Genomic DNA, 55,816 nt, shown 5'->3' with positions numbered 1-55,816 from the left:
CCCACTGCCGGAGGCGCAGCGGGACCGGTTCCTCATGAAGATCGTGGTGGGCTACCCGACCGACGCCGAGGAACGGGAGATCGTCTACCGGATGGGCGTCGCGCCGCCCGAGCCGGCCCGGGTCTTCGACACCCCCGACCTGATCGCGCTCCAGCACAAGGCCGACCAGGTCTTCGTGCACAACGCGCTGGTCGACTACGCGGTCCGGCTGGTCCTCGCCACCCGGGCGCCCGCCGAGCACGGCATGCCCGACGTGGCGCAGCTCATCCAGTACGGCGCGAGCCCGCGCGCCTCGCTCGGCCTGGTCCGGGCCACCCGGGCGCTGGCCCTGCTGCGCGGCCGCGACTACGCCCTGCCGCAGGACGTGCAGGACATCGCCCCGGACATCCTGCGGCACCGGCTCGTGCTCAGCTACGACGCGCTCGCCGACGACGTGCCGGCCGACCACATCGTGCACCGGGTGATGTCCACCATCCCGCTGCCCGCGGTCGCGCCCCGCCAACAGGCCACGCCGCCCCCGCCGGCCGTCCCGCACGGCGGCTGGCCCGGGCAGCGGCCGTGACCCCACCCACCCGGCTGCCGGCCAGCGGCGAGCGCTCCGGCGCCGTCCTCGCCCGGTTGCAGCTCATGGTCACCCGCAAGCTGGACGGGCTGCTCCAGGGCGACTACGCCGGGCTGCTGCCCGGCCCGGGCAGCGAGGCCGGGGAGTCCCGCGAGTACCGCCCCGGCGACGACGTGCGCCGGATGGACTGGCCGGTCACGGCCCGCACCACCATGCCGCACGTCCGGCGTACGGTGGCCGACCGCGAGCTGGAGACCTGGCTGGCGGTCGACCTCTCGGCCAGCCTGGACTTCGGCACCGGGCAGTGGCTCAAGCGGGACGTCGTGGTCGCCGCGGCGGCCGCCCTGGCCCACCTGACCGTCCGGGGCGGCAACCGGATCGGCGCGGTGGTCGGCACGGGCGGGCCGGCGTCGGCGGGGCGGTGGCGGGGCGGCTCCCCGCCGGCCGGGCCGGGGGCACTGCGGCGGCTGCCCGCCCGGGCCGGGCGCAAGGAGGCCCAGGGGCTGCTGCGGGCCATCGCCGACACGGAGATCCGACCCGGCCGCAGTGACCTCGGTGTCCTCGTCGACATGCTCAACCGACCGCCGCGCCGGCGGGGCGTGGCGGTGGTGATCTCCGACTTCCTCGCGCCGCCGCAGCAGTGGGGCCGGCCGATCCGTAAGCTGCGGGTCCGGCACGACGTGCTGGCCGTCGAGGTGGTCGACCCGCGCGAGCTGGAACTGCCCGACGTGGGGGTGCTGCCGGTGGTCGACCCGGAGACGGGTGAGCTGCACGAGGTGCAGACCGCCGACCCGCGCCTGCGCCGCCGGTACGCCGAGTCGGCGGCCGCCCAGCGCGCGGCGATCGCCGCCGAGCTGCGCACCGCCGGCGCGGCCCACCTGCGACTGCGTACCGACCGAGACTGGCTGCTGGACATGGTGCGTTTCGTGGCCGCGCAGCGGCACGCCCGCACCCGAGGGACGACTCGATGATCCGTTTTCTGCAACCGTGGTGGCTGCTGGCGCTGCTGCCGGTGCTCGCCCTCGCCGCCGCGTACGTCTGGCGGCAGCTGCACCGCCGGCAGTACGCCATGCGGTTCACCAACGTGGACCTGCTGCGCACCCTGGCGCCGAAGGGGCTGGGCTGGCGGCGGCACGCGGCGGCCACCGCCTTCCTGCTCTGCCTGCTGGTGCTCGCCACCGGGCTGGCCCGGCCGGCGATCGACACCAAGGAGCCCCTCGAACGGGCGACCGTGATGCTCGCCATCGACGTGTCGCTGTCCATGCAGGCCGACGACGTGGCGCCGAACCGCCTCGAGGCGGCGCAGGAGGCGGCCAAGCAGTTCGTCGGCGAGCTGCCGGAGAGCTACAACCTCGGGCTGGTCTCGTTCGCCAAGTCGGCGAACGTGCTGGTGCCCCCCACGAAGGACCGGGGCGCGGTGACCACCGCCATCGACGGGCTGGTGCTGGCCGAGGCGACCGCCACGGGCGAGGCGGTCTTCACCTGCCTGGAGGCGATCCGCTCGGTGCCGGCGGACGGCGCGGCCGGCATCCCGCCGGCCCGGATCGTGCTGCTCTCCGACGGCTACCGCACCTCGGGTCGCTCGGTGGAGGAGGCGGCCGCGGCGGCGCAGGCGGCCAACGTGCCGGTCTCGACCATCGCGTTCGGCACCGACTCCGGGCAGGTGGACATCGGCGGCCAGCTCCAGCGGGTGCCGGTGGACCGGATGGCGCTGTCGCAGCTCGCGGAGACGACCCAGGGCTACTTCTACGAGGCCGCCTCGGTCAGCGAGCTGAAGCAGGTCTACCAGGACATGGGCAGCTCGATCGGTTTCCGGACCGAGCCGCGGGAGATCACCCAGTGGTACGCGGGTGTCGCGCTGCTCCTCGCGCTCTGCGCGGGAGGGCTGAGCCTGCTCTGGTCGTCCCGCCTGATCTGAGGCGGGACGGCCGGGGCCCGGCCGGTGGTGGTCAGTGACCGCCGCCGGCCAGGACGAAGAGGACGGCCACCCAGACGGCGGCGAGGGTGAAGCCCAGCGGGGCGACGTAACGGCTCATGGGACTGCTCCGTGGCGACGGACGGTCCGGCGGGACGGACCGCGGGGGTGGATCAGGGCGTACGCACACGAAGTCGTGACCGGGGTGCTTCCGCCGGGCCGCGCGGCACGGTCGCCCCGGCGGGCGGCCGGGGGAACGGGGCGGTGCGGTGGGCGGGGGAGCGGGGTCAGCCGCGCCGACTGAGTCGTGGCTCAGCGGGGCTGACGGTCGGCCCGGCCACGACTGGGAGGATCGCTATCTCGCACAGCGATCACCTCCTGCGGTCGGCGGGGCTCGACGATGCGGGCGATCCACTGCCCGCAAACGTCGATCATCGTACACCCGGCGGGCCCGCGGCACGCACTCGGCCGACCGGTCCGGCGGGCCCGTCCGACCGGGTCGCCGGGCAGCCCGCCGACCTGGGACGGGTTAGCGCTTACCTACCGGTAACCCCTAGGCTCGCCACCGACCGAGAGATCAGCTGAGCAGAGGGGGAACCGTGGCCCGTACCGTGCTGGTGACCGGCGGAAACCGGGGGATCGGCCTGGCCATCGCGCAGGCCTTCGCCAAGCAGGGCGACCGGGTGGCGGTGACCTACCGCGGCGGCGAGGCGCCGGCGGGGCTGTTCGGCGTGAAGTGTGACGTGACCGACGCCGAGTCGGTGGACGCCGCGTTCACCGCGATCGAGGCCGAGCTGGGCCCGGTCGAGGTGCTCGTCGCCAACGCCGGCATCACCGACGACACGCTGATCATGCGGATGTCCGAGGAGCAGTTCACCCGGGTGGTCGACACCAACCTGACCGGTGCGTTCCGGGTCGCCAAGCGGGCCTCGACGAAGATGCTCCGCGCGAAGTGGGGCCGGATGGTCTTCATCTCCTCGGTGGTCGGCCTGGCCGGCGGCGCCGGCCAGGTCAACTACGCGGCCAGCAAGGCCGGCCTCGTCGGCGTGGCCCGCTCGATCACCCGGGAGCTGGGCAGCCGCAACATCACCGCCAACGTGGTGGCGCCCGGCTTCATCGACACCGACATGACCGCCGCGCTGTCCGAGGAGCGCCGGGCGGAGATCCGCAAGCAGATCCCGGCGGGCCGGATGGCCAGCCCGGAGGAGGTCGCCGCCGCCGTCACCTGGCTCGCCTCGGACGCGGCCGGCTACATCTCCGGCGCCGTCGTCCCGGTCGACGGCGGCCTGGGCATGGGCCACTGAGAAAAGTACGGAGGAGATTGCACAATGTCCGGACTCCTGGCCGGTAAGCGGCTGCTGGTCACCGGCGTCATCACCGACGCCTCGATCGCCTTCTCGGTGGCGAAGCTCGCCCAGGAGAACGGCGCGCAGGTCGTGCTCACCGGCTACGGCCGGCTCTCCCTGGTGGAGCGGATCGCCAAGCGGCTGCCCGAGCCGGCGCCGGTGATCGAGCTGGACGTCACCAACGCCGAGCACCTGGCCGGCCTGGCCGACAAGGTGCGCGAGCACGTCGACGGCCTCGACGGCGTGGTGCACTCGATCGGCTTCGCCCCGCAGAGCTGCCTCGGCGGCGGCTTCCTCGACGCGCCCTGGGAGGACGTGGCGACCGCGCTCCAGGTCTCCACCTACTCCTACAAGTCCCTGGCCATGGCGGCGCTGCCGCTCATGTCGGCGGGCGGCGCCGTGGTGGGCCTCACCTTCGACGCCACCAAGGCGTGGCCGGTCTACGACTGGATGGGCGTGGCCAAGGCCGGGCTGGAGTCCGCCTCCCGCTACCTGGCCCTGCACCTGGGCAAGCAGGGCATCCGCAGCAACCTGGTCGCCGCCGGGCCGCTGCGCACCATCGCCGCCAAGTCCATCCCCGGCTTCGACCAGTTCGAGGACGCCTGGACCGAGCGCGCCCCGCTGGGCTGGGACCTCACCGACCAGGAGCCGGCCGCCCGCGCCTGCCTGGCGCTGCTGTCCGACTGGTTCCCGGCCACCACCGGCGAGATCGTCCACGTCGACGGCGGCTACCACGCGATCGGCGCCTGAGACCCGGACCGCACGTCCCGGGGTAGCCGCCGGACCGTCCCGGCCGTCGGGGGAGAATGCCACCATGGCGTACGACGCGTTGGTGCTGGTCTCCTTCGGCGGCCCGGAGCGGCCCGAGGACGTGCTGCCCTTCCTGCAGAACGTGACCCGGGGGCGGGGCGTGCCGCCGGAGCGGCTCGCCGAGGTGGCCGAGCACTACCTGCACTTCGGCGGGGTGTCCCCGATCAACCAGCAGTGCCGCGACCTCCTCGCGGCGATCCGCGAGGACTTCGCCGCCAACGGCGTCGACCTGCCGGTCTACTGGGGCAACCGCAACTGGGACCCGATGCTCGCCGACACGGTGGCGCAGATGCGCGACGACGGCGTCCAGCGGGCCCTGGCCTTCGTCACCAGCGCCTACGGCGGCTACTCGTCCTGCCGGCAGTACCAGGAGGACATCGCCACGGCCCGGGCCGCGGTCGGCCCGGACGCCCCACTGATCGAGAAGCTGCGCCAGTTCTGGGACCACCCAGGTTTCGTCGAGCCGCACGCCGACGCCGTCCGGGCCGCGCTCGCGCAGCTCGACCCGGCCCGGCGGGACAGCACCCGGCTCGTGTTCACGGCGCACTCCGTCCCGGTGTCGGCGGCCGCCAGCGCCGGCCCGCACGGCGGCCGGTACACCGCCCAGCTCGCCGAGACCGCCCGGCTGGTGCACGCCGCCGCCGCGCCCGACCTGCCGTACGACCTGGTCTGGCAGAGCCGCTCCGGGCCGCCGCAGGTGCCGTGGCTGGAGCCGGACATCAACGACCACCTGGCCGCGCTCGCCGGCGAGGGCGTGACCGGCGTGGTGGTCAGCCCGATCGGGTTCGTCTCCGACCACCTCGAGGTGGTCTGGGACCTGGACACCGAGGCCCTCGACACGGCCAAACAGCACGGCCTGGACTTCGTCCGCGCGGGCACGCCCGGCACCGACCCGCGGTTCGTGGCGATGGTCCGCGAGCTGGTGCTGGAACGGAACGCCCCGGACGGCGAGCGGTACTTCCGCCGCCTCGGCGAGCTGCCCACCTGGGACACCTGCCCGGCGCTGTGCTGCGTGCCCCCCTCCCGCCGGCCCTGAGCCCGGCCACCTCCGACACCCAGTGGGGACGACACATGCATGACCGCAAGCCGGTGCAGAGCTGGCTCACCGACATGGACGGCGTGCTGGTGCACGAGGGCCAGCCGGTGCCCGGCGCACCCGAGTTCGTCAAGAAGCTGCGCGCCTCCGGCAAGCCCTTCCTGGTGCTCACCAACAACTCGATCTACACGCCACGGGACCTGCGGGCCCGGCTGGCCCGGATGGGGCTGGACGTGCCGGAGGAGGCGATCTGGTCGTCCGCGCTGGCCACCGCCCAGTTCCTGGCCGACCAGCGGCCGGGCGGCACCGCGTACGTGATCGGCGAGGCCGGTCTCACCACGGCGCTGCACGCGGTGGGCTACGTGCTCAGCGACTTCGCCCCCGACTACGTGGTGCTGGGGGAGACCCGCACCTACAGCTTCGAGGCGATCACCAAGGCGATCCGGCTGATCAACGACGGGGCCCGGTTCATCTGCACCAACCCGGACGCGACGGGCCCGTCGGTGGAGGGCGCGTTGCCGGCCGCCGGTTCGGTGGCCGCCATGATCTCCAAGGCGACCGGGGTGGAGCCGTACTTCGTCGGCAAGCCCAACCCGATGATGATGCGCTCGGCGTTGAACACCATCGACGCGCACTCCGAGTCGACCGCGATGATCGGCGACCGGATGGACACCGACATCCTCTGCGGCCTGGAGGCCGGGCTGGAAACGATCCTGGTGCTCACCGGGATCAGCAGCCGGGCCGAGACCGAGCGCTACCCCTACCGGCCGTCCCGGATCGTCAACTCGGTGGCCGACCTGATTGACGAGGTCTGAGCAGGGGCCCAGGACCTCAGGGGCGCAGCGGGGCGTTGCAGGCGGCCACCAGGGCCTGCCGGCAGGCGGTGGTCAACGGCCGCAGCGCCGCGTCCCGCTGCTGCGCCTCGAAGGTGTTCACCGCCCCGCCCGGTGCGCTCTCCCCGGCAAGGGCGAGCACCCGGTCCAGCACGGCCGCGCGGGCGAACAGCCGGCGGGACCGCGGGTCGAAGCCGGGCGGCAGGTCGGTCCCGCCGTCCGGCCGGCGCAGCGCGGCGAGCGCGCCGGCCAGCTCCGGCCGCCACTGGGCCACGTCGAGCCGGGTCAGCGCGGCGGTCGTCTCGGCCAGCGCGGCGGCCAGCTCGGCCTCCGCCTCGGCGGCGCCGGGCGCGATCAGCGACGCCTTCGGCGCGTCGGCCGGCAGCGGGTAGACCCGCCAGAGCACGGTTTCCCAGGTCATTCCCGAGCCCGAGGTGTGCGTGCGCACCTCGGGCACGAACCCGAGCCCGCTGGCCACCACGGCCTCGCCGGCCAGCAGCGCCGCCCCCGCGAAGTCGCCGGGGCCGGGCAGCCCGCGCGGGTCGCCCGGTGCGGGCAGCACCAGCCGGATCTCGTCCGGGGAGAGCTTGGCCAGGCTGGGCAGCGCGTCCCGCAGGGACACGTCGGTCCAGGTGCCGGGGGCGTCGGCGACCAGGTGCTCCTCGTCGCCGGCGATCTCGTCGGCGACCTCGTCGAAGGGCACCAGGCCGGCGCGCCAGGCGCGTACCCAGGCGACGAACCGGCTCGACCGGCGCGGAGCCAGCGTGGCCGCGCCCGTTGCGGGGGAGGACATGCCGAAAGGGTACGTGCTCGCCGCCGTCGCTGTCTCGGCTGCCGCTCCGGCGGCGTGACCTGCCCCCAACTACCCCCTTCGCCCCTTTCTGTGCCGCCGGTGGGGCACCTGGTCGGCGCGTCGCCGGGCGACGCGCCGGGCCGGTGGCTAGCGTGATCCACATGGCGGGGCGATACGACGGCGACGTGCTGGCGGGCGACTGGCGGCGGCGGAAGGCGATCCCGGAGGTCGACGCCGAACCGGACCTGGTGGTCGAGGACGCCGACTCCGGCTTCTGCGGCGCGGTGGTGGGGTTCGAGTCCGGCGCGGTGGTGCTGGAGGACCGGCACGGCAAACGGCGGAACTTCCCGCTGCTGCCCGCCGCGTTCCTGCTCGACGGCCAGCCGGTCACCCTGCGCCGCCCGGCCCGCGCCCCGGTGCCCGCCGCCCGGCGGCGCACCGCCTCCGGCTCGATCGCTGTCGACAACGTCCGGGCGCAGGTTGCCAAGGCCAGCCGGATCTGGGTCGAGGGTGTGCACGACGCGGCGCTGGTCGAGCGGATCTGGGGCGACGACCTGCGGATCGAGGGTGTGGTGGTGGAACCCCTCGACGGCATCGACGAACTCGCCGCCGAGGTGCGCGCCTTCGACCCCGGCCCGGGCCGCCGGCTCGGCGTGCTGGTCGACCACCTGGTGCCCGGCTCGAAGGAGAGCCGGATCGTGGCACGGGTCACCTCCCCGCACGTGCTGGTCACCGGGCACCCGTACGTCGACGTGTGGCAGGCGGTGAAACCCCGGGCGCTGGGCATCCCGGCCTGGCCCGTGGTGCCGCCGGGGCGGCCCTGGAAGGAAGGCGTCTGCGCGGCGCTCGGGGTGGCCGAGCCGGCGGACATGTGGCGGCACATCCTGTCGCGGGTGGACAGTTTCGCCGACGTGGAGACGCCGTTGATCAACGCCATGGAGCGGTTGATCGATTTCGTGACTTCGCCCTGAGTCGTGGTTGCTGTTCAGGCCGGGGGCGACCGTGCCCGGCTCCGGGCGGTCAGGCTTGATCCCTCCGCCGGGCACGGTCGCCCCCGGCCCGTCGTGTGCCGGGTGCGGGGGTCGGTTCCGGCAGCGAGGGTGGGGATGGCCTTGCGGGTGCTACGAACTTGATGACGTGAACGGATCGCGGGGTGAGTTAGCCGTGTCGTCGCGTTTGTAGGCGCGGCAGGGTCAGGGGCGGTCGGGGTGATCCATCTGCGTCATCAAGCTTCTAGCGGCGCGGGTGGTCAGGGGCGGTCGGGGTGAGCCACCTGTGTCATCAAGTTTGTAGCGGCGCGGGTGGTCAGGGTTCCTGGTCGGGGGTTCTTGTGAAGACGAAGGTGGCGATGTCGAGGGCGACGGGGTGGCCCGCCTCGTCGCGGATGACGGTGAGGAGTTCGCCGTCCTGGGAGCCGGAGCGGCCGCGCCAGCGGTCGGGGGCCTCCGGGGTGAAGCGGAGCCGCGGGTTACCCACTAGGCCGCCCACCAGGTCGCCGGCCGGGTCGATGCGGAACTCGTACTCGTTGCCCATCCACCACCAGCGGCCGGTCAGCTCGGCAAGGTCGGCGGGCGGCGCCTCGGCCGGGCGCCACGGGGCGGGCGCGGCCGGCTCGGCGTCGAGCACCAGGGTCAGCACCTCGCGGGCCAGGCCGACGACGTGGTGGCCGCGCAGCCCGTACGAGTTGGCGTAGTCGACCACGGCGGTGCGGGTCGGGCGGTGCACGGCCAGGCCGGCGACGTAGCCGGGCATCGAGCCGCCGTGGCCCACGTACACGCGGTCGCCGACCCGGTAGAGCTCCACGCCGAGGCCGTGCCCGCCGGTCCAGGCGTCCAGGTCGCTGATCACCACGGGCGCGCACATCTCGGTGAGCGTCGCGGGGGCGAGCAGGTCCGGGGCCGGGTCGGCCAGGAAGGCCGCCCAGCGGGCCAGGTCCTCGACGGTCGACCAGAGCTGGCCGGCCGGGGCCATCGCCCCGGTGTCGGTGCGCGGCTCCTCCCGCAGGGTGTCGTGCCAGGGGTGCACCACGTAGCCGCGGGCGTACGGCTCGGTGGGGTGGTAGGTGGTGCGGCGCATGCCCAGCGGTTCGAGCAGCCGCTCGCGCAGCAGGTCGGCCCAGGGCGTGCCGGTGATCCGTTCCAGCACCCCGCCGAGCAGCCCGTACGCCAGGTTCGAGTAGTGGTAGACGTGGTGCGGCGGGTGGGCGATCTTCGCCGGGGTGAGCCCGGCGAGCAGGGTCGCCAGGTCGGCGCCCGCGGCCCGCTCCCACCACTGCCCGTCCGGCTCCCGTTGCAGGCCGCTGGCGTGCCCGAGCAGCTGGCGCAGGGTGAGCGCGCCGACCGGGGTGCCGGGCAGGTGCTTGTCCAGCGGGTCGTCCAGGTCCAACCGGCCGGCGTCGCGCTGCTGCATCACCAGCACGGCGGTCATGGTCTTGCTGATCGAGCCGATCCGGTACTGGAGGTCCGCGTCGGGGCGGGGCTGCTCGCCGGCGAGCGCGACGTGCGCCAGGCCGCCGTCCCGGACCACGCCGAGGGCGAGCGACGGGCCGCGTCCCTCCGCCTGGGCCCGGGCGACCAGCAGGTCCACCTGTCGGGCGGTCTCGGGCAGCAGGGCCATGGGTCCTCCTCGGCGGTCGTCGGCGCGCTGCCGAGCTTAGGTGATCATTTCGGGTCGTCGCTGCGTGCGTCGGCGTGTCACGATCTAAGGGTGGACGCCGTGTTCTGGATCGTGCTGGGTGTGCTGCTGGCGGTCGCCGAGATCTTCACGACGACGCTCTTCCTGATCATGTTCGCGGCGGGGGCCTTCGCCGCCGCCGGGGCCGCCGCGCTGGGTGCCCCGGTCGCGCTCCAGGCGCTGGTCTTCGCGGTGGTCTCCGCGCTGTCGGTGGCCCTGGTCCGGCCGGTCATCAAGCGGCACGCCATGCCGGCGCTGCAGAGCGGCGACCAGCCGTTCGGGGTCGAGGCGATCGAGGGGTCCAGCGCGGTGGTGCTGGAGCCGGTCGACGCCGAGCGGGGCCTCGTCAAGATCGACGGTGAGCTGTGGACGGCCCGGTCGTACGACGCGACGCGCAGCTACGCGGCGGGCGAGCGGGTGCAGGTGATAAAGGTCCGGGGCGCGACCGCCCTGGTCTGGCAGGACGAGATTTCCACCCCGGGCGGAATGCCCGAAGGAAAAAGGTGAAGATATGGAGTTTGCAGCGATCCTGTTGATCGCCGTCGCCGTGATCGTCGTGGTGACGCTGGTGAAGGCGGTGCGGATCGTGCCGCAGCAGCGCCAGGACGTGGTGGAGCGGCTGGGCAAGTACAAGCGGACCTTGAACCCGGGGCTGAACCTGCTGGTGCCGTACATCGACGCGGTGCGGACCAAGGTCGACATGCGCGAGCAGGTGGTCAGCTTCCCGCCGCAGCCGGTGATCACCTCGGACAACCTCGTCGTCTCGATCGACACGGTGCTGTACTTCAAGGTGGTCGACTCGGTCCGCGCCACCTACGAGATCTCCAACTTCCTCCAGGCCATCGAGCAGCTCACCGTCACCACGCTGCGCAACGTGATCGGCTCGCTGGATCTGGAGCGCGCGTTGACCAGCCGCGAGGAGATCAACCGGCACCTCTCCGGTGTGCTCGACGAGACCACCGGCCGGTGGGGCATCAAGGTGACCCGGGTCGAGATCAAGGCCATCGAGCCGCCGCCGAGCATCCGCGACTCGATGGAGAAGCAGATGCGCGCCGAGCGGGACCGCCGTGCCGCCATCCTCAACGCCGAGGGGCACAAGCAGTCGCAGATCCTCACGGCCGAGGGTGAGAAGCAGGCCGCCGTGTTGCGCGCCGACGGTGACCGGCAGGCCCGCATCCTCCAGGCGGAGGGCCAGGCCAAGGCGATCCGGACGGTCTTCGACGCGATCCACCAGGCCAACCCGAGCCAGAAGGTGCTCGCCTACCAGTACCTCCAGGCCCTGCCGCAGATCGCCAACGGCACCGCCAACAAGGTCTGGATCGTGCCGACCGAGCTGACCAAGGCCCTGGAGGGCATGGGTGGCGCGCTGGGCGGGCTGGCCAACATGGTCGGTGACGTCCCGTCGCCCGAGGCCACCAAGAGCGCCGGCGAGGTGGAGCGCGAGGCCGCCGAGGCCGCGCACGCCGCCGCCAGCGCGGCCCAGGAGATCCACGACGAGGTACGCGTCGCCGAGGCCCAGGCCACCGGCGGCAACGCCCCGCAGGGGCTCCCGGCGCCCGAGCCGGTCTCCCCGCAGAGCCTGCTCAACGACCCGTCGGACCAGCGCGAACGGGGCTGATCGGAGCTCCGCCGGCAAATCCGAGAATCACTCATACGGCGCCCCGGCGCCTGCCACCATCGGTCTGAGGACGGGTGGTGACCAGGGCCGGGGCGCCGTTGCGCGTCCCCCCGCCGCCCGCGTGTGAGCGAGGTGACGCATGAAGGATCCGGCGAACCGGCTTTTCTCCAGGACTCCGGTCCCGGGCGCGCACGACCCGGCCGGGCCGCTCGGCACCCGGCGTACCGGCGGCGGGTTCGGGGTGCTCCCGTTCGTCTCCGAGCCCGGGCCGGCCGCCCCGGCCACCGACGCGAGCTGGGCCTGGTCGATCCGCCGGTTCGCCCGCGCGGCGGTCTGGCTGCTGCCCGCGTACGCGGTCCTCTACGGCCTGGTGGCGATGGCCAGCGACGGCGGGGTGGGCAACGACCCCTACCCGGCCGACGGCCAGCCGGTCTACCTCGTCGGCTGGGTGGCCTCGGTCTGGCTCGGGCTGCTCGCCCTGCTGGCGCTCGCCGGCCTGCTCGCCGCCACCCGGTGCCGGCGGATCGCCCTCGTCGGGCTGCTGGCCAGCATCGGTGGGATGGTGCTCATGCTGCCCTTCGCCGGGCTGGCCGAGCAGGCGCCGGTCTTCGGCACCACCGCGCGCAGCATCGTCCTGGTCGGCGCCACCTTCTACAGCCTGGGCTGGTTCCTCACCGGCTGGTCGGTCGCCCGGTCCGGGATGTTCTCCTACGGCGACGGGGTCATGCTGATGATCGCCGCCCCGCTGCTGGGCCTGGGTGGCGCGCTCATCGGCTCGCTGCAGACCTTCGGCGCGATCTTCGTGCTGGTCGCCGGCATCGGCATCGGCTACCGCTCCGGCCGCCTCGTCCCGGCGGTGATCGCCCAGGACGCCCTGGCCGCCAGCATGACGGCCACCCCCGCCCCACCCCCCACCGGCCCCCGCCCCACCTGACCCGCCCGCCCCCCGGCCCCCCGATCTTGTCGCGTTGATCATGAAGTTGGCGGCAGTCACGGAGATCCACATCGCCGTCAACTTCATGATCGACGGGGTCGGGAGGGGCTCCGCCGGAGCTGGGAGGTCGCCGTGAGGTTACTGACAGTTGCCTGACGGGGTGGCCGAATCGCCGTATTCGCGGTAATCCTGGGGTCCATGCCGTCTCCCCGGTCGCCGCTGTCGCGGCTCTTCACCGTGCTCCTCGCCGGCGTCCTCGCCGGGCTCGTCCTCGCGCTCGCCGCGCTCCCCAGCGGCCTGCTCGGCGGGCTCGCGGCCCAGGCCGGCCTCGGCGCGTACGCGGAGCTGCCCGACGCGCTGCGCACCCCCGCGCAGCCGCAGCGCTCGTACCTCTACGCGAACGACGGCAAGACCCTGATCACCACGTTCTACGACGTCAACCGCACCGACGTCCCCCTCGCCGAGATCGCCCCCGTGATGCGGCAGGCGATCATCGCGGCCGAGGACCGCCGTTTCTACTCGCACGGCGGCGCCGACCTGCGCGGCATCGCCCGCGCCCTGGTCGCCAACGTCAAGGGCGGCGGCACCGAGCAGGGCGGCTCCACGCTGACCATGCAGTACGTCCGGAACGTGCTCAAGACCGACCCGACTCGCACCGCCGAGGAGCGGCAGGCCGCCACCGAGCAGACCGTGGGGCGCAAGCTCCAGGAGATCCGGTACGCGAACGCGCTGGAGGAGACGCTCAGCAAGGACGAGATCCTCAACCGCTACCTGAACATCGCGTACTTCGGCTCCGGCGCGTACGGCGTCGCGGCGGCCAGCCAGCGCTACTTCGGCAAGGCCCCGGCCGACCTGACCCTGGGCGAGGCGGCGCTGCTCGCCGGCCTGGTCCAGTCGCCCGACGAGTACAGCCCGATCGACGGCGACAAGGACCAGGCGCTCGCCCGCCGGGGGTACGTGCTCGACTCGATGGCCGAGACCGGCGCGATCACCGCGCAGCAGGCCGCCGCGGCCCGGGCCGAGCCGCTCACCCTGCGCCCGACCGCCCAGCCCAACGGCTGCACGGCGGTCGCCCAGGGCCACGACGACTGGGGCTTCTTCTGCGACTACCTGCGCCAGTGGTGGCTCGCCCAGCCGGCCTTCGGCAACACGGTGAAGGAGCGCGAGCAGGCGCTGCGCCGGGGCGGCTACAGCGTGGTCACCACGCTCGACCCGAAGATCCAGCAGACCGCCCAGAAGCAGGCCACCGCCGTCTACGGCTACGGCAACAAGCGCGCCCTGCCGATCGCCGCGGTCGAGCCGGGCACCGGCCGGGTGCTGGCCATGGCGGTCAACCGGCACTACAGCCTCGCCGACAACCCGGCCGGGCAGGCCAATCACCCGAACACCGTCAACCCGCTGATCTCCGGGGGCGCGAGCGTCGACGGATACCAGGCCGGCTCGACGTTCAAGATGTTCACCATGCTCGCCGCGCTGGAGGCCGGCAAGCCCCTGGCCACCGGCTTCGACGCCCCGGCGAAGCTGCCCACCCGGTACGGCTCCGACGCCGAGGGCAACTGCGACGGCAAGTGGTGCCCGGCCAACGCCAACCCGGAGTGGATGGACGGCTACCGGATGATGTGGGACGGCTTCGGCCGCTCCGTGAACACCTACTTCGTCTGGCTTGCCGAGCAGGTCGGCGAGGACAAGGTGGTGGAGATGGCGCAGCGGCTCGGCATCAGGTTCCGGGCCGACTCCGACGCCGCCTTCGCGCGCGACGACGCGCAGAACTGGGGCGCGTTCACGCTCGGCGTCGCGGCCACCACCCCGCTCGACCTGGCCAACGCGTACGCCACGGTGGCGGCCGAGGGGACTTACTGCACTCCGCTGCCGGTGGTCTCGGTGACCGCGGCCAACGGCGAGAAGGTCGACGTCGGCCAGCCCTCCTGCAAGCGGGTGCTCGACGCCGACGTGGCCCGGGCGGCCACCGACGCGGCCCGCTGCCCCGTCGGCCAGCAGTCGGCGTACGGGCAGTGCAACGGCGGCACCGCCACCTCGGTGAACGGGATCGTCGACCGCCCGGTGGCCGGCAAGACCGGTAGCTCCGAGCAGAACGCCACCGAGACCTTCGTGGGGTTCACCCCGCAGGTGGCCGTGGCCGGCATCGCCGCCAACCCCGACGACTCGACCGACCTGGTCGGCTCGGCCGTGCAGGCCCGGGTGATCGACGCGGTCGCCCGGGTGATCAAGACGGCGGTGGACGGCAAGCCGGTGAAGGACTTCACGGCGCCCAGCCGCGAGCTCGCCGGCGACCCGCAGCGCCCGAGGCCGCGCCCCACCCCGCAGCCCCAGGAGGAGCGCCGGCAGGACCGGAACAACCTCCCCTCGGACCTGCTCCGCTGGCTCCAGGGCCGCGACCGCGGCTGACCGCCAATCCGCGGTGTCACCCGCCACCAGGGGGTGACACCGCGCGAGGGCGGCGGTCCGGAAAAGAAACTCCGCGCCGGCTGTCGGATCCGGTCGGCCGGCTCCGACCCACCGGTGAGCGCGCCCGCCGGGGGCGCCGCCGGAAGCGGAGGACACCATGCGCAAGCTCGTCTACTGGGTGCACCAGTCGGTCGACGGCTTCATCGAGGGGCCGAACGGGGAGTTCGACTGGGCGGCCATGGGGCCGGAGCTGTCCGCGTACTCCCTCGAGGCGACCGACCGGGCCGACGCCTTCCTCTACGGGCGCAAGGTGTGGGAGTTGATGTCCTGGTACTGGCCGCGGGCGGAGCAGATGTCCCAGGACCCGCACGACCTGCGCTTCGCCCCGATCTGGGCCCGTACCCCGAAGATCGTCATCTCCCGCACGCTGGAGAGCGCCGAGTACGGCGCCCGGGTGATCGGCCGTGACCTGGCCGCGGAGGTCGCCGAGCTGAAGGCGCAGCCGGGTGGGGACCTGCTGCTCACCGGCGGCTCCGGCGCGGCGGCGGCGCTGGCCGAGCTGGGGCTGGTCGACGAGTGCCAGGTGGTGGTGCACCCGGTCGTGCTGGGCGGCGGCACCCCCGTCTTCCCCGGCAAGGAGCGCCTCGACCTGCGGCTGACCGGGACGCGGGGCTTCGACGGCCGGTCGGTGCTGCTGCGCTACGAGCGGGCGTGACAGCTCACCGCCCCCGGCGGCGGGGACGGTAGGTGGCGAGCACCGAGGGCAGACCCCGCCGGAGGATCTCCGTCCGGTCGCTGTCCCCGCGCAGCACCGCGGCGGCCGTCTTGCGGGCCTGCTCGGCGGTGAAGTGCGGGGGCAGCATCAGCTCCGCCGGGTCGACGACCGCGTTCACCACCACGGGCCGGTCGGCGCTCAGCGCCCGCTGCCACAGGTCGGGCACCTGGTCGGGGGAGTCGACCAGCACGCCGTCGAGCCCCAGCACCTCCGCCCACCTGTGGTACGCCACGTCCGGCAGGTCCTGGCTCGCCGGGAACATCGGCGTCCCCTCGCCGGAGCGCTGCTCCCAGCTCACGAAGGACAGGTCGCGGTTGTTGAGCACCAGCACCACGAACCGCGGGTCCGCCCACTGCCGCCAGTACTTGGCCACGGTGATCAGCTCGTTGACCCCGTTCATCTGCATCGCGCCGTCGCCGATCAGCGCGACCAGCGGGCGGTCCGGGTGGGCGAACTTCGCGGCGATGGCGTACGGCATGGCCCCGCCCATGGAGAGCAGGGTGCCGGAGAGGCTGGCCAGCATGCCGGGGCGGACCCGGATGTGGCGGGCGTACCAGGCGGTGGCCGTGCCGCAGTCCACGGCCAGCATGGCGTCGTCCGGCAGGGCGTCGTCGAGGGTCGCGAAGAGCAGCTGCGGGTTCACCGGATTGGCCGGCTGCTCGGCCACCTCCCGCTGGGACTGCCGCCACTTCGCCGTCGCGCCGGCCAGGGTGGCCCGCCAGGCGGTCGGCACCGGCCCGGTGCCCAGCTCCCGCAGCAGCGCCCGCAGGGTCGGCGCGGCGTCCCCGGTCAGGTTCACCTCGGTCGGGTAGCGCAGCCCCATCCGGCTGCCGTCCAGGTCGATCTGCACGGCCCGGGCCGTGCCCTGCGGCGGATAGAACTCCGAGTACGGCATGTTGCTGCCCACGATCAGCAGCCGGTCGCACTCCTGCATGAGCTGCCAGCTCGGGCGGCTGCCCAGCAGGCCGATCGCGCCGGTCACCCAGGGCGCCCGGTGGTCGACGGCGGCGAAGCCGAGCAGGGCGGTCGCCACCCCGGCACCGAGCCGGTCGGCCACCCGGCGGACCTCGTCCTCCGCGCCGAGGGCGCCCTGCCCGACCAGCATGGCGACCTTCTCGCCGCCGCGCAGCACCTCGGCCGCCCGGCGCACCTCCTCCTCCGGCGGCACGGTCGGCATGCTGCTCGGCACCGCGCTCGTGTGGTAGTAGCCGTGCGCGTGCGGCGGCTCCGGCACCGCCGGCTCGTCCTGCACGTCGGAGGGGAGCACCAGGGCGGTGACCGTGCGCCGGGCCAGGGCGGTCCGGCAGGCCCGGTCGACCAGGTGCCGCGCCTGCGACGGGTCGTCGAGCTGGGCCAGGAAGGCCGACGCCACGTCCTTGTAGAGGGCGAGCAGGTCGACCTCCTGGTAGTAGCCGCCGCCCTCGGCGGGCAGCGCCGTGTGCCCGAGCAGGGCCACCACCGGCTGGTGGTCGAGCTTGGCGTCGTAGAGGCCGTTGAGCACGTGGATCGCGCCGGGGCCGCTGGTCACCACCACACAGCCCAGCGGGCCGCCGCCGTACTTGACGTGGGCGCTGGCCGCGAAACCGGCCGTCTCCTCGTGCCGGACCTGGATGAACTCGGCCCGGCCGGCGGTGCGTTGCAGTGCCGACGTCATGCCGTTGATGCCGTCGCCGGGGTAGCCGTAGTAGCGGTGCACGCCCCACTCGGCCAGTCGGGCCACGATGTAGTCGGCGACCGTGGCATGCCGCGGCAGCTGGCCGTCGCCGGTGGGGTCCGCGCTCATCGTGGTGATCCCTTCGTCGCTGTCCGCTTTCCCCGGGCTCCGTTCCCCGCCCGGGGCGGCGGAAACCCGGGCCGCGCCGGACCGGCCGGGCGGACCAGGCAGAATCGTCCGGTGCCCGTCCACGAGATCACCGACCCCGACGACGACCGGATCGCCGACTACCGCGCGCTGACCGACGTGGAGCTGCGCACCCGCTGGGAGCCCCCGCACGGGCTGTTCATCGCCGAGGGGGAGCTGGTGCTGCGGCGGGCGCTGCGGGCCGGCTACCCGGCCCGGTCGTACCTGGTCGACGCCAAGCGGGTGGACCAGCTCGCCGACCTCGACACGGGGGAGACGCCCGTCTACGCGGCCACTCAGGAGGTGCTCCAGCGGGCCACCGGCTTCCATGTGCACCGGGGCGTGCTCGCCTCGTTCCGCCGCAAGCCGCTGCCGTCCGCCGCCGAGGTGCTGGCCGGCGCCCGCCGGGTGGTGATCCTGGAGGACGTCAACAACCACACCAACCTGGGCGCGATCTTCCGGGCCGTGGCCGCGCTGGGGGTGGACGCCGTGCTGCTCTCGCCGACCTGCGCCGACCCGCTCTACCGGCGCAGCGTCCGGGTCAGCATGGGCGAGGTCTTCGCCATCCCGTACGCGAAACTGGAGCCCTGGCCGGACGCGCTCGGCCAGGTCCGGGCGGCGGGTTTCACGGTGCTGGCCATGACGCCCGCGCCGGACGCCGTGCCGATCCAGCGGCTGGACGCCGGGCAGCGGGCGCGCGCGGCCCTGCTCATGGGGGCCGAGGGCGCCGGCCTGACCGGGGCCGCGATGGCCGCCAGCGACGTCCGGGTGGTGATCCCCATGCGGCGCGGGGTGGACTCGCTCAACGTCGCCGCCGCCACCGCGGTGGCCTGCTGGGAGCTGGGTCGCGACGACCCGCTGTGACGCCGGGGGCGGCGCGGCCCGCCCCCGGCGCCGCGCGGTCAGGCGAAGTACTTCGACCAGAGGTTGTGCGTCGGCCAGCTGGTCACCGCCCGGGAGGCGGTCCACAGCGCCGAGTCGATCGGGGCGTAGCTCAGCCCGGACTCGTCGTCGCGCTGGTTGAACACCGCCGCCCAGCTCATCCCCTGGTAGGTGCGCACCAGGATGCTGTACGTGCCGGCGAAGCTGCCGGTGTGCCAGGTGTTGCGGCCGGTGCCGCCGGTGACCGGGCGGACCGCCCAGCCGAGGCCGTAGTACCAGCCGTCGCCGTTGACCCCGGTCGGGCTGGGGACCGCGAAGACCCGGCCGGTGGAGGTGCTGTTCAGCACGGGGCTGCCGCTGTCGAACGCGGTCGCCCAGCGGACCAGGTCGATCGCCGAGGCGAGCCAGCCGCCGTTGGCGTCGTGGACGCGCATGCTGAACGTGCCGTACGGGGCGTCGACCACGGTGCCGGAGTTGTCCAGCACGGTCGGGCCCGTGTACTGCGAGCGGTAGCCGACCTCGCCGGGGTGCCGGCTGACCGTCTCGCCCAGCCCCATCCGGGTGATGCCGAGGGGCGCGAGCAGCTTCTGCTTCACGTACGTCTCGTAGGGCAGGCCGCTGACCTTCTCGACGATCCGGCCGGCGAGCAGGTAGCCGTAGTTGCTGTAGGAGACCGTCGAGCCGGGGTCGTGCATCAGCGGCTGGCCGGACATGAAGCGGATGACGTCGGCGTGGGTCAGCTCCATCGGCACGTCCAACGCGTTGGCGATGATCCGGTCCTTGAACACCGGGTCGAACGCGGTGAGGTCCCGGTCCCAGCCGCCGGTGTGCTGGAGCAGCCGCCAGAGCGTGACCTTGGCGAGGCGGGGGTCGGCGCTCTGCCCGGCCGGCGGGGTCAGGTCGAGGAATTTGGTGATCGGGTCACCGAGGCTGAGCTTGCCGTCCTGGGCGAGCCGGACCACCGCCGCCGCGGTCAGCGACTTGGAGAGGCTGGCCACCCGGAACAGCGAGGTGGGCTGGATGAGCATCGGGGAGTTGTTGCCGTAGCCCCGGGCCAGCACCAGCCGGCCCTTGTAGGTGACCGCGAGCTGGCCGGCGTCGATGTGCCGGGCCTGCATGAAGCTCTTCATCGTGTCGTCGAACGCGCTCAGCGCGCTCACCGCGGTGCCGGTGGTCGTCCACGTTTGCGGCGCGGCCTGCGCCGGCGCCGCCGACACCGCGCCCGCGCCGAGCGCCCCCGCCCCCGCGGCGGTGACCAGCTTCGCGAACGCCCGCCGGCTGACCGTCGTCCCGTCCATGCCTCCCCTTCCGATTGATCACGATCACCGGCACGCTACTGGAGGTGATCGGCCGGTGGGGGGCCGCCCGGCACGCTCGGAATCGGCGGTGACGCAGGGTAGCGTGTCGCCCGTGTTCCCTACCGTCCGTGAGGTGCTCGCCCTGGTGCCGGTGCGCCACGGCGCGCCGCGCCTGGTCGCCGGGGACGCGGGCCTGGACCGGCCGGTGCGCTGGGTGCACGTGGCCGAGGTGCCGGACATCGCCACCCTGCTCGGCGGCGGCGAGCTGGTGCTCACCACCGGGATCGGGCTGCCCGCCGACGACGCCGGCCTGCGCGCGTTCATCGGCGACCTGGCCGACGTCGGGGTCTCCGGGCTGGTCGTGGAGCTGGGCCGGCGCTACGTGAGCGGGGTGCCCCGGGTGATGGCGGCCGCCGCCGAGCGGCGCGGGCTGCCCCTGGTCGAGCTGCGCCGGGCCACCCCGTTCGTGCGGATCACCGAGGCGGTGCACGCGCTGATCGTGGACGCCCAGCTCACCGAGCTGCGCGCCACCGAGGAGATCCACCAGCGGTTCACCGAACTGTCCGTGGAGGGCGCCGAGCCGGCCGAGGTGGTCCGGCAGGCCGCCGAGCTGGCCGGCTGCCCGGTGGTGCTGGAGAACCTGTCCCGGCAGGTGCTCGCGTACGACCCGGCGGGGGAGAGCGCCGAGCTGCTGCTGGACGGCTGGGAGCAGCACTCCCGGCGGATCCGGCCGGCCGGGCGGACCGCGTACGACCGGGACAGCGGGTGGCTGGTCACCACCGTCGGCGCCCGGGGCCAGGACTGGGGGCGGCTGCTGCTGCGCTGGCCGGCCGGTGCCGAGCTGACCACGCGCGACCCCGAACGGACGCCGGCCTCCTTCGAGGACCGACCGCGGTCCGGCGAGGCGTGGCCGGCCGGCGCGACCGGAGAACCGGCCGGCGGACCCGACGCCGGGGCGGGGGGTGCCGACGGCGGGGCGGGAGGTGCCGACGGCGGCCAGCCGACCACCAGCGCCGGGCCGGCCGACGCCGCGCCGGTCGAGGGCTGGACGCCACCGCACCCGCGCCGGGATGCCGGCGCCGGCGGGGGAGCCGGCGCCACCCCGCCCACCCGGCTCACCATCCTGATCGAGCGGGCCGCCTCCACCCTCGCCCTGGGCCGGCTGATCCGCCGTGACGCCGAGGGGCTGGAACGGCAGATCCACCGCACCCTGCTCACCGCCCTGATCGACCATTCCCGCCCGGTGGACGAGGTGGCGCTGCGGGCCAAGGCGCTCGGCGTGACCCTGGACCGCCGCCACCTGGTCGGCGTCGTGGTCCGCCACCGGGCCGACGACCCGGGCGAGGGCGGCGGGCCGGGTCCCGACGCCGGCCCCGAGGCCGGTCCGGCCCGGCTGCGCGACCTCGCCGAGGCGGTCGGCCAGGCGCTGCGCGAGGCCAAGCTCACGGCCCTGACCAGCGCCGTCGACGACCAGGCGGTGGGCGCGCTGCTGGCGCTGCCCGACCCGGCCGCCGAGGAGAAGGCGCTCGCCGCGTTCGCCGCCGCGCTGCGCCGGGTACGCCTCGACGCCGACCCGGCCCGCCCGCCGGCGCCCCGGTCCGCCCGCCCCGCCGACCCGCCCGCCCGGACCGTGGCGGTCGGCGCCCTGCGCGCGGCGGATCCGGCGTCCCGCCCGCGCCCGGCCGGCCCGGCCGTGATCGTGGCGGCCGGTTCCGGGGTGGGCAGCCTGCGGGAGGCGCGCCGCTCGCTGGTCGAGGCGCGGCAGATCGCCGAGGCGGCCCGCCGGGACCGGCGGGACCTGCCCTACTTCCGGCTGCCGCACGTCGGGCTCGCCGGCCTGCTGCACCTGCTCCGGGACGAGCCGCGGTTGCAGACCTTCGTCGAGCGCGAGCTGGGTGGGCTGCTGGCGTACGACGCCCAGCACCCGAGGGAGCAACTGCTCGGCACCCTCCGGGCGTACCTGGAGCAGGGCCGCAACAAATCCGCGGCGGCCGCCGCCGCGCACCTGTCCCGGCCCGCCTTCTACGAACGCCTGGCCCGCATCGGCCGCATCCTGGACGTCGACCTCGACTCGGTGGAGCAGTGCCTGTCGCTCCACGTGGCCCTGCTGGCCCTGGACGCCGTCCGCACCCCCTGACCGCGACCCTGGTCATGACCGCGACCCTGGTCGATCATGAAGTTATCGCCCCGACACGCCGGTGTCAGGCGCAACAACTTCATGATCAACGTCGGGATGCGGGTCAGGTGAGGGCGGTGAGGGCCTTGGCGTAGGGGGCGGGGACGTAGGTCGGGCCGCCGGGGGTGAAGACGTCGGAGGTGGCGGCGGTCGACCAGGCCGTGGGGGGCACCGCGTCGACCAGGGCGCGGACCACCGGAGCGTCGCGCCACTGCTCCTGCTCGGCGAGCAGGCTCAGCGCGACCACCGACTCCTCCACCTCGCCGACGCACTCGAAGGGCTTGTGCCCGTCGACACCGAGCAGTTCCCGGTAGCCGGGGATCTGCGACTCGTCGGCCAGCAGGTCGCCGCCGAAGATCGTGGTGATCCGTTCGCGGGACATGAACGGGGCCATGGCCAGGAAGACGAACCGGCACTTCGGGCAGTCGCGGCACCAGCGCTCGCTCGCGTCGCGCAGCTTGAACGCGGCGTTGCAGCTGGTCACCACCGCGTCGTACCGGTCGGTCTCGGCGAAGAGCCGCGCGATGTGCAGCTCGGACAGCGACCGCAGCAGGGAGAAGTACGGCTCGGTGAGGCCGGCGTGCTCGGCCAGGGCGCCGCGCAGCAGCCCCTCCGCCTCGACGCCCTTGGACCACTGGTGGTTGATCTCGTGGCCGTGCCAGACCAGGTTCGGGTCGGACGCCGAACGCTCGTTGGACATGACCACCGGCCCGAGCCCGTGCAGCACGGCCGTGGCGACCGCGATCAGCGAGTTGATCGCGGTGACCGGGATGTGCCCGTTCAACGCGCCGGCCGCGTTGAGGTCGAACAGCACCGGGTCGATCCGCCGGCGCGCGGCGAGCGGCACCAGGTCGGACGCCTCGTTGACCGAGACGATGACGTGGTTCGGGTTGACCGAGAAGGGCACCGGGTCGAAGCCGGCCCGGCGCAGCGCCTCCAGCGTGACGATCGAGTCCTTGCCGCCGCCGACGGCCGACAGCGGCCGGCGGTCCGAGTCGTCGTACACCCGGGGCGGGGCGACCTCGCCGGCCGGCACCTCCGGGCGCAGCTCCAGCACGTGCGGCAGCTGGTTGCGGTACGCGTACTCGGCGAGGCCCTTCGTGTAGACGGCGGTGACGAGGTCGGCGGCGGCCGCGCCCAGCGGCGCCGGCAGCACCAGCCGGGCCGGCGCGGCGGTCTTGTAGTAGCTGACCCCGGCGACGACGTGCAGCAATTCGAGGACCCGGGCGAGGGTGGCCGCCGTCTCGTCGGACACCGGCTCCGCCGGCAGGGGAAGGGTGACCACCTCGGTGAACCGCTGCTCACCGTCGGGGCCGGTCAGGGCGTAGTCGAACAACACCTCGCCGGTGGCGAAGTCGATCGAGTAGGACGGGAAGGTGAAGGCGTCCATCCGCCGCAGCTGCTCGTTGGGCACACGCCATACTAGGCCCTGGTCTGTCCTGCCGTGTCCGGCTGTGCCGGACCGCACCCGACGACCCGCCGACCCGACCTCCGAGGAGAGCCCGTGCGCCTGTCTGATCTGCGCGGACGTCATGTCGCCGTCTGGGGCGCCGGCCGGGAGGGCCGGGCCGCGGTGATCGCGATCGCCGCGCACGGCCCGGCCGACCTGGTGGCCGTCGACGACAGCGCGAACTTCCTCACCCTGCCCTGGGAGGGCCCGCTCGCCGCGGCCGCGCCGCTGGTCACCGGTGAGGACGGCTTCGCCCGGCTGGCCGCCGCAGACATCGTGGTGCGGTCGCCGGGGGTGCCGAACACCCACCCGTGGATGGTGGAGCTGCGCCGGCGGGCCGTCCCGGTGACCCAGGGCAGCGCGCTGTGGATGGCCGACCACGCGGACCGGACCGTCGGGGTGACCGGCAGCAAGGGCAAGAGCACCACCTCCAGCCTGATCAGCCACCTGCTCACCGCGATGGACCGGCCGAACGTGTTCGGCGGCAACATCGGGGTGCCGCTGCTCGACCTGCCCGAGGCGGAGCTGTACGTGCTGGAGCTCTCCAGCTACCAGTGCGCCGACCTGACCGACTCGCCCCGGGTCGCCGTGGTGACCGCGCTGTTCCCCGAGCACCTCGACGCGCACGGCGGCGAGCGGGAGTACTACCGGGACAAGCTCAACCTGCTGGCGCACGGCCCGCACACCGTGGTGGTCAACGGCGCCGACCCGCGCCTGGCGCTCGAACTGGGGGACCGGGCGGCGGTGCGGGCCGGCTCGCCGGACACCACGCACGTGGCCAGCGGCCCGGACGGCGCCCCCTGGTTCCACCTGCGGGACAACCCGCTCTTCCCGCGCGCCGTGCTGCCCCTGGTCGGCCGGCACAACGAGGGCAACCTCTGCGTCGCCCTCGCCGTGCTCGACGCGCTCGGAGTCGACGTGGTGGCGCGCAAGGACAGCCTCGCCATCGCGGTCGCCGAATTCCAGGGCCTCGCCCACCGGCTCACCGAGATCCCCGACCCGTCCGGGCTCACCTTCGTCGACGACACCCTGGCCACCAGCCCGTACGCGGCCATGCACGCGATCGACGCGTACGAGGGGCGCCCGCTGACCGTCATCGTCGGCGGGACGGACCGGGGCCTGGACTACACGCCGCTCCGCGACCACCTGGCCGAGCGGGACATCACCGTGATCGGCATCCCGGACAGCGGCCCCCGGATCGTGGAGGCCCTGGCCGGGCTGCCCGCGGTGCGCACCGAGATCGCCGAGGACCTGGTCGCCGCGGTGGGGCTGGCCCGCAAGCTCACTCCGGCCGGCGGGGTGGTGCTGCTCTCGCCGGCCGCGCCGAGCTACGGCCGGTTCCGCAACTTCGAGCACCGCTCCGAGGTGTTCGCGCAGGCGGTCGCCGACACCGCCCGCTGAGGCGGGGCCGCTCGGCAGTGGCCGGCGGCGGGTCCGCCGGACTACCGTCCTGATCGTGGCGGTGACGGTGGACGTGGACCCGGAGCGGCTGGTGGTCCGGCTCAGCGGGGCCGACCGGTTCTGGGCGCTGGCGCTGGGCGTCGAGGTGCCCACCGAGGCGGTCACCTCGGTCCGCCCGGTCTCCCGCGCCGAGGCGTACTCCCGGGGCTCCGGCTTCCGGTTGCCGGGCAGCTACTGGCCCGGGCTGATCATGGCGGGCAGCTACGTCTCCCGGTCCACGGGGCGGTCGTTCTGGTGTGTCCACCGCGCCGACGAGGTGCTGCTGGTGGAGCTGAAGGGGCAGCGGTACGACCGGCTCATCCTGGAGGTGGACGAGCCGGCGGACGTCTCCCGGGCGATCGCCCGGGCCCGTTTCCGCTGACTCAGCGCCGATCGTCCGGCGCCGCCTCCGGCGTGCCCACCCGGGCCTCCGCCTGCACCGGGCCGGTCTGTGCCGGGAGGCCCGCAACCGGGTCGGGCTCCGCGACCCCGCCCGCCGGCGTCTGCTCGTCACGCCGCGCCCGCGCCGAGCGGGCGGCCCGGGGCTGCTTGGCCGGTGTCCAGGCGAAGGCCAGCGCCCCGCCGACCAGGGCCAGCAGCATCCCGACCAGGAAGCCGCCCAGGTTCGAGGTCAGCCAGGAGACCAGGCCGAGCACCAGGGTGAGCAGCGCGTAGAAGACCCGCTGCTGCGGGGTGGCGATCAGCAGCACGCCGCAGGGCACCAGGACGACCGGCACCAGGTACGCGGCCAGCCCCTGCGGCCCGATGTGCAGCAGCACGCCGAGCGGGGCCCGCAGCGTCACGAGCATCTCGGCGCCGCCGAGCGCGACCAGCACCCCGGCGGTGAACGGGCGACCCCGCCGCCAGCGGCGCCAGCGGCCGCCGGCCGGCGCCGCCTCCGCCGCCTCCGCCGCCTCGTGTCGTCCGGCGGTCAGGTCAGCACCCGTCGGAGCTGAACGGCCGGCGGCCGGCGCCGCCTCGTGTCGTCCGGCGGTCATGTCAGCACCCGTCGGAGCTGAACGCCATGTGCAGGTTGGGCAGGGTGAAGACGGCTGCCGTGGTGGCGTAGTTGTTCTGCCGCAGGTTGGTGATGGTCACCGTGTCGGCCTGCTGGGCGAAGACGCCCGGGTTGCCGCGTACGCCGGGCACCTGGTCGACGGTGCTGGCGTCCTGTCCGACGTTGATGTTCCTGAACGACGCGTTGCCGGCGACCTCGTCCCCGTCGACGACAAGGGTCCGGGCGGTGACCGGCTTGCCGGCGCCGCCGGCGGTGATCCGCAGGTTGATGCCGCCCAGGCTGATGCTCTGGCAGAGGTTGGTCAGCTCGGCCTTGTCGATGGCCGAGACGATCACCACGACCTGCCCGCCGGTGTCGCCCTGGTTGGGGCTGTCGGGAATCATCTGGTCGAGCGTGGCGAACTGCTCGAACCCGGTGCCGGTGAGCTTGTCGGCGGTGACGGTGAACGGCATGCCCGAGATGGCGAACTGCGCGCCGAGCACGCCCTGCGCGGTCAGCACGACCATGCCGGCCGCGCCCGCCACGACGGTGCCCATCGTGACGGCGAACCGGCGCCAGCGCACGCCGCTGCGCGGCGGCTCGGGCTCGTGGGGTGCGGTCTGCTCCGACATGGCGGCTCCTTTTCGAGATCAATTCATCGACGACGATGCGGGATGAGATCTGAATTGGTTCGCAGGATTTCTCGCGCCGGGGCGCAGGGCCGAAGTTACCGCTGGGTAAAGGGTGGGTCAACAGCGTGTAGCAGTTCGTTGGGCGGCATGTGCGAATTGCGGCCAAAGTGAAAAACCGCTGCGGTTTCCGACCGCGTAGACGCTCAGGTGTGGACGGTCGGCGCGCACGGGGCGGCCGCGCTGGGGCCGTCGTCCGGGCGTACCGGCCGGGTGGCCCGGGCCGCGCCGTCCGTGCCGAGGAACGGGGCGACGGCCGCGTAGGTGAGCACCGGCAGCAGCAGGGGAAGGTCCTCCGCGCGGCCCTGCGCGACCCGCGCGCGGATGGTCGCGTGGATGCCGCCGACCACCGTGGACACCAGTGCGTCCCGGTCCACGCCGGCGTCGACCGGCCCGGGGCCGGCGTCGGCGAAGAAGCGGCGGAAGCTGCCCAGCAGCGCGTCCCGCTCCCGGCGGGCGTCCGGGCCGGCCGCGTCCACCTCGACGAGCGCCATCCGGGCGAACGCCGGCACGCTGGCGAGCACCTCCAGCAGGGTGCGCAGCGCGGCGCGGGCGGCGTCCGGCCAGGCCGGTCCCGCCTCGCGGTAGGCGCTCTCCATCAGCTCCGACACCACCGCGATGCCGTGCCGGTAGGCAGCGAGGAACGCGTCCTCCTTGCCGGTGAACAGGGCGTAGAAGGCCGGCCGGGTCACCCCGGCGGCGTGGCAGATGTCGCTGACGCGGGCGTTGTCGTAGCCCCTCGTCGCCACCTCCTGCACCAACCCGTCGAAGAGGCGGTCGCGCTGGGTGGCCGCCACCACCTCGGCGGAGACCTGGCGTGGGCCGCGCTTGATGGCGCGCTCCGGATCGCGGCCGGGGCGCGCGCCGGGCAGCGGGACCGGCACCGGTTGCGGACGGTGCTGCGTGGTCAACTTATCGACCTCCCTGGATGCATTGACTTTACGACCCTCCGGGGTTTACAACTATCTGCACCCTGAGTTGACGCACCAGTCACCGTTGGTGACCTCCCCGGGTGGTCACCCCGGCACGTCGAAGGAGGGCTCGATGGCTGCCATTATCACCGAGCGCGAGTGCCCTCCCAAGACCGGAAAGGCGCAGGTGACGCGGCTCCGCCGCAGTGCACCACGCCGGCCCCGCCGCTGACGTCGCGGCAGCTCCCGCCACCGCCCGGCGACCCTCGACGGGTCGCCCGGCGCAATCCACCGCGTCCGTCCAGCCCGGACGGCCGCGCTCACCGCCCGGCCCGCCACGCCGGGCGGGGACCGCCTGTGCGGTCCGACCCGTCCCCGTCCCACCGCCGGAAGGAAGAACCATGTCCAGGTACGGACGAATCGGCGCGGGCCTCGTCGCCCTGGCGCTGCTGACCGGAGTCGTCGGCGCCGCCCCCGCCGTCGCCGCCCCCACGTCGTCGCTCGCCAGCGCCGTGCTCACCTACCCGACCCCCGCCGGCACCGCCGTCGGCGTCAACGACGTCATCCAGGCCAGCCTGAAGACCGGCACGAACGCCACCTTCTACTCCTCGGCCACCGGCACCACCGGCGTGAAGTGCGCGGCGTCCAGCTTCAGCGCCAAGGTGCTGACCAACCCGACCGCCCCGGGCACCGCCACCGAGAGCCTCACGGCGCAGAGCTTCACGAGCTGCACCACCAACGTGTTCGGCACCACCGGGGTCCAGAGCGTGACCGTCAACAACCTGCCGTACGCCACCAAGGTCACCAGTGTCGGCGGCGTGGTCACCATCTCCGGCACGGCGACCGCGCCGATCCAGAGCACCGTCGTGCTGAACAGCCTGCTCGGCCCCATCACCTGCGTCTACCGGACCGGGGCCAACAGCCTCACCGGCACGGCGGCCAACGCCACCAACTCGATCACCTTCACCAACCAGGTGCTGACCAAGTTCTCCGGACCGAGCCTCTGCTTCGGCACCGCGTACTTCTCCGCGACGTACTCGCCCGTGCGGGACACCAGCCGGACCGGCAGCCCCGGGGTCTACGTCAACTGACCACCGTCCAGGGCCGGTGCGCGGCGATCCGCCGTGCGCCGGCCCCGCCGTGCGCCCGTCAGCCGGCCGCCAGCGCCGCGTGCAGGGCGCGCATCGACCGGATCGCCGAGCGGATCTCCTGGAGGTAGCGCCCCGGGGTGAGGGTGGGCTCCGGCACCGGGACCGGCGCGGCCAGCGCCGGGTCCACCCCGACCGTGTCGATCCCGCAGCCGAACGGCACGGCGAGGGTGCGCAGCGCGTCGCAGTGCTGGAACGGCACGTAGATCGGGGCGGTCACCATGAGCACCGGATCGCCGACGCGCAGCCGGACGTGCCCGGCCCAGAACCGCTGCGTGTCGGCGGTGTGCGCCCGGCGGCGGTCCGGCTCGCCGGAGGGGGCGGCGAGCACCCGGACCGGGGGCAGCCCGGCGGGCCGGTAGGTGCGCGAGGACCAGGCCCGGTGCGGGTGGTCCGCCGCCTCCCCGATCTCCTCGGCCGGCGCGTCCACCCCGAACGCCAGGCGCACCCCCGCGTCCAGGGCGTCGACCTCGGTGGCGCAGCCGTGCACCCCGGCGTCGGCGAGCAGCCGCGACTCGACCGGGGAGAGGGGCCGGAAGCTGCCCAGCACCGCCACCTCGCCGGCCACCCCGGCACCCGACCGGGCCAGGTGCGCGGCGTACGCGGTGCGCCGCAGGCAGGCGTGCGCCAGGCCGCCGAGGACCAGCAGGTGCGCGTACCGGGGCAGGGTGGGTGGGACGGGCCGGACCAGGCCCAGCGCGGTCGCCGTGTCGTGCACCAGCCCGACCGTGGCCGGGTCGAACGCCGGCTCCCGGGCGTCGGGGCGTTCCCGCCCGTCGCGGAAGTCCCAGTGCCGGGCGGAGAAGTCGTCCAGCCCGGCCAGCACCGCGCTCAGCTCACCGGCCGGCCAGTCGCCGCCGAAGTGCCCGACCAGGGCCCGCATCGGGGGTGAGCCCACCCAGGCGCCGATTCCCGCCGCGAGTTCCGCCCGGGTCGTCCCCGCCGCGCCGGCCGGCAGCGCCACCTCCGTCGTCCGCACCCGGCGGATGCTACCGGCGGCGGGCGCGCGTCGACCCACCGTTGTGGATCGTGGCTACCCTGAGCGCACCGAGTGACCGGGGGTGGCCGATGGCGGGTGAGGCGGTGCGGCGACGGGCGCGCGGCGGGGCCGGCTCGGCGGAGAACCTGATGCGGCTGGTCACGCACGCCGACCCGGTGGCCCTGGTCGGCATCGCACTCTCCATCCTGCTCTCCGTGACGCTCGACCTGACCAACGCGGCCACCGGGGTCGAGTCGCTGCTGGCCGGGCTCATGGGCATCACCATCTCGCTGGTGCTCGACTCGCTGGCGCGCGCCGAGCGCCGGTTCCACCTGCGGACGCTTCTGGACGGGCCGTCCTGGCTGGTCGGCGCCACCCCGCAGCTCGCCGGCGCGCTGCGCGAGGCGGCCGAGCGGCACGCCGGGACGCGGGTGGCGGCCGAGGCGCAGCGCCGCTTCGAGGAGTTCCGCCGGGAGGCCGAGCAGCTCGCCGCGGGCCGCATCGTGCGGCCCGGCGACGACGCCGAGGACCTGCTCGGCGCCACCCGGGACTGCACCCGGGAGCTGGTCGCGCTGACCAACGTGATGCCCCGGGTCAGCGGCGAGCTGAGCTGGTGGCGCGGGGACGTCGGCCGGCGCTACTGGGAGGCGAACCTGGCGGCCCTCGCCCGGGGCGTACGGATCACCCGGATCTTCACGTACGCTGCCCTCACCTCCGAGCTGTCCGAGCTGATCGAGACGCAACGGCGGGCCGGCGTGCGGGTGGGCCTGCTGCCGCTCGGCGGAGTCAGCCCGCACCTGCACGTCAACCTGGTCGTCTGGGACGGGTCGAGCTGCTGGGAGGGGAAGATGACCGCGCACGGCGAGATCAGCGAGCACGAGTTCTCCGTCCACCCGGCCGACGTGGAGCGGCTGACCCGCGTCTTCCGGCTCTGCGCCGACATCGCCGCCTTCCCGGGCTGACCGTCATGACGTGGGCCGCGGTGCTGCTGGTGACCGCTGTGGTCTGGGCGGTCAGCGTGATCCGCTCGGTGCGGATGCGGGCCTTCGTCTACAGCCTGCCGCTGCCGATGACCCTGGCCCTGGTGACGACCGGGCACCGGGTGGACGGGCCGCAGGTGCTCGGCGTGGTCGGCCTCAACCTCTTCTTCGTCACGGTGGCGGTCACCCACCGCCGGCTGCGCTGGCCGATCCTGCTGGCCGACCTGGCCGGCGTGGCGGTCTACGTGGCGCTCAGCGCCGGCGTGCTGGCGGTGCCGGTGCCGTTCGAGGCGGCGCTGGCCGGCACGGTGGCGCTCTGGGCGCTGACCATGCTGCTGCTGCGCCGCCGGGCCGCGGTCGCGCCGCCGCCCGCGCCGGCGGACGCCCGGCGCGACGGTCTCGCCGCGCCGGTCAAGCTGGTGGTGATCTTCGTGGGTGCGCTGCTCACCGGGCTCCTCGGCGAGTTGCTGCGGGGCATGGTGGTCACCTTCCCGTACTCCGGGGTGCTGGTCGCCGTCGAGGCCCGCCGCCAGCTCGCCGAGTTCAGCCGGCACTTCGCCCGCAACAGCCTGGCCCTGGTCGGCTTCCTCACCGGTTACCACTACTTCCAGGACACCTCAGCGGCCCTCGGTCTGGCCGCCGGCTGGGCCGCCTTCGCGCTCGTCGCCGCCGCGCTGCACCTGCCCCGCCCCGGTGCGCTGCTGCGGATCGAGTGGCCCAAGAGCCGTCTGGCCAGCGGAAGGGTGGGCACGGGCCGGATTTCGCTCCGGAAACCGCAGCGGGACGGTTGACGTGGTGTCAGGCGGGTGACCCCGCTGCGCTACACAGTGACAGTTGTCCCTGCCTCCGGGTGATGAGAGCGTGCGGGGACCAACCGCCGCTGAAGGGTGCGCCGATGACCTCCGACGACCTGCTGGCCCGGCACCGGGCCGTGCTCCCGTCCTGGATGCCGCTCTACTACGCCGAACCGCTCGAACTGGTCTCCGGCTCCGGCCGCCGGGTGACCGACGCGGCCGGGCGCAGCTACCTCGACTTCTTCGGCGGCGTGCTGACCAACATGCTCGGCTACGACATCCCGGAGATCCGCGAGGCGGTCGAACGGCAGCTGCGCACCGGCATCGTGCACAGCTCGACGCTCTACCTGATCCGGCAGCAGGTCGAGCTGGCCGAGAAGATCGCCCGGGTCTCCGGCATCCCGGACGCCCGGGTCTTCTTCACCAACTCCGGCACCGAGGCCAACGAGGCGGCCCTGCTGGTCGCCACCAACTTCCGCCGCTCGCACCAGATCCTCGCGGTGCGCAACAGCTACCACGGCCGGTCGTACGCGGCCATGGGCGTCACCGGCAACCGGGGCTGGTCGGCCAGCGCGCTCAACCCGCTCCAGGTGGCCTGGCTGCACTCCGGCGAGCGGCTGCGCGGCCTGCTGGCCCGGCTCGACGAGGGCGACCGGATCGACGCCGCCGTGGAGGACCTGCGCGAGGTGCTCGCCACCCAGACCGCCGGCGACGTGGCCTGCCTCATCGCCGAGCCCATCCAGGGCGTCGGTGGCTTCGTGCACGGCCCCGACGGGCTCTTCGCCGCCTGGAAGAAGGTGCTCGACGAGCACGGCATCCTGCTCGTCTCCGACGAGGTGCAGACCGGCTGGGGCCGCACCGGCGAGCACTTCTGGGGCTACCAGGCGCACGGCGTCACCCCGGACCTGCTCACCTTCGCCAAGGGCATCGGCAACGGCTTCGCCCTGGCCGGCGTGGTCGGCCGTGCCGACGTGCTGGAGGCGGTGCCGGCGATCAGCTTCTCCACCTTCGGCGGCAACCCGGTCTCCACGGCGGCCGGCAACGCGGTCCTGGACTACCTGCTCGACCACGACCTGCAGGCCAACGCGGCACGGGTCGGCGCGATCCTCGGCGACGGCCTGCGCGCCGCCACCGCCGGCCTCGACGCCGTCGCCGAGGTCCGCGGCAAGGGCCTCATGCTCGGCGTCGAGTTCGTCCGGCCGGGCACCACCGAGCCGGACCCGGCGGTCACCACCCGGGTCTTCGAGGCGTGCCGGGAGGGCGGGCTGCTCGTGGGCAAGGGCGGCCTGCACGGCAACGTGGTGCGGATGGGTCCACCGCTGACCCTCACCGAGGACGAGGCCCGCGAGGGCCTGGCCATCCTGGTCGACGCCATCCGTTCCGCCGTCGCGGCGGAGGTTGCCGCATGACCACCATCGGGCACTTCGTCGACGGGAAGCGGGTCAGCGGGGACTCCGAGCGGCGCGGGGACGTCTTCGACCCGGCCACCGGGCGGCGTACCGGGCAGGTGGCGCTGGCCTCCGCCGCCGACGTGGCGGGCGCGGTCGAGGCCGCCGAGCGGGCCGCCCGGACCTGGCGGGACGCCTCGCTGGCCAAGCGGACGGCGGTCATGTTCGCCTTCCGCGAGCTGGTGAGCGCCCGGCGCGACCGGCTCGCCGAGGTGATCACCGCCGAGCACGGCAAGGTGCTCGCGGACGCCGCCGGCGAGGTGCAGCGCGGCCTGGAGGTGATCGAGTACGCCTGCGGCATCCCCTCGGCGCTACGCGGCGGCTTCAGCGAGAACGTCTCCACCGAGGTCGACTCGTACAGCCTGCGGCAGCCGCTGGGCGTGGTGGCGGTGATCTCCCCGTTCAACTTCCCGGTGATGGTGCCGCTCTGGTTCGTCCCGGTCGCCGTCGCCTGCGGCAACGCCGTGGTGCTCAAGCCCAGCGAGAAGGACCCCAGCGCGGCGCTGCTGCTGGCCGAGTGGTTCACCGAGGCCGGCCTGCCGGACGGCGTGCTGAACGTCGTCAACGGCGACAAGGAGGCGGTCGACGCGCTGCTCGACCACCCCGGCGTCAAGGCCGTGTCGTTCGTCGGCTCCACCCCGGTGGCCCGGTACGTGCACCAGCGCGGCTCGCTGGCCGGCAAGCGGGTGCAGGCGCTCGGCGGGGCGAAGAACCACATGGTGGTGCTCCCCGACGCCGACCTGGACCTGGCCGCCGACGCGGCGGTCAACGCCGGCTTCGGCTCGGCGGGGGAGCGGTGCATGGCGATCTCCGCCCTGGTCGCGGTTGAGCCGGTGGCCGACGCCCTGGTCGCCCGCATCGCCGAGCGGATGGGCCGGCTGCGCACCGGGGACGGCCGGCGCGGCTGCGACATGGGCCCACTGGTCACCGCCGCGCACGCCGAGCGGGTCCGCTCCTACGTGGAGTCGGGCATCGCGGCCGGCGCCGTGCCGGTGGTGGACGGGCGCGAGGTCACCCCGGACGGGGACGCCGACGGGTTCTGGCTGGGCCCGACCCTCTTCGACCACGTCACCCCGGAGATGTCGATCTACACCGACGAGATCTTCGGCCCCGTGCTCAGCGTGGTCCGGGTCGGCTCGTACGACGAGGCGGTCGAGCTGGTCAACGCCAACCCGTACGGCAACGGCACGGCGATCTTCACCAACGACGGCGGGGCCGCCCGGCGCTACCAGCACGAGGTGGAGGTCGGCATGGTCGGCGTGAACGTGCCGATCCCGGTGCCGATGGCCTACTACTCCTTCGGCGGCTGGAAGGCGTCCCTCTTCGGTGACCTGCACGCGCACGGCGCCGACGGCGTCGCCTTCTTCACCCGGGGCAAGGTGGTCACCAGCCGCTGGCTCGACCCGCGCCACGGCGGGGTCAACCTCGGCTTCCCCACCCAGACCTGAGCAGCCGCAGCACCCCCGCCCCGGCCAGGTACGCCACCAGCGCCGGGGCGGGCAGCCCCAGCGGCTCCGGCGCGGTCTTGCGGGTGAGGCTGTTCAGCAGCAGCCCGGCGACGAGCCCGGCGTACCCGAGGACGGCCAGCGCGGTGCGGAGCCGGCGGGCGCCCTCGCGGGCCGGGCCGGTGTCGGGCGGGCGGCGGGTGCGGGCCTCGATCGGGCCGAACACGGTGACCAGCGCGGCCAGCACCACGCTGAGGGCGAGCAGCCAGGGGATCCGCCAGCCCCACCAGGCGGCCGAGCCGACCGGGGGAGTGGGCAGCGTGCCGAGCGCGTCGAGCAGCCCGACCAGCAGCACGGCCGCGGTCAGGTGCCAGAGGAAGACGGTGAGCACCACGGCGTTCACCGCGATCACCGCCTGCCAGGGGTGGGGCCGGCGCAGCCAGCGTCCGGCCGGCTCCCGCAGCAGCAGGATCAGCCCGAGCTGGGCGGTGGCCACGGCCAGCAGCGCGAGGCTCGGCGGCGCCGCGTTGTCCAGCCGCTCGCCCGGCACGTTCAACATCGCCACCGGGTACGGCCCGACCACCGTCAGCAGGACCAGCGCGACGAGCCCACCGGTGAGCAGGGCCGTCCCGGCGGTGCGGGAGAGCGGCAGCCGGCGGCGGCGCAGGCCACGTGGTTCGGCCGCCCCGCCGGCGGGGCGGCCCCGGGTACGGCTGTCGTACCAGGCGAAGCCGAGCTGGTGGACGGCCAGCCAGCCGAACACGTAGTTGCCCGTCGCCAGTCCCGGCGGACCCCAGATCCGGCCCAGGTCGCCGAGCGCCACCAGGCCGACCAGCACGACGGGCACGACGAGCCCGAAACGGCGGTGCAGCGCGTACATGGGCGGGGTCAGCGGCACCACCACCAGGTAGGCCACCAGGAACCACAGCGGGATGGTGGCGAACCAGACGACGGTGCGGACCTGTGCCGGGTCGGCGCCGCGCAGCGTGGCCACGGCGGCGCCGGCCGCCAGCACCACGAGCAGCGCGGTGGTGGGCCGGGCCAGCCGGGCGCTGCGGTCGACCAGCCACCCCGTGGCCGTTCCTCCCCGGCTCCGGCGGGCGGCCAGCGAGGCGGCGTTGGCGTAGCCGCCGACCAGGAAGAACACCGGTATCACCTGGGCCACCCAGGTCAGCGGCCAGGCCCACGGCAGGTCACCGAGGGCGGAGTGGCCGGCGGGTCGGCCGGACCGGTCGTAGCCGATGACGGTCACGCCCCAGTGGCCGAGCACCACCATGGTGATGGCGAGCGCCCGGAGCAGGTCGACGTAGCGCTCCCGAGTGGCCGGCGTGCGCTCGGCGAGCTGCCGCAGGCGGCGCATGGGCCCAGGCTATGCCAGCCGCAACCGACCGGTATGGATAACGGTTCGGTCCAGAGGTCTTGTGGTCCGCGCCCCGCTGCCGTAGAAATTCTTCAGCAACATCACATTAAGTGAAGACAAGCGACAGCTGACACCCAGAGCCTCGACGTCGCGGCCGCCGTTCCCCCAGACTTCGGCGGGCCGCGCGCACCCGAACCGAGGAGATGCGATGAACAGGCGTGAGATCCTCCGGCGGAGCGCTGCCGCCGGCCTGCTGGCCACCCCCGCCGCCGGCCTGCTCGCCGGCTGCGCCACCTCCGGTGGCGACGACGACAAGGGCAACTCCGGCGCCTACAAGGGCACCAAGAGCGAGCAGAACCCGCTCGGCGTCAAGGAGGACGCCCCGCTCGAGGTGGTGATCTTCAACGGCGGCTTCGGCGAGGAGTACGCCAAGGCCCACGAGGCCATGTACAAGGAGAAGTACCCGAAGGCAAAGATCAACCACTCGGCCACCCAGGAGATCAACAAGACCCTCCAGCCGCGGTTCGTCGACGGCACCCCGCCGGACGTGGTGAACAACTCCGGCGCCGGTCAGATCGACTTCAACGGTCTGGTCAGCCAGAACGCCATCGCCGACCTGGGCGACCTGCTCGCCGCGCCCAGCCTGGACGTCCCCGGCAAGTCGGTGAAGGACACCCTGCTCCCCGGCGCCGTCGAGGTCGGCTCGTACGACGGGAAGTTCCTGGTCCTCAACTACACGTACACCGCCTACGGCATCTGGTACTCCACCAAGACCTTCACCGAGCGCAACTGGCAGTACGCGAAGACCTGGGACGAGCACATCGCGCTCTGCAAGCAGATCAAGGCCGCCGGGATCGCCCCCTGGACGTACGCCGGCAAGCACCCCCGCTACATGAGCTGGCCCTTGATCGCCACCGCGATCAAGTTCGGCGGGCCGTCGGTGGCGGTCGCGATCGACAACCTCGAGCCGAACGCCTGGAAGTCCGACGCCATGAAGGCGGCGGCCGACGCCTGGTACCAGATCGTCAAGGACAAGTACATCCTGGACGGTTCGCCGGGCCTGGACCACATCCAGTCGCAGACCGCCTGGTGCCAGGGCAAGGCCGCCTTCATCTCCTGCGGTTCCTGGCTGGAGAGCGAGCAGGCGAAGGTCACCCCGTCCGGCTTCAACATGACGATCGCGCCGACGCCGAGCCTGGGCAGCGGGGACAAGCTGCCGTTCGAGGCGATCCGGGGCACCGCGGGTGAGCCGTTCATGGTGCCGTCGAAGGCGAAGAACGTCGCCGGCGGCCTGGAGTACTTCCGGATGATGCTCTCCAAGAAGGGCGCGCAGGACTTCACGAAGAAGGTCTCCAGCCTCACCGTGGTGGCCGGCGCGACCGACGGGATCGAGCTGCCGTTCGGCCTGAGCACCGTGGTCAAGGGGCTGGAGGCGTCCGGCAGCAACGGCTTCAACTGGGTCTACAACAACTACTACCGCAAGCTCGAGCGCGAACTGGTCGACGCCGCGTGCGGCGAGTTCTTCAGCGGCCGCAGCACCCCGGCCGAGTTCCTCGACCAGTGCCAGAAGGGCGCCGACTCGATCGCCCAGGACAGCTCGATCAAGAAGTACAAGCGGGCTGCGTAACATCCGGCCGGTGGGGGCGGCCCGTCCGCCCCCACCGTTCCGCCGCTGGGGGAGTAGGTCCATCTCGTGAGACACGGCAAGTACCCGCTGATCATCACCTTTCTGGTGCCACCGCTGCTGCTCTACGGCATCTTCGTGCTGTCGCCGTACCTGCAGGCGTTCCAGATCTCCACGACCAACTGGCTCGGCTACTCCGCGCACGCCGACTCGGTGGGGATGGCCAACTTCCGGACCCTGCTGCACGACGGCCAGGTGTGGAACGCGATCAAGAACAACGCGATCATGCTCGCCGTGGTGCCGGTGCTCACCATCGGGCTCGGACTGTTCTTCGCCACCATGCTCAACATGGGTGGCCGCAAGGGACGGGCCGGGGTCACCGGCGTCCGGGGCACCTCCGTCTACCGGATGGTCTACTTCTTCCCGCAGGTGCTCTCGGTGGTGATCATCGCCCTCCTCTGGAAGGAGGTCTACCACCCCAACAACGGCCTGCTCAACGGCGCGTTGCGGGCACTGGGCCTGCCAGCGCCCACCTGGTTGGGTGACCCGCGTACGGCGTTCTGGGCCGTGCTGGCGGTGATGGTCTGGAGCAACGTGGGGTTCTACGTGGTCCTCTTCGGCGCCGCCATGTCCGCCGTCCCGCGCGACATCTACGAGGCGGTGATGCTCGACGGGGCGTCACGGTGGACGACCCTGCGCCGGATCACCGTGCCGCTGCTCTGGGACACCGTGCAGGTCGCCTGGATCTATCTGGCCATCGCCGCGCTGGACGGCTTCATCCTGGTCCAGCAGATGACCAACGGCGGCCCCAACTTCTCGTCCGACGTGATCGGCCTGCGGATGTACGAGACCGCGTTCGGCAGCGAGAGCAAGTTCGGGTACGCCTCCGCGATCGGCGTGGTGATGCTGTTCCTGACCCTGTCGGTCGCGGTGCTGGCGCTGCGTACCGCCCGTCGCGATCGGATCGAATACTCGTGACCACGCTGGATCGGCCCACCACGACGGAGGCGGAGAAGCCCGGAGCCGCCCGCGGCGAGGACCGGCGGCTGCGCCGGGAACTGGGCGTCGCCAACCTCTTCTCGCACGGCTTCCTGCTGCTCTGGGCGGCGCTGACCGCGCTGCCGCTGCTGTGGATGTTCGTCAGCTCGTTCAAGAGCGACGGCGAGATCCTCTCCGACCCGTGGGGGCTGCCGGGGGCGCTGCGTTTCGAGAACTGGTCCCGGGCCTGGACCGAGGCGCACATCGGCCGCTACTTCCTGAACAGCGGCATCGTGGTGGCCGGCTCGCTCACCCTCACCATGCTGCTCGGCGCCGCGGCGGCGTACGTCTTCGCCCGGTACGATTTCCGCGGCCGGCAGGTCGTCTACTACCTGTTCGTCGGCGGGATGATGTTCCCGGTGTTCCTCGCCCTCGTGCCGCTCTTCTTCGTGGTACGCAACGCCGGCCTGTTCGGCAGCTGGACCGGACTGATCCTGGTCTACGCCGCCTACTCGCTGCCCTTCACGGTCTTCTTCCTGACCGCCTTCTTCCGGACGCTTCCGACATCGATCGCCGAGGCGGCGCTCATCGACGGCTGCGGGCACTTCGGACTCTTCTTCCGGGTGATGCTGCCGATGGCGCGTCCAGGATTGATCAGCGTCGCCATCTTCAATTTCCTCAGCCACTGGAACCAGTTCATCCTGCCGCAGGTGCTCATGCAGGGCGACGACTCCAAGTGGGTGCTGGCGCAGGGCCTCACCGCGCTTGCCGTCAGCCAGGGCTACCAGGGTGACTTCAGCGGCCTGTTCGCGGGTCTGACCATCGCCACCCTGCCGGTGCTGGCGGTGTACGTCGCGTTCCAGCGGCAGATCCAGACCGGCCTCACCGCCGGGCAGCTCAAGTGAGGTCGTTGCCACAGGCAACGGGGCAGCGCGACCGCTGAGGGCTCCTCTATCGTGGGCCGGCACCTTCACCGATCGACAGGAATCACATGTTTGAACTTGTCTACGAGCTCCTGCTTATTCTCGGCGGCATCGCGATGGTCGCGATCGGCATCGCCATCAAAGAGCAGAGCACGGGCTCTCGGATTCTGAATGTCGTCGTGGGCCTCGGCTTCTTCGGCTACGGCTTCTACCTGATGTTCCTCGCGCCCGTGGGCAGTAGGTACACGATCTTCTTCTACGCCTTCATCCTGCCGATCCTGCTGATCGTGCGGGCCGTGAAGGCCCGCAAGGAGGCCCGCGAGCAGGCCGCCGCGCACCAGTTCGCCGGCGCGCCCCAGCCCGGCCAGTTCGCCCCGTCGGCCCCGGCCCAGCCCGGCCAGGGTTGGCCGGCCCCGCAGGGTCAGCCCGCCCCCTACGGCCAGGCGCCGCAGGGACACGCCGGCCAGGCCCCGCACCAGCCCGGCCACCCGGCGCCGCAGGCGCCCTACGGCCAGCCGGCCCCCCAGGGTCAGTACGGCCAGCCCCAGGGTCAGTACGGCCAGCCCCAGGGTCAGTACGGCCAGCCGCAGGCGCAGCCTGGCTACCCGAACGCCTGAACCTCGCACCGCGGCAGCGGGCTGGTCGACGCGCTGTCGACCGGCCCGCTGTTTCGTTCCCGCTCCCGCCCACCGCGGCTAGGTCGCGTTCGCCGTCGAGGCCGTCGCCGTCGCGCGGTCCTGGGGCGCCGGCTCGGCGCCGAGCCGGCGGGCCCGGCTGGCGTAGCTGACCGATTTTGACCATCGATTCGCAGAGGTTCTCGTCGCGGTCGCGGGCATCGCGTTCCTTTCTCGCGGCCAGGCCCCGCACTTCCCGCCGGCCGCTGATCCCTGCGCCGCGTGCTGACGAGCTGAGTCGTCCGTGGTGTCACCGTCCGACAGCGCCCCCGCCGCCGCGACACGGGCCGGCGCGACACGGGCCAGCGCGACACGGGCCGGCGGAGCGCCCGCCCGGCCGCCCACCAGATCTTGGCGACTTTCCGTCAGCGGCGAACAGCAACTCGCCAAGATCGGCGGACCTCGACGCCCGAGACGCGATTCGCGGCGCCCGAGGCGGGTCGGGGATAGCTCACGAGCCGCTAGGAACTTGATGACGTGGGTGACTCACCTGAACTGACGACGCGGGCGATTCACCGGGCTCGCCCAAGCGGCGCTGGGATGAGTCACTTACGACATCAAGTTGCTAGGCGCTGAGCAGAAGGCGGCCGACCCGCAGGTGCCTCCCGAGCGCCGTTCAGCCGACATCGGCAACGACGCGGGTGCGCTGGCCGGGGGCGCCCGGCAGGACCCTCCTCGTGCCGGTTCATCGACGGCACGAGCTCCGGCCGCCGCACTGGTCGACATCCAGGTCGCACTCCCGCGTCCACGGCGGGACGGTCGGGCGGTTCCCCGCAGGCGCGTCACTGCCGCGAAGTAGTGGCGCAGGCCGCCGGGTGCAGGTGCGGACCCGCGGTGTGCGGTGCGGGCCCAGGGGGGCAGGGCGCCGGGCCAGGGGTCAGGGCGGCGGGACGGTGGGGCGGTTCCCCCACAGGCGCGTCGCTGCCGCCAAGTAGCGGCGCAGGCCGCCGGGTGCAGGTGCGGACCCGGGGTGCGATGCGGGTCCAGCGGGGCAGGGCGTCGGGCCCAGCAGGGCAGGGCGGCGGGCCGAGGGGGACAGGGCGGGGGGACGAGGCGGTCCGGGCGGCGGGACCAGGGGTCAGGGCGGCAGGCCCAGGAGGGTCAGGGCGGCGGGACGAGCAGGGCGTGCAGTGTGGCCGGGTCGGCGACCTCGGGCAGGTCGCGGGCGGCCAGCCAGGCGGCTGCCGCCGCTCCGTCGCCGGCGCTGTCCAGAGGGGCGTCCGGCCACCAGCGGGCGAGTTCCAGGCGGACCGCGGCGGCCAGCGGGGTGTCCCCGGTGAGCAGGCCGCCGCCGAGCACCACCGGGTCGGTCACGTCGGGTGGCCGGATGCGGGAGACGCTTTCGGCCAGCAGCGCGGCCGCCTCCGCGACCAGGGCCAGGCCGGTCGGCTCGCCGTCCCGGGCCGCGGCGACGACCAGCGGCGCGAGTCGCGCCAGCTCGACCGGTGATCGGCGGGTCACCGCCTGCACCACCGTGTCGGCGGTCGCGCGGGGGCGGGCGGCGACCTCGGTGCTGCCGGTCAGGTCGGCGAGGACCTGGCGGGCCAGGTCGCCGGGCGGCTGGGCGCGGTCCAGGTCGGTGAGGAGCCTGCGGACCGCCTCGCGGCCCAGCCAGAATCCGGAGCCGGCGTCACCCAGCAGCCAGCCGTGGCCGTCGGCGGTGCGGTCGAGGCGCAGGTCGTGCACCTGGGCGGCGATGGCTCCGGTGCCGGCGATGAGCACGGTGCCGTCCGGGGCCGCCGTGCCGGAGGCGTACGCGACGAGGGCGTCGCCGTGGACCGTGTAGGGGCAGCGCAGGCCCGCGTCGGCCCAGGCGCGGTCGAAGGCGGCCCGGCCCTGCGGGTCGGCGAGGAGCCGACCGGCCCCGGCCAGCCCGATGACGCCGCCGCGGACCCGGGTCGGATCGACGTCGGTGAGCGCGGCGCGCAGGGCGGCGAGGAGTTCGGCGGCGGCCCGGTCGGCGCCGTGGCTGGTCGGGTTGCCCCCGCCGGCGCGGCCGACGCCGAGGCGTACCCCGTCGAGGGTGAGGGCGGCGGCGCGGGTGGACGTACCCCCGACGTCGAGGCCGACCACGACGGTGTCCGACATCCCTCCATGCTGGTCGGCCGGGCTCCGGGGCGCAAGATCCGGGCTGTGCGCCAGGTAACAGTTTGAAAACTTCGCCCACGGCCTTGACACGGAGGGGCCTTCAGTAAGAACTTTTACCACTAACAGTTAACACTCTTTTCGGAAAGGCCTCCCATGGTTGATCACGAGGTGGACACCCCCGCGGGGACCGCGGTGGTCGACGCCGACGCGGTCGACCGGCGGGGTGCCGTGGCCGTCTCCTCGGACGGTGTGCTGGCCAGGGTCCGGGCCGGGGCGGGGGAGCTGACGGGGGCGTTGCGCCGGGTCGCCGAGCACGTGCTCAGTGATCCGGAGGCGGCCGCCCGGGCCACCATCGTCGAGTTGGCCGAGCGTAGCGGCACCTCACCGGCCACCATCACCCGGTTCTGCCGGGCCATGGGCTTCGAGGGCTACGCCGACCTGCGGCTCGGCATCGCCGCGGAGACCGGCCGGGCCCGCTCGGCGGGCTGGACGGTCGACATCGGCCGGGAGATCCAGCCGAGCGACCCGCTGTCCCGGGTGCTCGACCAGATCATGGCCGCCGACACGCGGGCCATGCACGACACCGCCGCGCTGCTCGACCTCGCCGAGGTGGAGCGGGCGGCCGTGGCGATCGCCGGGGCCAGCCGGGTGAACATCTTCGGCGCCAGCGGCAGCGCCCTGGTCGGCGAGGAGATGCAGTTCAGCCTGCACCGCATCGGGGTGGCCGCCTGGGCCTGGAGCGACGTGCACGAGGGGCTGGCCAGCGCCGCGCTGCTCGGCGTGGGCGACGTCGCGCTCGGCATCTCGCACACCGGGCAGACCCGGGAGACCATCGAGATGCTCGCGGAGGCGGGCAGCCGGGGGGCGACCACGGTCGCGCTGACCGGCTTCCCCCGCTCGCCGCTGGCCGAGCTGGCCGACATCGTGCTGGTCACCGCCAGCCAGGCCACCACCTTCCGGCCCGACGCGCTCTCCGCGCGGCACCCCCAGCTCGTCGTGCTCGACCTGCTTTACATCGCGGTGGCGCAGCGCACCCACGACCGCGCCCACGCGGCCTTCCGGCGTACCGCCCAGGCCGTCGACGGGCACAAGGCCGAGAAGGGGGCCATCTCATGATCAGTGCCCAGCGGTACGCGGACGCCGTCCGCCCGGTGCTCGACCGGCTGGTCGACAGCCAGGCGGATGCGGTCGACCGGGCGGCCGACGTGATCGCCGGCGGCCTGCGTGCCGGCGGGGTGCTCCAGGCCTTCGGCGCCGGCCACTCGGAGGCGTTCGCCGCCGAGCTGGTGGCCCGGGCCGGCGGCCTGGTCCCGACCAACCGACTCTCCCTGCACGACCTCGTGCTGCACGGCGACGCGCCCCGCGACGTGCTCGCCGACCCCAAGCTGGAACGCGACCCGGCCGTGGCGCACCAGCTCTACGCCCTGGCGGCGCCGCAGCCGGAGGACGTGTTCGTGGTCGCCTCCCAGTCCGGCATCAACGGCTCGGTGGTCGAGCTGGCGACGCTGGTCCGGGAGCACGGCCACCCCTTGATCGCGGTCACCTCGGTCGAGCACACCGCACGGGTCGCCCCGCGGCACCCGAGCGGCCACCGGCTCGCCGACCTCGCCGACGTCGTGCTGGACAACGGCGCGCCGTACGGTGACGCACTGCTGCCGCTCGAGGGCGGCGGCGCGGTCTGTGCGGTCTCGTCGGTCACCGCGGCGCTGCTGGCGCAGCTGCTGACCGCCGAGGTCGTACGACGGTTCCACCAGGCCGGGGAGGTACCCCCTATCTACCTCTCCGCCAACGTCCCCGGTGGGGACGAGCACAACCTCGCCCTCGAGTCGCGGTACGCCGGGCGCCTCCGGCGGACCGCCTGACCCGACACCACAAGGAGAGACAAAGATGTCGGTTACCCCCGAGAACCTCGGTGACCTCAGTCGCCGGACCCTGCTCCAGCGGGCCGCCGCGGCCGGCCTCCTCGCCACCCCGGCGATGGGCCTGCTCAGCGCCTGTGCGGGCAGCGAGCCGGAGAAGAAGGACACCGGCGGCGCGGCCAAGAGCAAGGACAACCCGTTCGGTGCCAAGGACGGCAGCGCCGTCAAGGTGGTCATCTTCAACGGCGGGCTGGGCGACCAGTGGGCCAAGGAAGACAAGGTCATCTTCAACGCCAAGCACGCGAACATCACGGTCAACATGTCTTCCACCCAGAAGATCAAGACCGAAGAGCAGCCGAAGATGGCGACGCAGCCGAGTGACCTGGTCATGAACTCGGGCGCCGACATGATGGACCGCAGCACGCTGATCAACGAGGGCGCCATCGAGCCGCTCGACGACCTGCTCACCGCGCCCGCCTGGGACAGCGAGGGCACCGTGGCGGACTCGCTGCTGCCGGGCACGGTCGGCGACGGCACCCAGAACGGCAAGTTCTACGTCGTGAACGTGGCGTACACGGTGTGGGGCAACTGGTACAACGCGGCGCTGTTCAAGAAGGAGGGTTGGCAGGCGCCGACCACCTGGGACGAGTTCTTCGCCCTGGCCCCGAAGATCAAGGCCAAGGGCATGGCGCCGTACGTGCACGACGCCGTGCACGGCTACTACCCGCGCTGGGCGCTCATGGCGAGCATCTGGAAGACCGCCGGCAAGCAGGTCGTCGTCGACATCGACAACCTGAAGGAGAACGCCTGGAAGGCCGACGGCGTGCTCAAGGCGCTGGCGCCGTGGGAGAAGCTGGTCAAGGACAAGCTGCTGCTCCCGGGCAAGCTCGACCACACCCAGTCGCAGCAGGCCTGGCTCGACGGCAAGGCGGCGTTCATCCAGGTCGGCACGTGGCTCAAGAACGAGATGACCGCCACCATCCCGCCGGGCTTCGAGCTGACCCTGTCCGACTACTGGCACAACGCGGACGACAAGGCGCCGAAGGACGTGTTCGCCGCGTCCGGTGAGGGCTTCGTCGTGCCGAGCAAGGCCCCGAACAAGGAGGCCGCGAAGGAGTTCCTGCGGGCGATGCTGTCCAAGGCGGGCTCGGCCAAGTTCGCCGAGCTGACCAAGTCGCTCGCCTCGACCAAGGGCTCCGGCGACAACGTGCAGGACACGGCGCTCGCCAGCGCCAACACCCTGATGAAGAACGGCGGCAGCGAGCTCATCTCGGTCAAGTTCCAGGACTTCTACGCCGACCTGGACAAGGAGAGCCAGAACCTCTCCGAGGAGCTGATGGCCGGCCGGCTCACCGCGCAGCAGTTCGTCGACAAGATGCAGGCGGCCGCCGACAAGGTCGCCAAGGACTCGTCGATCAAGAAGCAGACCCGCACCGCCTGATCCGACGGAGAGAGTGAGTCCTATGCGGCACGGAGTCGCGCGTTTCGTCACGGGCTTCCTGGCCCTGCCCGTCGCGCTGTACCTGTTCTACGTGGTGTGGCCGTTCGTGCAGGCGGCGGGATATTCGCTGACCGACTGGGGTGGGTACTCGGACTCCCAGCGCTTCGTCGGGCTGGACAACTACGTCCGGCTGCTCTCCGACGAGCTGATCCGGAAGGCGTTCTGGCACAACGTTTTCTTCCTGGTCACCGTGCCGCTGTTCACCATCGCGCTGGCCCTGTTCCTCGCGTTCCTGCTCAACGTGGGCGGACGCGAGGACAGGGCCGGCATCCGCGGGGTGTTCGGCTCCGCCCTCTACAAGGTCATCTTCTTCTTCCCGCAGGTCCTGTCGCTGGTGGTCATCGCCGTCATGTGGCAGCAGATCTACCGGACCGACCAGCAGGGCCTCATCAACGGCCTGCTCATCAAGATCGGGCTGGTCGACGCCGACAACCCGATCGCCTTCACCGCCGACCCGGAGCCGTTCCTCGGCATTCCCGCGGTGCTGTGGTGGCTGCTGCTCATCGCGGTGTGGAGCGGCGCCGGCTTCTACATGGTGCTGTTCTCGGCGGCCATGCAGTCGATCCCGAAGGACATCTACGAGGCCGCGATCCTGGACGGGGCGGGCCGGTTCCACACGTTCTTCCGGGTCACCCTGCCGCTGCTGCGGGACACCATCTCGGTCGCCTGGGTCTACCTGGGCTTCATCGCCCTGGACATGTACGCCCTGGTCTTCGTCATGACGCCGAGCCAGGGTGGCCCGAACCACGCCAGCGAGATCTTCGCCTCGGTGATCCAGTTCAACGCGTTCCAGAAGGGCCAGTTCGGCTACGCCTGCGCGATCGCCGTGGCGCTGGCCATCTTCACCATCCTGCTGGCCGCCGTCCAGCTGAGGATCACCCGTCGTGAGCGGATCGAGTTCTGAGGAGGCCTGGACGATGAGCACGGTGACCCACACCTCCGACCAGAGGCGACCCGACGCGGCGCCGGCCGGCCCGGCAGCGGGCCGACGGGCGAAAGCCGCCACCAGCATCGGCGGCCGGATTTTCAACGGCTTCTCACACCTTTTCCTGGTGGTGTGGGCCCTGATGGTGATCTACCCGCTGCTGTGGGTGGTGATGTCCTCACTCAAGACCGACTCGGAGGTGATCCGCGAGCCGCTGTCGCTGATCCCCGAGTCGCTGCAGTGGGACAACTTCGCCCGGGCCTGGACGGCCGGGATCGACAGCTTCTTCCTGAACACGCTGCTCGTGCTCGTGTTCAGCGTGACCCTGACGATGCTGCTGGGCTCGATGGCGGCGTACGCGCTGGCCCGCTACGAGTTCCGCGGCAACCGCCTGATCTACTGGATGTTCCTGTCGGGGCTGACCCTGCCGATCTACCTCGCCGCGGTGCCCCTGTTCAAGGGCGTCTACAACATGAACGTGGTGTTCCCGCTGCTCGGCCCGAACAAGCACCTCACGCTGATTCTGGTCTACGTGGCCTGGTCGCTGTCGTTCACCGTCTTCTTCATGCACTCGTTCTTCCGGACGTTGCCCGACACGATCGCCGAGGCGGCCCAGGTCGACGGCGCCTCGCACACCCGGACCTTCTTCAGCGTCATGCTGCCGATGGCCCGGCCCGGCCTGATCAGCATCGGCATCTTCAACGTGCTCGGCCAGTGGAACCAGTGGTACCTGCCGACCCTGCTCATGCAGTCGGTGTCGGGTGAGCCGAAGCACCAGGTGATCGCCCAGGGGCTGATCGAGCTGTCGGTCAACCAGGGCTACAAGTCCGACTGGTCCGGCCTCTTCGCCGGGGTCACCATGGCGATGCTGCCGGTGCTGATCGTGTACATCGTGTTCCAGCGCCAGGTGCAGTCCGGCCTGACGGCCGGCGTCGGCAAGTAACCTTCGCGTCCCGCTGCCCGGTCCCTCCGCCATCTGTCGGAGGGGCCGGGCAGAATCGCGTCCGTGCTGGTGGCGGTGGTGGCGGACGAGCGGGGCGGCGGTGTGCTGCAACCGCTCGACGACGCTGGGCGCCCGACCGGTCCGGCCGAGCCGGTGGCCGACCTGGCCGCCGCGGTGGCCGCCCGGGAGGCCGCCGACCGGCCACGCTGGGTCTGGGCCTCCGGCGCGACCCTCTACCCGGCGCTGCTGCGCGCCGGCGTCCGGCTCGACCGGTGCCACGACGTCGAGCTGACCGAGGCGCTGCTGCTCGGCCACGCCGGCCGCTGGGGCGAGCCGCGCTCGCTCGCCGCCGCCTGGGCCCGGCTCACCGGGGCGCCGGTCCCGCCGGACCCGGCACCCCGCCCGCCGGAGCCGCCCGGCCACGGCCAGGGCGCGCTCTTCGACGCGCCGTCCGGCCCGCCCGGTCCGGGCATCGAGGCGTTGACCAGGGTGTACGCGGACCAGCTCGCCCGGATTGCGCGGACCGGTCACCCCGGCCGGTTCCGGTTGCTGGTGGCCGCCGAGTCGGCGGGCGCGCTGATCGCCGCCGAGATGGGCGTGGCCGGCCTGCCCTGGCGCGCCGACGTGCACGACGCGATCCTGGCCGACCTGCTCGGCGAGGCGTCCCCGGTCGGCGGGCCACCCCGCCGGCTGGCCGAGCTGGCCGCGCGGATCGCCGAGGCGTTCGGCGTCCGCCAGCTGCACGCCGACTCCCCGGCCGAGCTGCTCAAGGCGTTCGCGCGCGCCGGCGTGGAGCTGCCGAACACGCGGGCCTGGTCGCTGCGCGGGGTGGAGCACCCGGCGGTGCCGCTGGTCCTGGAATACAAGGAGCTCTACCGGATCTGGACGGCGCACGGCTGGGCCTGGCGCGACGCCTGGGTCTCCGGCGGCCGCTTCCACGCGGAGTACGTGCCCGGCGGCGTGGTCTCCGGCCGCTGGGCCACCCGGGGCGGCGGGGCCTTGCAGATCCCGAAGGTGATCCGGCGCGCCGTCGTGGCCGACCCGGGCTGGACCTTCGTGGTCGCCGACGCGGGCCAGCTCGAACCGCGGGTGCTCGCCGCGGTCTCCGGCGACGAGCGGCTGGCGGCCGCCGGTGGCGCCGGTGACCTCTACGCGGCGCTGGCCCGGGACGCCTTCGCCGGTGACCGGGCCCGCGCCAAGGTGGCCCTGCTCGGCGCCATGTACGGGCAGACCGGTGGCGCCGCGGTGCCCGCCCTCGCGGTGTTGAAGAAGAACTACCCGACCGCGTTCGGCCACGTCGAGGCGGCGGCCCGCACCGGCGAGGCGGGCGGGCTGGTCCGGTCGTGGCTGGGGCGCACCTGCCCGCCGGGGTCGGTCGGCTTCGGTGACGGCGACGAGGCGGTGGTCGACGCCGGGGCCGATCCGCAGAGCCCGCGGGCCCGGGCGGCCCGCTCGCGGGGGCGGTTCACCCGCAACTTCGTCATCCAGGCCACGGCCGCCGAGTGGGCGTCCACGCTGCTGGCCACCCTCCGCACCGAGCTGGCCGGCACCCGGGCCGAGCTGGTCTTCTTCCAGCACGACGAGGTGATGGTGCACTGCCCGGCCGAGACGTCCGAGGCGGTCGTCGCGGCGGTGACCGACGCCGGGGCGCGGGCCACCCGGCTGCTCTTCGGCGAGACCCCGGTCCGCTTCCCGCTCGATCTCTCGGTCGTGGACTGCTACGCCGACGCGGCATAGTCACGCAATTTTCCGTTTTGCCCCGCTACCCGCCCCCCGGCGCGCTCGTTGGGCCCGGTGTGCGTACGACGGGACGGACCGGGCGCTGCTGCCTCCGGTCCGTCCCCCAGGTCGAGGGGGCACCGCTGAATCGGATCGCAGGAATGATCATCGCCGCTGGCGGGGGCCGCCGGATCGGCGGACCCGAGGCGCTGCTGCACCAGGGGGAGAAGCCCCTGGTCAGCCGGATGATCGACACGATGGCCGACGCGGGCTGCGCGGAGGTCGTCGTCGTGCTGGGCGCGGCGGCGGACCAGGTGCGGCAGGCCACCGACCTGACCGCCGCCACCGTGGTGGTCAACCGGGCCTGGGGGACCGGGGTCGGCTCCTCGATCCGCGCCGGGCTGGCCGCGCTGACCGACGAGACCATCGAGGCCGTGGTCGTGGTGCCGGTGGACATGCCGGGCCTCACCGCCGCGGCGGTCCGCCGAGTCGCCGCCCTGCCGTACCCGGACGTGCTGGTGTGCGCCACCTACGACGGGCTGCGCGGCTACCCGATGCTCTTCGGCCGCCGGCACTGGTCCGGCATCGCCACCCTGGCCAGCGCCGACGTGGGCGCCCGGCCCTACCTGCTGGCGCACAAGGACCAGATCGTCGACATCGCCTGCGACTCGGTGGCCGACGGCAGCCGGATCGACAGCCCGGAACTGATGGCCCTCTACGGCCTGAGCATCCCCGAACAGCGGGTCGCCTCCGAAGTGGGCTGAGTATCCGTACGGATGTGCCGGCTGGGCCGTCCGGCCAGACTCGGTGCCATGCGTCGACTCGCCACCGCCCTGCTGTGCCTGGCCGTCCTCGTCGGCTGCGCCGACCCAGGCCAGGTGCCCTCGTCGGACGGCCTGCCCACGGACACCGGCTGGGTCACCTACCAGGCCGACGTGACCGCCGTTCGGCTCAGCGCCGACCCGCGCTCGCTCGCGCTGACCGTGGCGCTGCTCGGTGACGCCGACGGATGCTCCCGGAATCCGCGGGTCACCTACTTCACCGAGGAGAACAACCGCATCTACGCCAACGTGGTGCAGGACTCGCGCCTGTCGGGGACGGTCGGTGCCTGCCCCACCCACACCCCGGGCGAGGTGACGTTGACAGCGCCGGGGCCGATTGCCGGCCGGACCGTCGTGCTCAACCAGGAGCCGTGGAAACGTGACGGTGACGAGTACCGCCGCTGCGACGAGACCTTCGGCTGCGACCCGATGCCGACGGACCGCTGTGACCCCGCCTGGATCAGCGTCGCCGTGCGGGGCATGGACGTGTCCCGGCACTCCGTCGGCTCACCCGAGGGCTGCGACGGCAGGTGGCTCGTCATGACCGTGCCATTCGATCCGGTGCCGTGCGGCGCCGAGGCGAGGCCGGGCTGCGACGCGTCGGTCAACGTACGGCGCTATTTCCTGCGCTGGGCCGGCGAGCGCGGCTGGGCCACGATCGCCGGTTCGACGAAGGCCGGCTGCGGAGACGTCCGCACCGTGGAGCCGGCGTTCCCGAGAAAGCTGTGCGCCGACCTGCCCACGCCGTGACCCGCCTGCGGTGCCCCCGGGTGCCAGGATGCGGGGTATGGCGTATGACGAGGACCTCGCGGACCGGGTACGGGAGCTGGTCGAGCGGGAGGCCGGGTTCGCCGAGAAGCGTATGTTCGGCGGCCTGGCGATGATGGTGAAGGGCAACATGGCGGTGGTCGTGCGCGGCGCCGGCGGGCTCATGGTCCGCGTCGACCCGGCGGAGTCCGAGCGGCTGGAGGCGGAGCCCGGCGCGCAGGCGACGGTGATGCGGGGGCGGCCGATGCGGGGCTGGATCACGGTGGATCCCGCGGCCTGCGCGCGTGACGCCGATCTGTCCCGCTGGGTCCATCGCGGCGTCGGCTACGCCGGGACGCTGCCCGCGAAGTAGGGCGGTCAGGGCCGGTCGCCGGGCGGCCGGTCGAGACCGAGCCGGTCGGGCAGTTCGCCCACCACGGCCGCCAGCGCGGCCGGCACCGGCCGCCGGGTGACCAGGAAGAGGGTGAAGCGGCCCGGCACCGGCGCGGGGGCGACCCGCTCGTCCGGTGCCGCGTACGCGAGCGCGAGCCCGTGCGGCAGCACGACCGGGCAGCCGAGCAGCCGGCCCATCCGCACCGCGGTCTCGCCGGTGGCCGCCGGCTTCGGCCGGGCGCCCAGCGCGGAGAGCCGCCGGTGCAGGGCGTCGGCGGACGGGTCGTAGCTGTGCGCCACCACGTCGAGCCCGGCGAACGGCCGGCGGCCGCGCCCGAGGCGTACCTCGGGAGGGGTGAGCAGGGCCAGCCGGTCGGCGGCCACCGGTGTCGCGGTGGCCGTGGCCGGCAGCCGCATCTGGTTGGCGACCGTCACGAAGGCGGCGTCGAGCGACCCCTCGCCCACCCACTCCACCAGGCGGTCACCGTGGTCGGTGACCTGGTGCAGCGTCGCCTCCCGGAGCAGGTCGGCCAGCGCGGGAAACAGCCACGCGGCCAGGCTCGGAAAGGTGCCGACGCTCAGCACCTCGCCGCGCGCCGCCGCGCGCGTCCGGTCGAAGATCGCCTCCAGGTGGCCGAGCACGTGGACCGCCTCCGCGGCCAGGGCCCGCCCGGCCGGGGTCGGTCGCGCCCCCGTGGTGTCCCGGTCGAAGAGCCGCTCGCCGATCCGCCGCTCCAGCGCCGCCAGCCGGTTGCTCGCGGCGGGCTGGCTGATCCGCATCTCGCGCCCCGCCGCGCCGAGGGAGCCGTGCCTCGCCAGCGCCGCCACGAGCCGCAGGTCCTCGACCGTGGGTAGGGAGCTCATAGGTCCAGGTTATGAGCCCGCCGATGGAACCGCCAGCTACCGGGCGAGCGGCCGGGACCAGAGGATCGAACCCGTGAACACCCGCCGGGACATCGCCGCCATGCTCACCACCACCTTCGTCAGCTGGCTGGGGCAGCGCACCACCGCCGTCGCGCTGCCCCTGGTCGCGCTCGCCGAGACCGGGTCGGCCTGGACCACCGGCCTGGTCGGCGGTGCGGTCGGGCTGCCCATGCTCACCTCCGCCTGGTGGGCGCGCGGCCTGCGGCAGCGGCTGACCACCGGACGGGCCCTCGCCGGGGTGCTCGCGATCCAGGTGCTCGGCTTGCTCGTCGTCCCGGTCGGTGCGGCGGTCGGCACCGTCGGCCCGCTGCACCTGGCCGCCGCCGGGCTGATCACCGGGGCCGCCACCGCGCTGGGCGGGCCGGGCCAGCGGGCCCTGCTCGCCGACCTCTGCGCCGACGCCGACGTGGCCGCCCGGATGCTGGCCTGGCAGGACCTCGCACACCGCAGCACCATGATCCTGGCGCCGCCGCTGGCCGGCTGGGCGGTCACCGCCGGCGGGCCGCTCCGGCTGCTCTGGGCGGAGGCGGCCGGCGTCGCCCTCGGCGCGGCCCTGCTGCTGGTCGTCCGTGGCACCGCCGCGCCCGCCGCCGAGGGGGCCAGCGCCGCTCCGGCCCTCCGGCACGTGCTGGCCCGGCACCCCGAGGTACGCCGTGCCGTGACCATGGCCGGCGTCGGCGGCCTCGTCTGGTTCGCCTTCACCCTCGGGCTCGCCATCCTGGGCGCCGAGACGGGCCGGCCCGGGCTGCTCATCTCGGCCGGCATGACCGGCTACGGCGCCGGCTCGCTCGCCGGAGCGCTGGTCGCCCCGGTGCTCGTACCCCGACTGCCACCGCTGGCGACCATGGCGGCCGGCTGGATCCTGCTGGGCGCGACCTTCGCGACGCTGCCCGCCGTCAGCGCGTCGCTCCCGCTGATCGCGGTCGTGGCCGCGCTGGGCGGCCTCGCCATGCCGCTGGGCATCGGCGCGGTCAACCGCCTGATCACCACCCGCACCAAGGGCCCCGAACGGCGGGCCGCCTTCGCCGTGGAGAGCCTGGTGCACGACGGCGCCGTCTCGATCGGCCTGCTCGCCGGCGGGGCGGTCATCGGCCTGGCCGGCGCCGGTCCGACACTGGTCGTGGCGGGCGCCGCCCAGGTCGCCGTCGGGCTCCTCGCCGGACCCTGGCTGCTCCCGCTGCGGCGCGAGTGGACCCGACCGGTGACGCCGAACGCCGATGCGCGACTACCCGCTGAGCCGGCCGGTGACCGACCCGGTGCCCCGGGACCATCCGGTCACCGCCGCGACCTGGCCGGTGCCGCTGCCGAACGACCTCCGCCGGCTCCGGGAGCAGCGGCAGGCCGTGTCGGCGGCAATCGACCGGCTGCCCCGTACCCTCTGCCACCACGACGTCTGGCCGACGAACCTGGTGTTCGGCGACGGCGGCCCGGTCCTGCGGGACTGGTCCTTCGTCGGCCCGGGGCCCGTCGGTGAGGACGTGGCCAGGTACTTCTGGCTCGCGGCCTTTGACCCGCCGGGTCAGGCCAGGTCGAACAGCGTGGCGGCGTTGCCCCAGCAGACCGCCCGCAGCCAGTCGTCGCCCAGGTCGAGCCGGGCCAGCGCGTCGAGCTGCTCCGCATACGGGTAGGGGATGTTCGGGAAGTCGCTGCCCAGCAGCACCTTCCCGGCCAGCCCCAGCTCGCGCAGCCGCGGCAGCTCCGCCGCCGGGAACGGCATGAACCGGTCGAAGAACGAGGTGAACGCCATCGTCGTGTCCAGCCGCACGTGCCGGTACCGCTCGGCCAGGTCCAGGAAGGCCGCGTAGTCGGGCGCCCCCAGGTGCGCCACGATCGCGGCCAGCCCGGGATGCCGGGCGAGCAGCGCGGCGAACGACGCCGGTCCGGTGTGCGCCGTCCCGACCGGGGCGTGCCCGGCGTGCACCACCACCGGCACGCCGGCCTCGGCCAGCAGGCCCCACACGGCGTCCAGCGCCGGGTCGTCCGGCGCGAAGCCGCCCACCTGGACGTGCACCTTGAACACCCGGGCGCCGGCCGCGAGGGCGTCCGCCACATAGCGCGCGGCCGCCGGCTCCGGGAAGAAGGTCGCCGACGGCAGGCAACCCGGGGTACGCGCCGCGAAGTCCAGCGTCCACGCGTTCAGCGACTCGGCCATGCCGGGCCGGTGCGGGTACGCCAGCGCGCTGAACGCCCGCACGCCGAGCCGCCGCAGGTGCGCCACCCGGGCCTCGTCGTCCCACCGGTACCGGATCGGCCACTCGGTGCCGACCAGCGGTCCGGCCGCGTCGAAGTACGCCCACACCTTGCGCAGCATGCGCGGCGGCAGGAAGTGGGTGTGCACGTCGGCGAGACCGGGCAACCCGAGCCGCCGCCAGAACTCCGGCACGGCCGCGTCCCGCGCCGGCGGCCGGCTGTGGTCCGCCGGCCCCGCGTCGCCGTCAGGCAGGTCCGTCACACCTCTATGTTGAAGCGTTGCAGCACCGAGGGCGCGACCAGCCCCACCGCCGCCAGCACGGCGAGCACGGTCAGCGCCGCGCGCAGGACGATCGTCTCGGCCTTGCTCCCGGTGCGCAGGGCGATGCCGTTGGGCAGCCCGATCATCGTCCACATCCGCCGTTTGATCGGGATGGGCCAGAGAATCGGCACGCCCGCCTTGGTGATCATGTCGCCGAGGATGTGCACGAAGCAGCCCACCCCGACCGCCGTGCCGATGAGGGGATAGCCCCGGTCGCCGGGCAGGTTCGCGAAGGTGAACCAGGCCGCGGCCGCCGACAGCAGGGTGACGACCACCCACCCGGCCCGCTCGGCCCACTCGTCGAAGAGCCCGCGCAGCGCCAGACCGATCATGAAGAAGAGGATGCTGACCACCGCCCACTTGCCGTACGCGGCGCAGAGCGCGGTGGTGCCCCAGCCGATCAGCAGGGTGAACGGGATGGTGTGGGTGAGCGTCCGGTGCCCGTTGTTGCGGCGCGGATCCTTGCTGAGCTTGGTCGCGTAGTAGACGCCCAGCGAGATCTTCTCCATCACCTCGGCGATGAAGAGGCTGAACACGCCGAAGGTCCGGGCCACCGTGGCGCCGCCCTGGTTGCGGGTCACCTTGCCGGACAGGTCGAGGTCGGGGAAGAGGGCCCCGCCCGCACAGACCGCGGTGCCGACCGCCAGCGCGAGCGGTGTCTGGTGGTAGTCGGCGAACTGGTCCAGCGCCCAGGAGCCGGTCAGCCACACCGCCGCGCCGGACAGCGCGTGGGACGGTCCCATCATCTCGGCTCGCCCTCCCCAGAGATCTTGATCGACAAAACTACGCCACTGTAGTTAGCCATCGGGCCGCGGGGCATCACCCGGACGGTCCACTGGGGAGAGGGTCCCTGGACGGCCGGCGGGCGCCGCCGGATCACCAGGAAGTATGTCGGCCCGGCCGCGCCGGGCCGGGGCATCTGTCGGTGATGAGACGCCGGGGTTGTCAGCCGGCCGCGTGGGTGGAGCGACCCGGCCGGAAGCTGTCCCGGATGAGTGCCAACTGCGTGGCCGCGGCGGACCAGTCGGCGTCGGAGGTGGTCCAGCCCAGCGTCCACCCGCCGGCGTCGCCGGGCAGCACCCGCAGCGCGTGCATCCGTTCCCCGTACGGGGCGGTCCAGCGGCACTCCCACTCCGCGCCGCCGCCCACGGCGGCCAGCCGCACCTGCTGGTAGCCGGGCAGCCGGCCGTCGGTGGTCAGCTCCCGTTCGGCCGCCCGCAACTGGTTGAGCGGGTCACCGCCGGCCGGATAGGGCTCGACCCCGAGGATCCGCCGCGTGGTCGGGTCCTGGAAGCAGGTGGTGCTGCCGGATCGCAGGTGCAGCCAACCGGCCGGCACCGCGACGCGGAAGCCGGCGGAGTCGGCGTACCAGATCCAGCCGGCCGGGAGCGTGAGCGCCGCGTCGGCGGGCGGCGAGCCGGCCCGCACCGTGTTGCCCGCCGCGTCGGGCCGGACGCACGGGAACGGCGGCGGGGGTACGCCGGGCGGCGGTCCGCCGCCGGGCCGGCCGGGCGGGTGTCCCCACGGATCACCCTGCGCCTCGCCGTGCGGGTCGCCGCCCGTCCCGTCGTGGTCGTGGGTGACCGCCAGCGCGGTGCCGATCCCCGCCGCCACGGCGAGCACGGCCGCGGCCGCCGCGAGCGCCCA

At 73.5% G+C, this 55,816-nt stretch carries 51 protein-coding genes and 1 pseudogene (1 of these 52 cut by a window edge); 37 read left to right on the top strand and 15 right to left on the bottom strand.

Features of this window, described 5'->3' with window-relative positions; translation table 11 throughout:
• The 7 genes from ABZ452_RS30775 to ABZ452_RS30745 form a co-directional block, all read left to right on the top strand.
• Positions 1-562: the 3' portion of a MoxR family ATPase gene (locus tag ABZ452_RS30775; protein ID WP_357950415.1), read on the top strand. It extends 545 nt beyond the left edge of the window; 562 of the gene's 1,107 nt are visible here — the last part of the coding sequence; its start codon lies off the left edge, out of view; its stop codon occupies positions 560-562.
• Entirely contained in the window at positions 541-1,533 is a 993-nt protein-coding gene (locus ABZ452_RS30770; RefSeq protein WP_357950464.1) for a DUF58 domain-containing protein, read from the top strand. Before ABZ452_RS30775 ends, ABZ452_RS30770 begins: the two co-directional genes overlap by 22 nt.
• Positions 1,530-2,480: a VWA domain-containing protein gene (locus ABZ452_RS30765; RefSeq protein WP_357950412.1), complete on the top strand. Its 951-nt coding sequence runs from the start codon at positions 1,530-1,532 to the stop codon at positions 2,478-2,480. The genes ABZ452_RS30770 and ABZ452_RS30765 overlap by 4 nt, the downstream gene beginning before the upstream one ends.
• Before the next feature lie 596 nt (positions 2,481-3,076).
• The gene (locus tag ABZ452_RS30760) at positions 3,077-3,781 is read left to right on the top strand and encodes a beta-ketoacyl-ACP reductase (protein WP_357950409.1); all 705 of its coding nucleotides are present in this window, start codon (positions 3,077-3,079) and stop codon (positions 3,779-3,781) included.
• Positions 3,782-3,805: 24 nt separating this feature from the next.
• The gene (gene fabI, locus ABZ452_RS30755) at positions 3,806-4,573 is read left to right on the top strand and encodes an enoyl-ACP reductase FabI (RefSeq protein WP_357950405.1); all 768 of its coding nucleotides are present in this window, start codon (positions 3,806-3,808) and stop codon (positions 4,571-4,573) included.
• A 64-nt stretch (positions 4,574-4,637) separates the two neighbouring features.
• On the top strand, positions 4,638-5,669 hold the full coding sequence (locus ABZ452_RS30750; RefSeq protein ID WP_357950401.1) for a ferrochelatase: 1,032 nt from the start codon (positions 4,638-4,640) through the stop codon (positions 5,667-5,669).
• Positions 5,618-6,484, top strand: coding sequence for an HAD-IIA family hydrolase (locus ABZ452_RS30745; RefSeq protein ID WP_357950462.1), 867 nt, complete (start codon positions 5,618-5,620; stop codon positions 6,482-6,484). The genes ABZ452_RS30750 and ABZ452_RS30745 overlap by 52 nt, the downstream gene beginning before the upstream one ends.
• Before the next feature lie 16 nt (positions 6,485-6,500).
• Here ABZ452_RS30745 and ABZ452_RS30740 read toward each other — a convergent pair whose 3' ends face one another.
• Positions 6,501-7,295, bottom strand: coding sequence for a hypothetical protein (locus tag ABZ452_RS30740; protein WP_357950398.1), 795 nt, complete (start codon positions 7,293-7,295; stop codon positions 6,501-6,503).
• A gap of 161 nt (positions 7,296-7,456) precedes the next feature.
• Here ABZ452_RS30740 and ABZ452_RS30735 point away from each other — a divergent pair, with 161 nt between their 5' ends.
• Positions 7,457-8,266, top strand: a complete 810-nt coding sequence (locus tag ABZ452_RS30735; RefSeq protein ID WP_357950395.1) for a DUF3097 domain-containing protein — start codon at positions 7,457-7,459, stop codon at positions 8,264-8,266.
• Positions 8,267-8,600: 334 nt separating this feature from the next.
• On the opposite strand, the gene ABZ452_RS30730 is transcribed toward ABZ452_RS30735, so the two are convergent.
• Complete coding sequence (locus tag ABZ452_RS30730) at positions 8,601-9,911, bottom strand: serine hydrolase domain-containing protein (RefSeq protein ID WP_357950392.1); 1,311 nt, start codon at positions 9,909-9,911, stop codon at positions 8,601-8,603.
• Positions 9,912-10,001: 90 nt separating this feature from the next.
• On the opposite strand from ABZ452_RS30730, the gene ABZ452_RS30725 reads away from it, so the two are divergent.
• The 5 genes from ABZ452_RS30725 to ABZ452_RS30705 all read left to right on the top strand — a co-directional run bounded on the left by ABZ452_RS30725 (position 10,002) and on the right by ABZ452_RS30705 (position 15,641).
• A complete protein-coding gene (locus tag ABZ452_RS30725) occupies positions 10,002-10,475 on the top strand; it encodes an NfeD family protein (RefSeq protein WP_357950389.1) in 474 nt (157 codons plus the stop codon).
• 4 nt (positions 10,476-10,479) lie between these two features.
• The gene (locus ABZ452_RS30720) at positions 10,480-11,586 is read left to right on the top strand and encodes an SPFH domain-containing protein (RefSeq protein ID WP_357950386.1); all 1,107 of its coding nucleotides are present in this window, start codon (positions 10,480-10,482) and stop codon (positions 11,584-11,586) included.
• Between the two features lie 139 nt (positions 11,587-11,725).
• Positions 11,726-12,520: a hypothetical protein gene (locus ABZ452_RS30715; RefSeq protein WP_357950383.1), complete on the top strand. Its 795-nt coding sequence runs from the start codon at positions 11,726-11,728 to the stop codon at positions 12,518-12,520.
• 198 nt (positions 12,521-12,718) lie between these two features.
• The gene (locus tag ABZ452_RS30710) at positions 12,719-14,926 is read left to right on the top strand and encodes a transglycosylase domain-containing protein (RefSeq protein WP_357950380.1); all 2,208 of its coding nucleotides are present in this window, start codon (positions 12,719-12,721) and stop codon (positions 14,924-14,926) included.
• A gap of 157 nt (positions 14,927-15,083) precedes the next feature.
• Positions 15,084-15,641 carry a dihydrofolate reductase family protein gene (locus tag ABZ452_RS30705; protein WP_357950377.1) on the top strand — a complete coding sequence of 186 codons (558 nt, stop codon included), beginning with the start codon at positions 15,084-15,086 and terminating at the stop codon, positions 15,639-15,641.
• A gap of 4 nt (positions 15,642-15,645) precedes the next feature.
• Here the strand turns inward: ABZ452_RS30705 and ABZ452_RS30700 are convergent, their stop codons facing one another.
• The gene (locus ABZ452_RS30700) at positions 15,646-17,484 is read right to left on the bottom strand and encodes a thiamine pyrophosphate-requiring protein (protein ID WP_357950374.1); all 1,839 of its coding nucleotides are present in this window, start codon (positions 17,482-17,484) and stop codon (positions 15,646-15,648) included.
• Between the two features lie 111 nt (positions 17,485-17,595).
• Between ABZ452_RS30700 and ABZ452_RS30695 the strand changes: the two genes are divergently transcribed.
• Positions 17,596-18,405 (top strand): RNA methyltransferase, encoded by an 810-nt coding sequence (locus tag ABZ452_RS30695; RefSeq protein WP_357950371.1) that lies wholly within the window; start codon positions 17,596-17,598, stop codon positions 18,403-18,405.
• 38 nt (positions 18,406-18,443) lie between these two features.
• Here the strand turns inward: ABZ452_RS30695 and ABZ452_RS30690 are convergent, their stop codons facing one another.
• Positions 18,444-19,721: a serine hydrolase domain-containing protein gene (locus tag ABZ452_RS30690; RefSeq protein WP_357950368.1), complete on the bottom strand. Its 1,278-nt coding sequence runs from the start codon at positions 19,719-19,721 to the stop codon at positions 18,444-18,446.
• A 112-nt stretch (positions 19,722-19,833) separates the two neighbouring features.
• Between ABZ452_RS30690 and ABZ452_RS30685 the strand changes: the two genes are divergently transcribed.
• Complete coding sequence (locus ABZ452_RS30685) at positions 19,834-21,858, top strand: PucR family transcriptional regulator (protein WP_357950365.1); 2,025 nt, start codon at positions 19,834-19,836, stop codon at positions 21,856-21,858.
• 103 nt (positions 21,859-21,961) lie between these two features.
• Here the strand turns inward: ABZ452_RS30685 and ABZ452_RS30680 are convergent, their stop codons facing one another.
• Positions 21,962-23,311 carry a hypothetical protein gene (locus tag ABZ452_RS30680; protein ID WP_357950362.1) on the bottom strand — a complete coding sequence of 450 codons (1,350 nt, stop codon included), beginning with the start codon at positions 23,309-23,311 and terminating at the stop codon, positions 21,962-21,964.
• Between the two features lie 90 nt (positions 23,312-23,401).
• Between ABZ452_RS30680 and murD the strand changes: the two genes are divergently transcribed.
• Both murD and ABZ452_RS30670 read left to right on the top strand, forming a co-directional pair.
• Positions 23,402-24,748, top strand: coding sequence for a UDP-N-acetylmuramoyl-L-alanine--D-glutamate ligase (gene murD / locus ABZ452_RS30675; protein WP_357950359.1), 1,347 nt, complete (start codon positions 23,402-23,404; stop codon positions 24,746-24,748).
• Between the two features lie 55 nt (positions 24,749-24,803).
• Positions 24,804-25,169, top strand: a complete 366-nt coding sequence (locus ABZ452_RS30670; RefSeq protein ID WP_357950356.1) for a hypothetical protein — start codon at positions 24,804-24,806, stop codon at positions 25,167-25,169.
• 1 nt (position 25,170) lies between these two features.
• Here ABZ452_RS30670 and ABZ452_RS30665 read toward each other — a convergent pair whose 3' ends face one another.
• The 3 genes from ABZ452_RS30665 to ABZ452_RS30655 form a co-directional block, all read right to left on the bottom strand.
• A complete protein-coding gene (locus ABZ452_RS30665; RefSeq protein ID WP_357950353.1) occupies positions 25,171-25,785 on the bottom strand; it encodes a DUF6114 domain-containing protein in 615 nt (204 codons plus the stop codon).
• A 1-nt stretch (position 25,786) separates the two neighbouring features.
• The gene (locus ABZ452_RS30660) at positions 25,787-26,416 is read right to left on the bottom strand and encodes a DUF6230 family protein (RefSeq protein ID WP_357950350.1); all 630 of its coding nucleotides are present in this window, start codon (positions 26,414-26,416) and stop codon (positions 25,787-25,789) included.
• A gap of 203 nt (positions 26,417-26,619) precedes the next feature.
• A complete protein-coding gene (locus ABZ452_RS30655; protein ID WP_357950347.1) occupies positions 26,620-27,384 on the bottom strand; it encodes a TetR/AcrR family transcriptional regulator in 765 nt (254 codons plus the stop codon).
• Positions 27,385-27,785: 401 nt separating this feature from the next.
• Between ABZ452_RS30655 and ABZ452_RS30650 the strand changes: the two genes are divergently transcribed.
• Positions 27,786-28,475 carry a Tat pathway signal sequence domain protein gene (locus ABZ452_RS30650; protein WP_357950344.1) on the top strand — a complete coding sequence of 230 codons (690 nt, stop codon included), beginning with the start codon at positions 27,786-27,788 and terminating at the stop codon, positions 28,473-28,475.
• Positions 28,476-28,533: 58 nt separating this feature from the next.
• Here ABZ452_RS30650 and ABZ452_RS30645 read toward each other — a convergent pair whose 3' ends face one another.
• Entirely contained in the window at positions 28,534-29,511 is a 978-nt protein-coding gene (locus tag ABZ452_RS30645; protein ID WP_357950341.1) for a hypothetical protein, read from the bottom strand.
• An 89-nt stretch (positions 29,512-29,600) separates the two neighbouring features.
• Here ABZ452_RS30645 and ABZ452_RS30640 point away from each other — a divergent pair, with 89 nt between their 5' ends.
• From ABZ452_RS30640 to ABZ452_RS30625, 4 genes are all read left to right on the top strand, one after another.
• Positions 29,601-30,473 (top strand): hypothetical protein, encoded by an 873-nt coding sequence (locus tag ABZ452_RS30640; RefSeq protein ID WP_357950338.1) that lies wholly within the window; start codon positions 29,601-29,603, stop codon positions 30,471-30,473.
• Between the two features lie 5 nt (positions 30,474-30,478).
• The gene (locus ABZ452_RS30635) at positions 30,479-31,282 is read left to right on the top strand and encodes a hypothetical protein (protein WP_357950335.1); all 804 of its coding nucleotides are present in this window, start codon (positions 30,479-30,481) and stop codon (positions 31,280-31,282) included.
• 104 nt (positions 31,283-31,386) lie between these two features.
• A complete protein-coding gene (locus tag ABZ452_RS30630) occupies positions 31,387-32,694 on the top strand; it encodes an aspartate aminotransferase family protein (protein WP_357950332.1) in 1,308 nt (435 codons plus the stop codon).
• Positions 32,691-34,181, top strand: a complete 1,491-nt coding sequence (locus tag ABZ452_RS30625; RefSeq protein WP_357950329.1) for a CoA-acylating methylmalonate-semialdehyde dehydrogenase — start codon at positions 32,691-32,693, stop codon at positions 34,179-34,181. The genes ABZ452_RS30630 and ABZ452_RS30625 overlap by 4 nt, the downstream gene beginning before the upstream one ends.
• Here the strand turns inward: ABZ452_RS30625 and ABZ452_RS30620 are convergent.
• Entirely contained in the window at positions 34,153-35,538 is a 1,386-nt protein-coding gene (locus ABZ452_RS30620) for an acyltransferase (protein ID WP_357950326.1), read from the bottom strand. The genes ABZ452_RS30625 and ABZ452_RS30620 overlap by 29 nt on opposite strands.
• 208 nt (positions 35,539-35,746) lie before the next feature.
• Between ABZ452_RS30620 and ngcE (ABZ452_RS30615) the strand changes: the two genes are divergently transcribed.
• The 4 genes from ngcE (ABZ452_RS30615) (at position 35,747) to ABZ452_RS30600 (ending at position 39,680) form a co-directional block, all read left to right on the top strand.
• The gene (gene ngcE, locus ABZ452_RS30615) at positions 35,747-37,165 is read left to right on the top strand and encodes an N-acetylglucosamine/diacetylchitobiose ABC transporter substrate-binding protein (protein ID WP_357950323.1); all 1,419 of its coding nucleotides are present in this window, start codon (positions 35,747-35,749) and stop codon (positions 37,163-37,165) included.
• 66 nt (positions 37,166-37,231) lie between these two features.
• Positions 37,232-38,140, top strand: coding sequence for a sugar ABC transporter permease (locus tag ABZ452_RS30610; protein WP_357950320.1), 909 nt, complete (start codon positions 37,232-37,234; stop codon positions 38,138-38,140).
• A 155-nt stretch (positions 38,141-38,295) separates the two neighbouring features.
• Positions 38,296-39,045, top strand: a complete 750-nt coding sequence (locus ABZ452_RS30605; protein WP_357950459.1) for a carbohydrate ABC transporter permease — start codon at positions 38,296-38,298, stop codon at positions 39,043-39,045.
• A gap of 86 nt (positions 39,046-39,131) precedes the next feature.
• On the top strand, positions 39,132-39,680 hold the full coding sequence (locus tag ABZ452_RS30600; protein WP_357950318.1) for a hypothetical protein: 549 nt from the start codon (positions 39,132-39,134) through the stop codon (positions 39,678-39,680).
• A gap of 1,158 nt (positions 39,681-40,838) precedes the next feature.
• Here ABZ452_RS30600 and ABZ452_RS30595 read toward each other — a convergent pair.
• Positions 40,839-41,825, bottom strand: a complete 987-nt coding sequence (locus ABZ452_RS30595; RefSeq protein WP_357950315.1) for a BadF/BadG/BcrA/BcrD ATPase family protein — start codon at positions 41,823-41,825, stop codon at positions 40,839-40,841.
• A 153-nt stretch (positions 41,826-41,978) separates the two neighbouring features.
• Between ABZ452_RS30595 and ABZ452_RS30590 the strand changes: the two genes are divergently transcribed.
• From ABZ452_RS30590 to ABZ452_RS30550, 9 genes are all read left to right on the top strand, one after another.
• On the top strand, positions 41,979-42,941 hold the full coding sequence (locus ABZ452_RS30590) for a MurR/RpiR family transcriptional regulator (protein ID WP_357950312.1): 963 nt from the start codon (positions 41,979-41,981) through the stop codon (positions 42,939-42,941).
• The gene (locus tag ABZ452_RS30585; protein ID WP_357950310.1) at positions 42,938-43,687 is read left to right on the top strand and encodes an SIS domain-containing protein; all 750 of its coding nucleotides are present in this window, start codon (positions 42,938-42,940) and stop codon (positions 43,685-43,687) included. Before ABZ452_RS30590 ends, ABZ452_RS30585 begins: the two co-directional genes overlap by 4 nt.
• Before the next feature lie 25 nt (positions 43,688-43,712).
• Positions 43,713-45,125, top strand: a complete 1,413-nt coding sequence (gene ngcE / locus ABZ452_RS30580) for an N-acetylglucosamine/diacetylchitobiose ABC transporter substrate-binding protein (protein ID WP_357950307.1) — start codon at positions 43,713-43,715, stop codon at positions 45,123-45,125.
• Between the two features lie 22 nt (positions 45,126-45,147).
• Positions 45,148-46,089 carry a sugar ABC transporter permease gene (locus ABZ452_RS30575; protein ID WP_357950305.1) on the top strand — a complete coding sequence of 314 codons (942 nt, stop codon included), beginning with the start codon at positions 45,148-45,150 and terminating at the stop codon, positions 46,087-46,089.
• A gap of 163 nt (positions 46,090-46,252) precedes the next feature.
• Positions 46,253-47,053, top strand: a complete 801-nt coding sequence (locus tag ABZ452_RS30570; RefSeq protein WP_357950457.1) for a carbohydrate ABC transporter permease — start codon at positions 46,253-46,255, stop codon at positions 47,051-47,053.
• A 33-nt stretch (positions 47,054-47,086) separates the two neighbouring features.
• Positions 47,087-48,790, top strand: coding sequence for a bifunctional 3'-5' exonuclease/DNA polymerase (locus ABZ452_RS30565; protein WP_357950454.1), 1,704 nt, complete (start codon positions 47,087-47,089; stop codon positions 48,788-48,790).
• A gap of 143 nt (positions 48,791-48,933) precedes the next feature.
• Entirely contained in the window at positions 48,934-49,536 is a 603-nt protein-coding gene (locus ABZ452_RS30560) for an NTP transferase domain-containing protein (protein ID WP_357950302.1), read from the top strand.
• A gap of 48 nt (positions 49,537-49,584) precedes the next feature.
• Positions 49,585-50,343, top strand: coding sequence for a hypothetical protein (locus tag ABZ452_RS30555; RefSeq protein ID WP_357950299.1), 759 nt, complete (start codon positions 49,585-49,587; stop codon positions 50,341-50,343).
• A gap of 37 nt (positions 50,344-50,380) precedes the next feature.
• Positions 50,381-50,713 (top strand): TfoX/Sxy family protein, encoded by a 333-nt coding sequence (locus ABZ452_RS30550; protein ID WP_357950296.1) that lies wholly within the window; start codon positions 50,381-50,383, stop codon positions 50,711-50,713.
• A 5-nt stretch (positions 50,714-50,718) separates the two neighbouring features.
• On the opposite strand, the gene ABZ452_RS30545 is transcribed toward ABZ452_RS30550, so the two are convergent.
• The gene (locus ABZ452_RS30545) at positions 50,719-51,597 is read right to left on the bottom strand and encodes a LysR family transcriptional regulator (RefSeq protein WP_357950293.1); all 879 of its coding nucleotides are present in this window, start codon (positions 51,595-51,597) and stop codon (positions 50,719-50,721) included.
• A gap of 73 nt (positions 51,598-51,670) precedes the next feature.
• Here ABZ452_RS30545 and ABZ452_RS30540 point away from each other — a divergent pair, with 73 nt between their 5' ends.
• Positions 51,671-53,131, top strand: a complete 1,461-nt coding sequence (locus tag ABZ452_RS30540) for an MFS transporter (RefSeq protein ID WP_357950290.1) — start codon at positions 51,671-51,673, stop codon at positions 53,129-53,131.
• Positions 53,013-53,285 carry a phosphotransferase gene (locus tag ABZ452_RS30535; protein WP_357950451.1) on the top strand — a complete coding sequence of 91 codons (273 nt, stop codon included), beginning with the start codon at positions 53,013-53,015 and terminating at the stop codon, positions 53,283-53,285. The genes ABZ452_RS30540 and ABZ452_RS30535 overlap by 119 nt, the downstream gene beginning before the upstream one ends.
• Here the strand turns inward: ABZ452_RS30535 and ABZ452_RS30530 are convergent.
• The 3 genes and pseudogenes from ABZ452_RS30530 to ABZ452_RS30520 all read right to left on the bottom strand — a co-directional run.
• Positions 53,177-54,100, bottom strand: a complete 924-nt coding sequence (locus tag ABZ452_RS30530) for an amidohydrolase family protein (protein WP_357950448.1) — start codon at positions 54,098-54,100, stop codon at positions 53,177-53,179. The two genes, ABZ452_RS30535 and ABZ452_RS30530, sit on opposite strands and share 109 nt — an antisense overlap.
• A gap of 5 nt (positions 54,101-54,105) precedes the next feature.
• On the bottom strand, positions 54,106-54,915 hold the full coding sequence (locus ABZ452_RS30525; protein WP_357950287.1) for a metal-dependent hydrolase: 810 nt from the start codon (positions 54,913-54,915) through the stop codon (positions 54,106-54,108).
• A gap of 199 nt (positions 54,916-55,114) precedes the next feature.
• Positions 55,115-55,816, bottom strand: a pseudogene (locus tag ABZ452_RS30520) (serine/threonine protein kinase); the annotation flags it as partial.

The organism is Micromonospora sp. NPDC005707 (assembly GCF_040631005.1).
In the GTDB taxonomy this organism is placed as follows: domain Bacteria; phylum Actinomycetota; class Actinomycetes; order Mycobacteriales; family Micromonosporaceae; genus Micromonospora.
This window is presented reverse-complemented; position numbering and strand designations above follow the sequence as displayed.

Excerpts from the sequence above, each read along its gene's own strand:
- ABZ452_RS30765 (WP_357950412.1), top strand. The coding sequence starts at position 1,530 with ATGATCCGTTTTCTGCAACCGTGGTGGCTGCTGGCGCTGCTGCCGGTG.
- fabI (WP_357950405.1), top strand. The coding sequence starts at position 3,806 with ATGTCCGGACTCCTGGCCGGTAAGCGGCTGCTGGTCACCGGCGTCATC.
- ABZ452_RS30750 (WP_357950401.1), top strand. The coding sequence starts at position 4,638 with ATGGCGTACGACGCGTTGGTGCTGGTCTCCTTCGGCGGCCCGGAGCGG.
- ABZ452_RS30740 (WP_357950398.1), bottom strand. The coding sequence starts at position 7,295 with ATGTCCTCCCCCGCAACGGGCGCGGCCACGCTGGCTCCGCGCCGGTCG.
- ABZ452_RS30735 (WP_357950395.1), top strand. The coding sequence starts at position 7,457 with ATGGCGGGGCGATACGACGGCGACGTGCTGGCGGGCGACTGGCGGCGG.
- ABZ452_RS30730 (WP_357950392.1), bottom strand. The coding sequence starts at position 9,911 with ATGGCCCTGCTGCCCGAGACCGCCCGACAGGTGGACCTGCTGGTCGCC.
- ABZ452_RS30720 (WP_357950386.1), top strand. The coding sequence starts at position 10,480 with ATGGAGTTTGCAGCGATCCTGTTGATCGCCGTCGCCGTGATCGTCGTG.
- ABZ452_RS30715 (WP_357950383.1), top strand. The coding sequence starts at position 11,726 with ATGAAGGATCCGGCGAACCGGCTTTTCTCCAGGACTCCGGTCCCGGGC.
- ABZ452_RS30710 (WP_357950380.1), top strand. The coding sequence starts at position 12,719 with ATGCCGTCTCCCCGGTCGCCGCTGTCGCGGCTCTTCACCGTGCTCCTC.
- ABZ452_RS30705 (WP_357950377.1), top strand. The coding sequence starts at position 15,084 with ATGCGCAAGCTCGTCTACTGGGTGCACCAGTCGGTCGACGGCTTCATC.
- ABZ452_RS30700 (WP_357950374.1), bottom strand. The coding sequence starts at position 17,484 with ATGAGCGCGGACCCCACCGGCGACGGCCAGCTGCCGCGGCATGCCACG.
- ABZ452_RS30690 (WP_357950368.1), bottom strand. The coding sequence starts at position 19,721 with ATGGACGGGACGACGGTCAGCCGGCGGGCGTTCGCGAAGCTGGTCACC.
- ABZ452_RS30665 (WP_357950353.1), bottom strand. The coding sequence starts at position 25,785 with ATGACCGCCGGACGACACGAGGCGGCGCCGGCCGCCGGCCGTTCAGCT.
- ABZ452_RS30660 (WP_357950350.1), bottom strand. The coding sequence starts at position 26,416 with ATGTCGGAGCAGACCGCACCCCACGAGCCCGAGCCGCCGCGCAGCGGC.
- ABZ452_RS30650 (WP_357950344.1), top strand. The coding sequence starts at position 27,786 with ATGTCCAGGTACGGACGAATCGGCGCGGGCCTCGTCGCCCTGGCGCTG.
- ABZ452_RS30640 (WP_357950338.1), top strand. The coding sequence starts at position 29,601 with ATGGCGGGTGAGGCGGTGCGGCGACGGGCGCGCGGCGGGGCCGGCTCG.
- ABZ452_RS30635 (WP_357950335.1), top strand. The coding sequence starts at position 30,479 with ATGACGTGGGCCGCGGTGCTGCTGGTGACCGCTGTGGTCTGGGCGGTC.
- ABZ452_RS30630 (WP_357950332.1), top strand. The coding sequence starts at position 31,387 with ATGACCTCCGACGACCTGCTGGCCCGGCACCGGGCCGTGCTCCCGTCC.
- ABZ452_RS30625 (WP_357950329.1), top strand. The coding sequence starts at position 32,691 with ATGACCACCATCGGGCACTTCGTCGACGGGAAGCGGGTCAGCGGGGAC.
- ABZ452_RS30620 (WP_357950326.1), bottom strand. The coding sequence starts at position 35,538 with ATGCGCCGCCTGCGGCAGCTCGCCGAGCGCACGCCGGCCACTCGGGAG.
- ngcE (WP_357950323.1), top strand. The coding sequence starts at position 35,747 with ATGAACAGGCGTGAGATCCTCCGGCGGAGCGCTGCCGCCGGCCTGCTG.
- ABZ452_RS30605 (WP_357950459.1), top strand. The coding sequence starts at position 38,296 with ATGTTCGTCAGCTCGTTCAAGAGCGACGGCGAGATCCTCTCCGACCCG.
- ABZ452_RS30600 (WP_357950318.1), top strand. The coding sequence starts at position 39,132 with ATGTTTGAACTTGTCTACGAGCTCCTGCTTATTCTCGGCGGCATCGCG.
- ABZ452_RS30595 (WP_357950315.1), bottom strand. The coding sequence starts at position 41,825 with ATGTCGGACACCGTCGTGGTCGGCCTCGACGTCGGGGGTACGTCCACC.
- ABZ452_RS30590 (WP_357950312.1), top strand. The coding sequence starts at position 41,979 with ATGGTTGATCACGAGGTGGACACCCCCGCGGGGACCGCGGTGGTCGAC.
- ABZ452_RS30585 (WP_357950310.1), top strand. The coding sequence starts at position 42,938 with ATGATCAGTGCCCAGCGGTACGCGGACGCCGTCCGCCCGGTGCTCGAC.
- ngcE (WP_357950307.1), top strand. The coding sequence starts at position 43,713 with ATGTCGGTTACCCCCGAGAACCTCGGTGACCTCAGTCGCCGGACCCTG.
- ABZ452_RS30575 (WP_357950305.1), top strand. The coding sequence starts at position 45,148 with ATGCGGCACGGAGTCGCGCGTTTCGTCACGGGCTTCCTGGCCCTGCCC.
- ABZ452_RS30570 (WP_357950457.1), top strand. The coding sequence starts at position 46,253 with ATGGTGATCTACCCGCTGCTGTGGGTGGTGATGTCCTCACTCAAGACC.
- ABZ452_RS30560 (WP_357950302.1), top strand. The coding sequence starts at position 48,934 with ATGATCATCGCCGCTGGCGGGGGCCGCCGGATCGGCGGACCCGAGGCG.
- ABZ452_RS30555 (WP_357950299.1), top strand. The coding sequence starts at position 49,585 with ATGCGTCGACTCGCCACCGCCCTGCTGTGCCTGGCCGTCCTCGTCGGC.
- ABZ452_RS30550 (WP_357950296.1), top strand. The coding sequence starts at position 50,381 with ATGGCGTATGACGAGGACCTCGCGGACCGGGTACGGGAGCTGGTCGAG.
- ABZ452_RS30545 (WP_357950293.1), bottom strand. The coding sequence starts at position 51,597 with ATGAGCTCCCTACCCACGGTCGAGGACCTGCGGCTCGTGGCGGCGCTG.
- ABZ452_RS30525 (WP_357950287.1), bottom strand. The coding sequence starts at position 54,915 with ATGATGGGACCGTCCCACGCGCTGTCCGGCGCGGCGGTGTGGCTGACC.